Here is a 57,671-nt window from a genome sequence, read left to right as displayed (position 1 = left end):
CGCAGGTTCGGCAGGGTTGCGAAGTTGGGGGTACGCGCCAGGGGGTTGCGGCTCAGATTGATGATCTTGAGTGAGGTGAGCCCCTCCAGCAGATCCACGTCGGCCTCGCTCAGGGAAAGTTGGTTGCTCCTGAGGTCCAGGCGGGTAAGCCGAGTCATCCGGGCAACGCTGGGCGGGATTGAACGCAACTCTCCGTACGACAGGTCGAGCCAACGGGTGTGACTGAAGTGGCCGAGAAACTCATCCAGGCCGTAAACGGATTGCATGCCCTGAAGCTTGATTGACCCAACGTGGCTGAAATCTGCTTCAAGCGCAGGCAAGTCGCCGACTCTCAAACCGAGTGCTTCAAGGGTGTAGCCGGCGGGAGAACCATCTTGGGCCAGCACTTTGGGAGTCATGCGCCGCCAGCACGCCTTGAGGTCTCGAGCGAATTGCTGGCGATGGTTGGCATCCCCTGCACGCAGGTTTTCGCTGTCGGCAGCCACCAGGAACCGTTGTGTGGCCCAGGCGTTCAGTTGGGTGCTCAAGGTTTGCCACTCGCCTTCCAGGCGCGTCAGTTCAGCCGGCGCCCCGTCGCCTGCGTGCAATACGAATTGCTCGTTTTCCTCCTCGCTGTAGCCGGGAAACAAGTCCCTTATCCGCCGCATTTCGTCGGTGTGGCTCAAGGGTACTTCGAAGGCGCCAGGCTGGCCGCCGTTGCGCCAGCCCGGGCGAGTTTGTGCCAGGCGAGCGATGTACGCCCGCATCTGCTGATTGGCTTGCGGGGTGAATGGGTTGTCACGTAGGCGGGTCATGCGGTTGAGACGGATGCTGGCTTCCACGTTTTCGGGGGCTGGGTTGAGCAGGCTGTCGGGCACCGCGCTCAGGTGATTGCCGGACAGGTCGACTTCTCTCAGCTCCGGCAGTTCCAGCAGGCCTGTGGGCCACTGATTGATCCGGGTGTCACGCAGCTCCAGCTTGCGCAGTCGTAGCAGCGGGCTGAAATCCGGCAGGGTGCCCAAGGGGTTGTCGTTCAGGCACAGTTCTTCCAGGCGGCTCAGGCCGGCCAGTTGGCCGGCGCTGATTTCGCTCAGGCGGATGGCATTTTTCGACAGGTCCAGGTGCGTCAGCGCCTTTATGGCCGTGATTGCTTCGGGCAGTTCGGTCAGCGTATGGCGTCCGATACCGCCGACTTGTTTGAGGGTCAAACGTTTCAGATTGGGGAAGTTGCCAAGGAACTGCCCGGGGCCGTCGGTGAAGCTCATGTAGTCGAGAACCAACTCCTCGACATGGCCAAAATCGGCGTTGAGTTTGGGCAGGTTCACCTGGGCGCTGATTTCCAGTCGGCGCCCGGTGTAGGCCCCGGCACGGTCCACGGTCTGTCGGCGCCAGCAATCTCTCAACGCATCGGCCACTGACTGCTCCCGGCCTCCCGGGTTTACCTCAAATGGACGCCGGCTCGTATCTTCTCGGGCACTGCGATTCACCCAGTCCTTGAGTGCGCGTTTGAGGGCGGCGTATTGGTCTTCCCGGCGCGTCAACTCAGTGCGCGCATCGCTCCCGAGGGTCTCGATGAAGGCTGTGGCCTGCTCGTCGCTGAACCCCGGATACAGCTTGCGCACCCGCGTATGGGTGCTGCGCAATTGAGTAAGTTTGTGCAGCGGGGAGCCGCCCCGCAGGCGCAGGTCTCCTGCCAAGGGTTTGCGCAGCAGCGGGTATTCCAGCAGCACCGAGCGCAGCTCGTCCCGGGCCAATGGCGTTTGTCGCACCCGCTGCTTCAGGGTGCCGGCGTCCCGTGCGGCTTCGCCAAGTGCTCGACGCTGGCCCTGTTCAAGGCGTGCCAGAACGGCGCCATACAGGTCGGTGGCGCCGAACGCTCCGTCTTCACCCATCGCCAGCATCAGCGGCGGTGCGTCGGCCTCTGGGCCGACGGCGTCGATCAGTGGCCCCTGTTCGCTGCCCAAGCGGATTTCCACCCGCAGGCTCGGGTCCCAACCCGGCAAGCTGGGCAGGGTATGCAGGGCCAAGCGCAGGCTGTCCTGGCTCTGCAGGGTGTCGAGGAACAAGCCTTCATAGGCCCGTGCCATGCGCACTTGCTGCTGGCTTTCGCGCGCCATGGCGGTGAGCCTTGGTGACAACTGCTGATGGCCACTCAGCGCAGTTAAATCCGCGTCCGTGGCGGTTTCCAGCAACTGCCTGGCAACCTCCGCCGGCAGGCCGGAAAACCTGTCCAGGAGCTGCTGTACCGGGGGCGAGCGAGTCAGGTTATGGGCGCGGTAATCCGCGTCGAACAGCGAGGTCCGACTGTCCCGGGCGGCCTGGGCAACTTCCCGGCGCCACAGCATCGTCTGTTCGTCCAGCACCCGGGGAGTCGGGTCGAGGACCGCCGGATAGGTCAAGCCTCGGTGCGCCACCACGCGCTCGGTGATCGCCGGGTCGGCCAGCGCATAATCCAGCGGGTCGTCACTGGCCATCTTCTCGATAAACGTCTCGATCCGCTGATGGATGCCAAAGCGCGCCAGGCTGTCACTCAACAGGGCGGGCGGCGGTTGCAGGTCCACATGCAGTTGGCGCAGTTGATCGGCGCGAGTGCCACTGGCCAGGCGTGCCTGTTCCAGTTGTGCGTCGCTCAAGCCCCGTGTGCGATAACCCAGGCGGCGCATCAGCGTCGGGCCGTCCCAGGTCAGTGGCTCTTCACCTTCATGCAGCCAGGCGCCCGCGCCGTTATGCGCCACCTGCGGGGCATAAGCGTCGGAGCGTGTGGGGTGTTGTATGCGATAGGTGTCGCCGTCGGGCTCGGGTTTGACGGCATACAGTTGATCGTCGAGGGGCAGCAGCGGCTGCTGGTCGTGGCTGTGCAAGCCCAGGTCGTCAAACGCGGCGTCCTTGGGCAATACGACGGGGCTGCGATAAGGCGTAAGGTCCGGCTTCCACAGCCGTTGCTCGCCACCTGGCAAACGCACCGGCTTGAGCTCCTGTACCAACGCGGGTGTAGGCGGTGCCGCGAGTTTTTGCAGGCCTTTCCCCGCGCCGGCCAGCAGCGCCATGGCGGCCAGGTTTTGCGCGACGTCGAACCAGTGCGCCTTGGCCGTGTCACGGTCGCCTTCGCCCCAGTCGATCACGCCTTCGAAGGTTTCGTAGAGCAATTGGCCCGCCATGGCGGCCAGCATGATTTCGCCGAGCACCGGGACGAACGCCAGTCCCAGGCCGAGCACGGTAGCGCCGGCCTCCAGCCAACGGGCGATTTTTTGCCCGCGCACCCGGGCGTCGACATCGGCGGTGGGCACTGCCTGGTCGCGCGCATCGCCGAGGGCCTTGTCGCGGCCATGCTCAAACAGGTTGGCCCACAGGTCGACGTTGTCAGCCCACAGGCCCTGTCTTGAGACCACCATCAGGTACAGGTCGGGAGCGCCCGTCTTCACCACCCTGCAGCCGGCTTTCGGGGGCGGAAGCGACTGGGGCATGACCGTCGTAGTCAATACCGGGAAGGCCAGTTGCAGCATTGTCTGGGTCACCGGCGAACGCGCTACTGCGTCGACGGCGGCGGTGGAGTCCGCAGCGGGTTCGGTAAACCGGTTGAAGAACGCCGGCTTGTCATGCTCATTGAGAAACTGGCTGAAAAAATGCTGGTAGCTCGTGGGCGTCGGGCGGTTGTTATTGCCGGATTCGCTTGGCGCTTTGTCGCGCGCCACCCACTGGCGGTTCAGTTCGGTTTTCAGCGCATCAAGGCTGTTGTAGCGCTTGAGCGGGTGCTCCGGATCGTGGGGCAGGTAGACGATGAAGTCGGTGGCATAGCGATATTTTTCCACCGGTGTAAACACCACGCTCCCCATGAGCGCGCGGTCCATCACGCTCAGGCAACTGAACCACACCGGCTTGCCGCCCAGCGTCGGGTTGCGTTCGCCGTCGACCACCTTGAGCACCATGGTGAAGTCATCCGGGAGAATGTCCTGCTTGAGCAGCGCCAGGTACGCCGCAGCCCTGAGGGCATCCTTCTGGCTGGTGATCACGGCGTCGCGCAACCGGGTGGCGGCCGTCTCGTCGGTGGGCAGTAATGTTTCCTTGAGGTGCGCCTGGTAGCGGGCACCCACGTCCAGCGTACGGCACAGTCTGATAAAGGCGGGTACGGTCAGCGCCGGGCTGATCCTGGGAGAGGCGCCTTCCCGGTCCGGGTATTGGGTGAACCCGGAGGCAGGATCGAATGCGCCGTCTTCACCTTCACTGGCTTCAAAGTTATGCAGGGCAGCCTGCACCAGTGACACCTCCAGTACTTTGTATTCGCCGGCCTTGATCCCCAGGGTGCCGAGCCTCAGCGGCTCATACAAACGAAGAGAGGTGCCTTCGACATCCACGGTGAGGTTGAATTGTTCTTTCAGCGCGCCGTTGAGCAGGCCTATGGCGAAGGGCTTGAGTGCCTGGACGTTGGCCAGGTGTTTATCCACCGCGTGTTGGGATTTGAAACTGGTTTCATTGAACGCCTTCAAGGTTCTTCGCTGCAGCGGCGACAAGCTGTCCATCCACTGCGCCTGTTCGAGCCTGGCCTGTTTCAACGCTTCTATGCGGTGGGCCGGCGCCTGTACCAGCCAGTCCGGAATGGCCTGGCGAATGAACGCACTGTTGTCGTCGGAAGATGAGAGGGGAGTAACGGAGGGGGCATCCTGCATGGGGGCATTCCTTTGGGTAAGCAAAGGAAAAAGGCTACTGAAAACCGCTGTGGATTAATAAGTCGAAAAGCCGCTGGATAGCACGCAATAGTTAACGCATCGGCCCCGGATTGCCTATGGATCGACGACTTAATTACCCCATGGAAATCCCCCCGTGTGCATCAAGCCTGCCAGCGCTTTTTGAGTGTTCGTCCATGGGGGGCAATCCGTTCAAATAGCTACCGCCGAGTGCCGGGGGCGACTGATTAAGGTCATTGCCTTAATTTCCCTATCGGTACTCGTTTATGCCAGCACCTCAAGCCTCCACCTCGCTCCTGCCGGGCGGCGAAGGGCGTCACTATGCACAGATCAAAGCCGCCATCCCCGAAAGCCTGGTCAGCGCATCTCCTGCCCTGCGTGCAGCCATCACGCAGGCCAAGCCAGAGATCCCCGCCTGGTATGCGGCCACCACCCCGGCACAGAAGGCTGCGCTGCAAAACCTGTTGGAGGCGAGCATCAAGTCTCACACTGCACTGGAGCAAGCGACCGGCAAGGTGCAAGAGGTCAACGCCTTCGCCCGGCCATTGCTTGAAGCCGCGTTGAAGGCCGCCGGGTTTGAGCTGGACGTCAACCAGGTGCATCTGCGCCTCTATGTACCGGTCGAAGGACTAGCGACAGGCTACCGGACCAAGACTTTGTCCCTGTTGCAAGCGGCCTTGAACAATTTTGAAGCGCGCGAGACCCGCGCCGGGTTCTTCGACAGTGCTTCAGGCTTTATCACCGCTCCCGGCGCGGATGGCCGTTTCGAGCGCCATACCACGACCCTGACGATCGAGACCTTCGCCCGGTTATGCCGCGACCTGGACCTGGGCAGGCTGTACCAGGAACACCTCACCACCTACCTGCTGCCCGTGCAAACCGTGTCCAGGAACCTGCTGCGTGAACGCTTTATCACCCGGCAAAAGGACGCCTTCAGAGCCGCCGCCTACGTGGCGTTGCTCAAAGGTGATATTCGCAGCGACGACTACGCGCTACTGCTGCGCATCGCCAATGGCGAGCGACGCATCAAGCACGAAGGCAAGCAGGTCTGGCACCGCTGGCCCAGTATCATGGAACTGCAAATGCACGGCTGCCTCATGATCGACCCGAGCGTGGAGCATGGGTATGGCACCTGGCTTATCGTCTACATCCCCGACCACCCCGAGCACCCCATCAAGCGCTACAAAACCTTTGCCGACTATGCAGAGGAAACGACCCGTGAGCTGACCGCTTACAGGCCAGAGGACTATTGGGACAGCAGGGGGGTTCAGGTCACGGCCCACCAACAGTTTTTCTCACGGTTCATCGGGAAAAAATACCTGGCTTACTACTACGGGCGGTTCACCGAGAAACGCGTCGATGAACCGCAAAGGCGCGTGGCCCTGGGCCCTGATCCAGCGTGGCGACAGTACTACGCAAGAAAATCCCTTACCGAACTCCAGGCGATCAACGCCGTCATAAAGTCCCCGCGACATATCAGCCGCACGCCGCAGGACCAGCCAAACCTGAACCTCAACGCCCACCCGATCAAGGGGCTGTGGATCGACGTCGACCCTTGGGACGAGCTGTACGCCGACATGCGCAAGCGCGCACTCGACGATGGGTTGAGCATGGCGATACCCACCGCTCACACCGACGCGGCTGGCCACGACCGGCGGATGGCGCATCTGATGAACATCGGCCTGTTCACCTTGAACCTGGTGTCGATGTTCATTCCGCCCTTGGGTGCACTGATGGCGGTGGTCACGGCCGGGCAACTGCTGTACGAAGTGCTGGAGGGCGTGGTTGAACTCGGCCAGGGTGACCGCGAGGCCGGCTGGGCGCATATCGCTGACGTGCTGGAAAATCTCGCGCAACTGGCGGTGGGCGGCGCTGCGTTGCATATCAGCGTGTCGCCGTTTATCGAAGGACTCAAGGCCGTCAGGCTGCCGTCGGGCAAGGCCCGCTTGTGGAAGCCGGACCTTGCGCCCTATGCGCAGGACATCCGACTGCCGGCAGGCTCGGTTCCCGACCAGGCGGGACTACATGCCGTCAATGGGCGCCAGGTCGTGTCGGTGGACGGCAATCGCTACGCCGTGACCGCGCAAGACGAACCGGGCGTGTACCGGGTCCAGCACCCCAGCAGGCCCGAGGCGTATGAGCCTCAGATCGTCAACAACGGTTCTGGCGCCTGGACCCATGAGGCCGATGAGCCCCTGACGTGGCAAGGTGCTCCGCTGATGCGGCGACTGAGCCATGTAATGGAAGGCCTGAGCGATACGCAGTTGGAGCAGGTGCGCAAGATCAGTGACACCGATGAAAGCGTGCTGCGCCGGCTGTACGTGGAAAGCGAGCCGACGCCGGCAATCACACTCGACACGGCGGTGCGCATGCGGGCTTACGGGCGCGCCGAAAGCTTGAGTGGGCAGATCCTTGCGGGGTCGATGTCGATGGACCTGGGCAGCTACGCCGCGTCGTTGATGGTGGAAATGACCGGCTGGCCGCCCGGCAGGACCATCGAAGTATTTGACGGCCAGGGCACCAGCAGGACAGCTGCGTTGTATGGCCAACCTCATGCGCCCGGGACGGAACTGATCAGCATCAGCCGCATCGACCTGTTCGGCGGCAAGCTGCCGGCGTTGATCGTCGAGAGTTTGCCCGAGGAGCAGCTTAAAAACCTGCTCGGCCAGCATATGCCCTACGGGGCCGCGCTGCGTAGCCAGGCGTTGCAGGAACGGCTGGGAATCTATGCAAAACAGTCCCTGCGGCGGGTGTTCGACAGCCTTTACCTCGGGCGGTCATCGCCTGGCAGCGCCGAACTGCAACTGTTCGCGCGCGACTTCAAAAGCCTGCCACCGGTCATGGTCGAGGAACTGCTGGAAGGTGCCAGCCCCTCGCAGCGGGCGAGCCTGGTCAACAATCGCAAGATTCCCCTGGAGCTGGCGCAGCAAGCGCGCCAGAAACTCGGGGAATTGCGCCTGGCCCGGGCGTATGAAGGGCTGTACCTGGATGCGTTGGCCAATGCTGACACTGAAGCCCTGGTGCTCAATACCCTTGAGCACCTTCCCGGTTGGCGGGACAGCCTGCGCATTGAAGTGCACGAAGGCTCGGTGAGCGGGCGCCTGCGTGCCAGCTATGGCCTGCCTGGGTCCAGCAACCTCAAACTGCTGGTGCGAGTGGGCGATGGTCAGTATCAGGTGTTTGACACCCAGGGCAACGAGTTACATGGGGTCGATAGCTTGTACGATTCCTTGCAGCACGCACTGCCGGAGGCCCATCGCCAGTCCGTGGGGTTGCCCGAGGTCGGGCAGGGGCCGCAACTTGGAAGGTTGATTCAACAGCACGCCCTGTCCCGTGCCGGCCTGCGCAAGGTGCTGGGCATGCAACCGTTGGGCTCACCCTTTTTCATTTCGCCGCAGCGCTCTTCTCGCGGGCGGATCGGTTATGCCTGGAGTGGTCGTGGTGCGGGCTCCTGGGAGCACAACGTTCGCCAGCGTATCAAAGCCCTCTACCCCACTTTTGACGAAGTGCAGATTGCCCAACTGCGTGCACCTTACACGCCGGCCGACGACACCTGGCTCATCTCTCTGGAGCAGGAGTACGAAATGCTCCGTTCCACCTTGGAGACCTGGGAAGCATCACCGATCCAGGGCTTTGGTGAGGCCAATAGCGCTGAATACCGAGAGCAGCGTGCCATCCGTAAAGAACTGCGCAAGGTGTTGATTCGCGCCTGGAGGCGTAACGGTGAGGTTGATGTGGATAGTTCCGGCAATCCCCTGGGCCAGAAGATCGAAGTGAGCGAGATTGACATACAACCTCAGTTGGCGTCGCTTCCGGCGCTGAGCGCCAACTTTGATCATGTCACTTACCTGGAAATATCCAGTGCGGAACTGACCAATGCCGTCGAGCCTTTCCTGGCTCCCTTTCGCGGCTTGCGCACCCTCAACCTGGAAGACAACCAGCTCACTCGCCTGCCCCTGTTGCTTGAGCATCTGCCCAGGCTTGAGACGTTGATACTGGCGGATAACGAGATTGTGCTGGACGTCGCGGCCGTCAACCGATTGAAGAACCTCACCCGGCTCCAGACACTCGAGCTGGAGTCCAATCCGCTGGGCATGGCGCCGGACATCAGCCGGATGCGCCGGCTGTATCACGTTTCATTGGGCGATACCGGGCAGCGTGGTTGGCCCATTGGGATCTTCGCCAGGCCTCGGCCTCGCGAGTTCAACCTGGACCTGGAAGGTAATGCGCTCGAGGTGCCGATAGTCGAGCCAGGTTCAGCGCAGGCTGCGATTCTTGCGCGCACCCGTGTTACTCGCTCCTTGCTGACGCCCGAAGGCCTTCGCCAGCTCAAGCAGTACATTGCATCTGTAGGTATGGACCCGGAGCGGCAGTTTCCACCCCGAGGGATGCAGGACAGCATCCAATGGAAGTCCGGCCTCACCGACATGCAGTGGAGGGACTTGCAGCCCCTATGGAATGCCTTGGAAGAGTCCAGGGGCGCCGAACCGTTTTTTAACGAAATCCGCAAGTTGAGCGAGTCTGCCGATGCAATGTCGGAAGACTTCGCGCAAGGCCTTACGGCCAAGGTCTGGCGAATGTTGCGCGCCATGTACGACGACACCCGGCTGCGTGAGAAGCTTTTCGACATGGCGAGGGCGCCTACCAGCTGCGTTGATGCGGGTGCCCAATTGTTCAATGCCATGGGGATCGAAGTGATGGTGTATGAGGCTTGGACCAACCCTCACCCCGACGTGGTCGAGCAACTGATGTTGACGGTGGCCAAAGGCAGGACCCGGCTCAACAAGCTGGGAGAAATTGCTCGCGCCCGGGTGGCGGCATTGAGTGAGCAAGGCCGCAAGTTCCCCAATGATCGGGACCGGGGAACCGACTCTGCTGGAAACCCCGAACGGGCTATCGACGAAGTGGGGGTCCATCTGGCGTTTTCCACCGGGTTGGCCCAACGGCTTGAGCTGCCCTGGCAATCAGCGGATGTGATGTACCCGGAACCCGACGTCACCCCGCAGATGCTGGACGATGCTTTTGATCGGGTCATGGCATTGGAGGAGGGCGACCTGCTCAGGGATGCGCTCGTCGAGCTGGACTTCTGGGGTGAGTACCTTGAGCGTTCGACGCCCGCGGCCTTTGTCTGGCTGACGCGCAAAAGGGCGGCGCTGGAAGACTTGACGAGTGCCCTGAATGATCTGGCGGCCAATGGTCGATTGCTTGAGTCGCAGAAGATGGCCCTGCGCAATACCCTGCGCAATTCGGCCCTGATGCTGGACAAGTCGGTTGAGGATTTTCCTCCCGGCACGCCCATGCACCAGGACGTCTATGATGCGCTTGCGGTGAAACTGCACGAGGAGCGCAAGGCGATTCTCCAGAGGCTCACTGACGAGGCTCTGGAAATCGCGCTTCAGAACAGAAAGTAACGCTGCGCCATCGGCAACACATCCGCAGGCTCACACCACAGCAATACTCCATCGGCCTTGACCTGATAGGTCTGCGGGTCGACCTCGATATCCGGCAGGTAATCGTTGTGGATCAAGTCGGTTTTCTGCACCGCGCGGCAACCCTTGACCACGGCGATCTGCTTCTTCAAGCCCAATTGCTCGGGCAAGCCTGCCGCCAACGCCGCCTGGCTGATAAAGGTCAGGCTGGTGGCGTGCAGCGAGCTGCCGAAGCTGGCGAACATCGGGCGGTAGTGCACCGGTTGCGGCGTCGGGATCGAGGCGTTGGCGTCGCCCATGAGGCTTGAGGCAATCGCGCCGCCCTTGAGGATCAGGGTTGGCTTGATCCCGAAAAACGCCGGGCGCCACAGCACCAGGTCGGCCCACTTGCCCACTTCAATCGAGCCCACTTCGTGGCTGATGCCGTGGGTAATCGCCGGGTTGATGGTGTACTTGGCGATGTAGCGTTTGGCGCGGAAGTTGTCATTGCCTTCGCCGTCGCCAGGCAATCGCCCGCGCTGTTTTTTCATCTTGTCGGCGGTCTGCCAGGTACGTGTGATCACCTCGCCAACCCGCCCCATGGCCTGGCTGTCGGAGCTGATCATCGAGAACGCGCCGAGGTCGTGAAGGATGTCTTCGGCGGCAATCGTTTCGCGGCGGATGCGGCTTTCGGCAAAGGCCACGTCTTCGGCAATGCTCGGGTCCAGGTGATGGCAGACCATCAACATGTCCAGGTGTTCGTCGATGGTGTTGCGGGTGAACGGCCGGGTCGGGTTGGTGGAGCTGGGCAGCACGTTGGGGAAGCCACAGGCCTTGATGATGTCTGGCGCGTGACCGCCACCGGCACCTTCGGTGTGGTAGGTGTGGATGGTGCGGCCCTTGAAGGCGGCGAGGGTGGTTTCGACAAAGCCGGATTCGTTGAGGGTGTCGCTGTGGATCGCCACCTGTACGTCGTACTCGTCAGCGACGCTCAGGCAGTTGTCGATGCTCGCCGGCGTGGTGCCCCAGTCCTCGTGCAGCTTCAAGCCAATGGCACCGGCCTTCACTTGTTCGATCAACGGCTCCGACAGGCTGGCGTTGCCCTTGCCGGTGAAGCCGATGTTCATCGGGAACGAGTCGGAGGCCTGGAGCATGCGCGCCAGGTGCCATGGGCCGGAGGTGCAGGTGGTGGCGTTGGTGCCGGTGGCCGGCCCGGTGCCGCCGCCGATCATGGTGGTGACGCCGCTGGTCAGTGCTTCTTCGATTTGCTGCGGGCAAATGAAGTGGATGTGGGTATCGATGCCGCCGGCGGTGAGGATCATGCCTTCACCGGCAATCACTTCGGTGCTGGCGCCGACGCAGATGGTCACGCCGGGCTGGATGTCCGGGTTGCCGGCCTTGCCGATGGCGGCGATGCGGCCGTTTTTCAGGCCGACGTCAGCCTTGACGATGCCCCAGTGGTCGATGATCAGCGCGTTGGTGATCAGGGTGTCGACCACCTCATGGGCGAGCAATTGGCTCTGGCCCTGGCCATCACGGATCACCTTGCCGCCGCCGAACTTCACTTCTTCGCCGTAGACGGTGAAGTCCTGTTCGACTTCGACGAACAGCTCGGTGTCGGCCAGGCGGACCTTGTCACCAACGGTGGGGCCGTACATGTCGGCGTAGGCTTGTCTGGAAATCTTCATGTGTTTAGTTCCTGATCGTTCCCACGCTCTGCGTGGGAATGTCGCCCTGGACGCTCTGCGTCCGCTCTTGAAGGTCGTGACGCGGAGCGTCACAGGATGCATGCCCACGCAGAGCGTGGGAACGATCATTAATCCAGGTCGCCCATGATGCGCCCGGCAAACCCGAACACCCGGCGTTTGCCACTCAGCTCAACCAGTTCCACTTCACGACTCTGCCCCGGCTCAAAGCGCACGGCGGTGCCGGCCGGGATGTTCAGGCGCATGCCACGGCTGGCGGCACGGTCGAACGTCAGTGCGTCGTTGGTCTCGAAAAAGTGATAGTGGGAGCCAACCTGGATCGGCCGGTCGCCGCTGTTGGCTACGCTCAGGGTGGCGGTGCGCCGGCCCACGTTGAGTTCGATGTCGCCAGGCTGGATCTGAAATTCGCCAGGAATCATGCAGGTTGCCCCAGGGTCTTGAAGTAGATGGCGGTCGGGGTGTAGCGCCCGTCCGGGCTTTGGCAGTAGTTGGGCAATTCACCGATCTTGGTATAACGCAGCGACTGGTAGAAGGCTTCGGCGCCGGAGCCGGCTTCGGTGTCCAGGTACAGCAGCCCGCGTTTGTACTGGCGGGCGCTCAGTTCCAGGGCGTTCATCAGTTGCTGGCCAAGGCCACGGCGCCGGGCCTCGCTGTGCACCAGCAGCTTCTGCACTTCGGCGCGGTTCAGGCCGTTGGCTTTCATGCACAGCGCCAATTGCACGCTGGCGATGACGTGTTCATCACGCACCACCACCCACAGCAGCAGGCTGCCATCGGTGAGGCTGGCCTGCACGCCGTTGAGATAAGTGCCGGCCTGGCCTTCATCGAAGTCGGCCATGAAGCCCACCGATGCGCCGTGCTTCACGGCGTCCAGCAACAGCTCAATCAAACCCGGGCGGTAATGGGCAAAACTTTCGGCATTGACTCGACGCAGTTGGGCGTTCATCGGTGTCACTCCTTGGGCGGCACAGCGCCTGGGTTGAGCGTCAGTTGCATGAAGGTCAGGTCCAGCCAGCGTCCGAACTTGGTGCCGACCTGGGGCATCTGCCCGGTGGTGATGAAACCCAGGCGCTCATGCAGGCGGATCGAGGCCTGGTTGCCGCTTTCGATGGCGGCGACCATCACGTGTTTGTCGCAGGTTTTCGCCCGCTCGATCAGCACCTGCATCAACTGTGGGCCGAGGCCTTTGCCGCGCTGGTCGTTGCGCACGTACACCGAGTGTTCGACGGTGTGGCGAAAGCCTTCGAAGGGCCGCCAGTCACCGAACGAGGCATAGCCGATGACCTGCTCGTCTTCGACGGCCACCAGGACCGGATAAAACTGCGACTGACGAGCGCTGAACCAGGCCTGGCGGTTGCCCAGGTCTACCGGTTGTTCGTTCCAGATCGCCGTGGTGTTGAGCACCGCGTCGTTGTAGATATCGCGAATCCCTGGCAAATCGGCGTGCACCGCATCACGAATCAAAAAGGACATGGTCGGGCCTCAGGCGATGGGTTGGTGGACGGTGACCAGCTTGGTGCCGTCGGGGAAGGTGGCTTCCACCTGGATGTCCGGGATCATTTCCGGGATGCCTTCCATCACCTGTTCGCGGGTGAGCAGGGTGGTGCCGAAGTGCATCAGCTCGGCCACGGTGCGGCCATCGCGGGCGCCTTCCATTAACGCGGCGGAGATGTAGGCGATGGTTTCCGGGTAGTTGAGCTTCACACCGCGCGCCAACCGTCGCTCGGCTACCAGGCCGGCGGTGAAGATCAGCAGTTTGTCTTTTTCCCGTGGGGTCAGGTCCATCGTTCAAGGTCCACTATGAAATACATTCGTAAAAACACCGGAGATCCAATGTGGGAGCGAGCAAGCCCGCTCCCACATTTTTAATCTTCATGTGCTCCAGATTCTCGGTGATACAGCCTCGCGGCCCAGCACGGCCGGGCGCAGCAGGCGCCACAGTGCGATCAGCCAGGCTCGCGCCAGCAGCGCTTCACTGGCCAGGCAGCGGGCCACCAGCAGGCCGGGCAATTGGGTCAGGTCGCCGCGTACCGGGTGGGGCAGGGAGCGACATTGCTCGAGCAGTTCAGGGTCGATTTCGCCGGTCACCAGCAAGGTCGCAAACACCGGTTGCCCGTCCAGCCCGATGGGTGAGTCGAGCAAACCGTCGGCGCCCACAATGCGCTGGCGCTCATGCCAAATCAACTGGCCGTCGCGGCGGATATCCAGGTGCGACTGGAAGTGCCCGAGGTCGAAACGCTCGCCGCTGGCGGGGCGCCCGAGGGCGACCACGTCCCAGTAAAACAGCCGGGCATCGCCTTGCAGGTCGATGCGGGTGGTGAGTTCGGCCTGGGCGGCGCTGAACACGATGGTTTCCTGCGGCAGCCATTCCAGCGTCGCGCCCGCCTCAACCGTCAGCTCCAGTTTCTGATACGCCGGCCCGCCGGCGCGGTACCACTTGGCCGCGCCGGGGCTGGTCAGTTGCGCCCACGCACCTTCGGCGACATGGGCGCTGATATCGAGACGATCACCGCCGGCAATCCCGCCCGGCGGGTGCACGATGATGTGCTGGCACACCTCGGGGCCTTCGGCGTACAGATGCTTTTGCACCCGCAGCGGGCCGAGGTGGCGGCGCATCACCGGGCGCGTGGTGTCGCCGAAACGCGCGTAGCCGAGTTCCAGCTCGGCGTGCCAGCTGGGGGTGAACAGCGCGGTGGGGGCAGGTAGGGTCATGGTCAGTGCTTATCGTTAGGACGCTACAGATTAGATCGTAACGAGCCCGCGCACACCCTCGCTTTCCATATTTTCTCCACGCCCCTGCTGGACGATTTCGCCCCGGGACATCACCAGGTACTGGTCGGCCAGTTCCGCGGCAAAATCATAGAACTGCTCCACCAGCAGAATCGCCATGTCGCCGCGTGCCGCGAGCTTTTTGATCACCGCGCCGATCTCCTTGATCACCGACGGCTGGATGCCTTCGGTGGGTTCATCGAGGATCAACAGGCGCGGGCGGCTGGCCAGGGCCCGGCCGATAGCCAGCTGCTGTTGCTGGCCGCCGGACAAGTCACCACCCCGGCGTTGCTTCATTTGCAGCAGCACCGGGAACAGCTCGTAGATGAAGGCGGGCACTTCCTTGGCTTCGGAGCCGGGGAAGCGTGACAGGCCCATCAGCAGGTTTTCTTCCACTGTCAGGCGGCCAAAAATCTCCCGGCCCTGGGGCACGTAAGCGATGCCGGCGTGCACCCGCTGGTGCGGTTTGAAGCCGGTAATGGCGCGGCCTTCCCAGTTCACCGCACCTTCCTTGGCCGGCAGCAAACCCATCAGGCACTTGAGCAGGGTAGTCTTGCCCACGCCGTTGCGGCCCAGCAGGCAGGTGACTTCGCCGACTTTTACCTCAAAGGAAAGCCCGCGCAGGATGTGGCTACCGCCGTAGTACTGGTGCAGCTTGTCGACTTGCAGCATGTTCAGTTCCCCTTAATGATCGTTCCCACGCTCTGCGTGGGAATGCCGCAATGGACGCTCCGCGTCCGCCGTGTGACGCAGAGCGTCACCGGATGCGTTCCCACGCGGAGCGTGGGAACGATCAGGTTCAGCGGCCGAGGTAAACCTCGATCACCCGCTCATTTTCCTGCACCTGTTCCAGCGACCCTTCGGCCAGCACGCTGCCCTGGTGCAACACCGTCACGTGGTCGGCAATCGAGCCGACAAAGCCCATGTCGTGTTCCACCACCATCAGCGAATGCTTGCCCGCCAGGCGCTTGAACAGCTCGGCGGTGAACTCGGTTTCGGCATCGGTCATGCCCGCCACCGGTTCATCCAGCAGCAACAGTTGCGGGTCTTGCATCAGCAGCATGCCGATTTCCAGGAACTGTTTCTGGCCGTGGGACAGCAAGCCGGCCGGGCGATTGACTGAAGCGGTGAGGCGGATGGTGTCGAGCACTTCGCTGATGCGGTCTTTCTGCTCGCCACTCAAGCGCGCCCGCAGGCTGGCCCACACCGACTTGTCGGTCTTCTGCGCCAGCTCGAGGTTTTCGAACACGCTGAGGGCTTCGAATACCGTGGGCTTCTGGAACTTGCGACCGATGCCGGCCTGGGCGATCTGCACTTCGCTCATGCTCGTCAGGTCGAGGGTTTCGCCGAACCAGGCCTTGCCGTGGCTGGGCCGGGTCTTGCCGGTGATCACGTCCATCAGCGTGGTCTTGCCCGCGCCGTTGGGGCCGATGATGCAGCGCAATTCGCCGACGCCGATGTACAGGTTCAAGTCGTTCAATGCCTTGAAACCGTCGAAGCTGACGCTGATGTCTTCCAGGGTCAGGATCGTGCCGTGGCGGGTGTTCAGGCCTTTGCCGGCGGCCTGACCGAGGCCGATGGCATCGCGGGCGCTGCCTTGGTCTTTGTTCGGTTCAAGAATGGGCTCGAGCATGAATTCCGCCGTCGCTGTAATTCTCATTGGTCGCCCCTCTTCTTCAGCAGGCCAATCACACCCTTGGGCAAATACAGGGTGACGATGATGAACAGCGCACCGAGGAAGAACAGCCAATACTCAGGAAACGCCACGGTGAACCAGCTCTTCATGCCGTTGACCACACCGGCGCCCAGCAGCGGGCCGATCAAGGTTCCACGCCCGCCGAGGGCCACCCACACAGCGGCCTCGATGGAGTTGGTCGGCGACATTTCGCTGGGGTTGATGATGCCCACTTGCGGCACATACAACGCGCCCGCCAAACCACACAGCACCGCGCTCAACACCCACACGAACAGCTTGAAGCCACGCGGGTCGTAGCCGCAGAACATCAGGCGATTTTCCGCATCCCGAAGTGCCGTCAGCACCCGGCCGAACTTGCTCTGGGCCAGGCGCCAGCCGATGTACAGGCTCGCCACCAACAACACCACGGTGGCCACAAACAGCGCCGCTCGCGTGCCCGGCTCGGTGATGCCAAACCCGAGGATGCTGCGGAAATTGGTAAAGCCGTTATTGCCGCCGAACCCGGTCTCGTTGCGGAAGAACAACAGCATCCCGGCGAACGTCAGGGCCTGGGTCATGATCGAGAAGTACACGCCCTTGATCCGCGAGCGGAAGGCGAAGAACCCGAACACCAGCGCGAGCAAGCCCGGTGCCAACACCACCAGGCACATCGCCCAGAGGAAGTGGCTGGTGCCGGTCCAGTACCACGGCAACTCGGTCCACGACAAAAAGGTCATGAACGCCGGCAGCTCATCGCCGGACGCCTGGCGCATCAGGTACATGCCCATGGCATAACCGCCCAGCGCAAAGAACAGGCCGTGCCCGAGGGACAACATCCCGGCATAACCCCACACCAGGTCCAGCGCCAGGGCGACGATGGCGTAGCACAGAATCTTGCCCACCAACGTCAGGGTATAGGCGGAAACGTGCAGCGGATTTTCCGGTGACAACAGCGAGAACAACGGCAGCGCCAGCAGCAGGATCAGCACCACTGCACCGACCGCGACGGTCACCTTGGGGCCGGCCTTTTGCGCGGCCGTAAGCATCAATGGCTGGTTCATCAGTCGATCACCCGTCCTTTCAGTGCGAAGAGTCCTTGCGGGCGTTTCTGGATGAACAGAATGATCAGCGCGAGGATCAGGATCTTGCCGAGCACGGCACCGATCTGCGGTTCAAGAATCTTGTTGGCTATCCCCAGGCCGAAGGCGGCCATGACGCTACCGGCCAACTGGCCGACACCGCCGAGTACCACCACCAGGAACGAGTCGATGATGTAGCTCTGGCCGAGGTCCGGGCCGACGTTGCCGATCTGGCTCAGGGCCACGCCACCGAGGCCCGCTATGCCGGAGCCGAGGCCAAAGGCGAGCATGTCCACGCGTCCGGTGGGCACGCCGCAGCAGGCGGCCATGTTGCGGTTCTGGGTCACGGCCCGCACGTTGAGGCCCAGGCGCGTCTTGTTCAGCAGCAGCCAGGTCAGCACCACCACGAACAGCGCGAAAGCGATGATCACGATGCGGTTGTACGGCAGCACGAGGTTGGGCAGCACCTGGATCCCGCCGGACAGCCACTCGGGGTTGGCCACTTCTACGTTCTGCGCGCCGAACACCAGGCGCACCAGCTGGATCAGCATCAGGCTGATGCCCCAGGTGGCGAGCAGGGTTTCCAGCGGGCGGCCGTAGAGGTGACGAATCACCGTGCGCTCCAGGGCCATGCCGATGGCGGCGGTGACAAAAAACGCCACCGGCAGCGCGATCAGCGGGTAGAACTCGATGGCCTGGGGCACGTAGCGCTGCATCAGCAACTGCACCACATAGGTGGAGTAGGCGCCGAGCATCAGCATCTCGCCGTGGGCCATGTTGATCACCCCGAGCAGGCCGAAGGTGATCGCCAGGCCGAGCGCCGCCAGCAGCAGGATCGAGCCCAGGGACATGCCGCTGAAGGCCTGGCCGAGAATCTCGCCCACCATCAGTTTGCGTTTGACCTGGGCCAGGCTGGTCTCGGCGGCGGTGTGCACCGTGGCGTCGGCTTCGACGCCGGGAGCGAGCAAGGCTTCCAGGCGAGTGCGGGCCAGCGGGTCGCCGGTGCCGCCGAGCAAGCGCACGGCGGCCAGGCGCACGGCCGGGTCGGGGTCTACCAGTTGCAGGTTGGCCAGGGCGAGACTGAGGGCTGTGTGTACGTCATCATTGGTTTCGCCGGCGAGTTGCTGGTCGAGGAATTTCAGCTGCGCAGGTTGTGCACTTTTTTGCAGAGTCTGGGCGGCGGCAAGGCGCACCTTGGGGTCGGCAGCGAGCAATTCCTGGCTGGCTTGCACGTTGTCGATCAGGCCGCGCAGGCGGTTGTTCAGGCGTACGGTCTTGGTTTCGCCGTTGACGCTGATCTGGCCTTGTTGCAGGGCGTCCACCAGCTCGATGCGCGCCGGGTCGGGCTGGGCGGCCCAGTCCTGGAGCAGCTTGGCTTGTTGCATCGGGTTGGCGTTGATGAAGTCTTCGGCGTCGCTGGCGTGTGCGGCGAGGGGCAGCAACAGCAGGGCGGCGAGGATGAAGCGGTATAGGGCAGTGGGCATACAAAATGTCCTGATCATGCACGGACAATGTGGGAGCGGGCTTGCTCGCGAAAGCGCTGGCTCAGTTTCGGATGCGTCGACTGACACACCGCTTTCGCGAGCAAGCCCGCTCCCACATTTAGACCGAGTCGGTCTTAGTTGCTCTTGACGGCGTAATCCGGCTTCTTGTCGTTGCCAGGGATATACGGGCTCCACGGCTGGGCACGAATCGGCTCCTGGGTCTGCCACACCACCGAGAACTGCCCGTCAGACTGGATCTCACCGATCATCACCGGCTTGTGCAGGTGGTGGTTGGTCTTGTCCATGGTCAGGGTGAAACCGGACGGCGCGGCAAAGGTCTGCCCGGCCATGGCTTCACGCACTTTGTCGACGTCGGTGGACTTGGCTTTCTCCACCGCCTGCGCCCACATGTGGATGCCCACGTAGGTGGCTTCCATCGGGTCGTTGGTCACGGCTTTATCCGCGCCCGGCAGGTTGTGGGCCTTGGCGTAGGCTTTCCAGTCGGCGACGAATTTCTTGTTCACCGGGTTCTCCACCGACTGGAAGTAGTTCCAGGCGGCGAGGTTGCCCACCAGCGGCTTGGTGTCGATGCCGCGCAGTTCTTCTTCACCCACGGAGAAGGCGACGACCGGTACGTCGGTAGCCTTCAGGCCCTGGTTGGCCAGCTCTTTGTAGAACGGCACGTTGGAGTCGCCGTTCACGGTGGAGATCACTGCGGTCTTGCCACCGGCGGAGAATTTTTTGATGTTGGCCACGATGGTCTGGTAATCGCTGTGGCCGAACGGGGTGTAGACCTCTTCGATGTCTTTATCCGCTACGCCTTTGGAGTGCAGGAACGAACGCAGAATCTTGTTGGTGGTGCGCGGGTACACGTAGTCGGTGCCCAGCAGGAAGAAGCGCTTGGCGCCGCCGCCCTCTTCGCTCATCAGGTATTCCACCGCCGGGATCGCCTGCTGGTTCGGCGCCGCACCGGTATAGAACACGTTCGGCGACATCTCTTCGCCTTCGTATTGCACCGGGTAGAACAGCAGGCCGTTGAGTTCTTCGAACACCGGCAATACCGATTTGCGCGACACCGAGGTCCAGCAACCGAACACCACGGCGACCTTGTCCTGGGTCAGCAACTGGCGGCCCTTTTCAGCGAACAGCGGCCAGTTGGAAGCCGGGTCCACCACTACCGGTTCAAGCATCTTGCCGTTCACGCCGCCCTTGGCGTTGATCTCGTCGATGGTCATCAGCGCCATGTCTTTGAGCGAGGTCTCGGAGATCGCCATGGTCCCGGACAGCGAGTGCAGGATGCCGACCTTGATGGTCTCGGCGGCCTGTACCGTCCAGGTCATGCCCATCGCGGCGATGGATGCCGACAGTGTGAAAGCCTTGATCAAGCTGCGACGCTTCATTGTGCAATCTCCATGACTCAATGATGTGATGAGGGAGTGATTGCAAAGGCTGTGCCGGGGCGCGCAATCGTGGTGCGCGCGAGCTGTGACCGGGCTGTGGGGGTGGGCGATGCACCAATGCGGCGCCAATCAACGCGGGCTGTGCGTGCAGGCGCACCCTGATGGTGCCTGGCGCCCCGAGCCTTAACTATCTAATGCCTGCGTCCAGCCAAACCCTTGAAAGTGAAGCCTGCCTGGTGCCCCCGGCAACCCAGGGGCAGCGCCAGTTTTCTTAACTTCACTCAAGTGACGATGAACATGGACAGTACTCACATTCAAGACGATCAAGCGGCGAGCACGCGCAGGCCGGTTCCCCATCTGGGGCCGGCATTCGTCACCGACCATGATGCCGCCCATTGGGCGCATCAACAGATCGGCAACCGGCGCGAGACGGTATTTGGCGGGCTGGTTTTCAAGCGTGATGACGGGATGTACCTGCCAAGCGTGCCGGTGGCCGGCACCGCCACTGCATTCGACTTCCAGAGCGACCTGCTCAAGGTCGATGCCAACAGGAATTTCCTGGCGTACGAGGGCCACAGCGTTCACGCCCTGTACAGTTCGCGCGGCGAGGATGGCACCCGACGCTCCGCGCAGATACAGCACTGGACAGGCGCGCAGCGCCGCCTGGATCGCAGCTTTTTCCCCATCAATATCCTGCGCATCATCATCCAGGTGCGCATGCTGTGCACCCGTTACTACCTGTCCGGGTTCTATGGCTCGCTCATCCAGTATGAAAGCAGCGGCTCTGCGACTGAGGCCAGCTTCTTGAACCAGTTGATGGCGGCCAAGCCTGCGGCCGATTTCGACGACTACATCGCCTTTATCAATGAGACGGCCAGGGCCGGCTACCTGCGGGTCATCGTTGCCAACGCCGAGCTGGGTGGAAAGCCTGGCCAACTGCTGGCGCCGTGGACCCTCAATCAAACCCTGTCGCAAATCGGGCAGGACGCACTGGCGCCTCTCGCCAGCCAAGTCAGCCGCCGGTGGCAGGACGCGGTGCGATCAGTCTTGCCGCCGCTGGGGTTTGCACGGCAGGAGAGTCTCTTTGGCTACCTGTACAAAAGCGCGTCGAACCAGTACGTGGCCGAATTTCCGTCGGATGAACTCAAGGCAGCGTTTGCGCTGACCAGTGGCAAGTTGTCACTGCCAAAAGTGCACAAGGCGGACAGTGAGTTTTTGACCTTCGGTATTTACTGCTCCCTATCACCGCAAGCGAAACCGACCGTGGCGAAAGAGTCGTGGCTGGCGGAAAACTTCTTCACGGCTTCTGCGTTGGCTGCCGTGGTGATGATGGCGGGGACCGACGACCTGGGATTGCACTTTTACTTGCGCGCCAACGACGGCGCGCTGCTGATGTACCACTGCACCGGCTCGCAGGCGCAGTCCCAGCTGTTCGCCAATCGCGGCGCGGATCTCGACGGACGCTTGAAGGACGCTACCTTGAGCCCTTCCGAGTTTGTCCGGCAAGTGGCTGCCGTGGGCACGCTGACGGTGGTTGAGCCCGGACGGGTATGGGACAAGGCCGGGGTGGTAGGAGCGCAATGGAGGGCCTTCGCGAAAGTCCATGCGTCGCTGAGCCCTGCCTTCGTCACTGCCGATGATGTCGCACGCTACCTGCATTACAAGGTGGGTTCACCCCACGGCTCTTTTCTCCAGGCTTACATCTTCAAGCGCAGCGATGGGCTGTTTGTGGCCTCCAGGCTGTCAGACCCTGACAGGTGGCTGTCGTTGTGGGGCGGGGCATTGCCCACCGACAACGCTCTGACGCGGGTCGAGCTTGAAGGGCACCAAATGGTTGGCGAGTTCAATCGACCTGTCTACGACCTGGCCGAGGTGCGTGCCAACTATCCTCAAAAAACCTCGCGACAGCTGGCGTTCCTGATCAGTACACCGTCGACTCAAGCGATCGACATGACGCTGGTTTTTTCCGATCAGATCAAGGTGCTTTACACCAGCGGAACGAACGGTACGTTGATCAAATACGCTGTCAGCGGCTCTCGGGCCGAGCGTGAATTCGGCGAGTACCTGGCACAAGTTGAACGCGATGGCCAGGGTGTGGCCCGCGTACAAGGGTTTGACGGCACGCGTGAAGGGCTGATCAAAGAGCTGGTAAAACTCGGTGAGTTGACGGTGCTGCTGGCGGATGAGACCTGGTACAACGTCCAGGGCCGGGTCCCGGCCACCTGGGAACCCGAAACGCCTTTCGCCGCCGCAGCCCCCATTGATACGCCGCTGAGCTGGGTTTTCACTGACCTGGCAACCGCCGCCCGTTATGCCCATGACCGTATGCAGGCAACGGCGGATGGCCGGCGAGTCGGTTGCATCCTCAAGCACTCGAGTGCAGAGCAGTATGTGGTCAGCGAGCCTTGCGCACCGATACCCGCCGGCGAAACCCTTTTCGTGTTGGCGAATGTTTTTGGCAATGCCAGCCTGCCGCCAGGCTTCGCCCTGCGTGGCTGGTACTGCCGCAGCGCACCGGACGCCACCGGCATCGGCGCCGAACCCTGGTTGTACGAGGGCTTTATCGACACCACGGATTTTGCCCAGGGGATTGCCGCGATGCGCATCCACCCCGAGAGCAATCTGGCCTTCTACCTCAGCACGGCGGACGGCGCTCAGTTGGCCTATGACGCATCCGGCTCGGCCGAGGAAAGCCAGCTCTACCAGGTGCTGCCCGATGGCCGGGTGACGGACAACGGGCTGGGGGATGAACTGCGGGCCGCCACCGTGACGCCCCACGAGATGATCCAAAAGGTCGCCGCCGCCGGGGCGCTGTCGGTGTTGCAACCGGGCACGTTGTGGGATGTGGCGGGGCTGGTCGCCGACACCTGGCGACCTTACGCACTGGCACCCCGCCCGCAACTGAGCCGCGGGTTTCTCCAGGTAGAAGACGCGGCACGCTATGCCCACGGGCAAATCGGCAGCTGGCGTGAGGGCGAATACTGCGGCTATATCCTGCAGCGCCCGGACGGTCTCTACGTGGCCACTGAGCCATTGCCGGCCAGCGACGCCGGGCGCTTTGCCCTGGGCGTTGTCTACCCTCAGGACGTCAAGGGCCGCTCACTGCTCCCGCCCGGTCACATGCTCAAGGCCGTGTACGGTTCCAGCCGCGGGGTTTCGTTGCTGGAACCCGAGCGCCTGCAGCGCCCGGGCTGGTCGCGGGACGATGCCTGCCTGGAGGCGCAGATGTTCAGCGCCCTGGACGTGCACACGCTGATCCGCAATCGCCAACAGGTGTCCGTGGCCTACCTGTCGGGCGCCGAAGATTGTTTGCTGGCGTATGACCTGATCGACTCTGCCGCCCAGGCGAACCTGTTCAAGGCGCTCGACCCCTTGCCCCATCGCAGCCCAACGGCCCTCAACCTGGCCAGCGGCACGCTGACGGCGCGGGAGTGGATCAGCCAGGTGGCGGCGGCCGGCAGCGTGCGGGTGGTGCAGGCCAACCCGTTGTGGGGCGCGCCGGGGCTGATCGCCGAACACTGGCGGCCACGCCTGCCGATACCCCGGCGCGAACGTCCGGAGCAGATTGCCTATGGCCCGGTCTGCGCCAGTGCCGCTGACGCGGCTCGGGCACTGCACACGCGCCTGGACCATGAAGCACCGACGCAAACCGGTTTCGGTTTCATGCTCAAGCATCGCGATCAGGACGCCTTTGTCTGCTCCGAGCTTGTACCCGCCTGGGATAGGGCCGGGCTGTTCGCCTTGAGCGCCGTGTTTGCCGTGGATGACGAAGGCGAGTTCATTTACCCCGCGGGTTATCAACTGCACGCCTTGGTTTACCGGCGCAACTGGATGCCACAGGGGCTGACCACCGCCGTACACTGGCTGGCGCAGCATTTTATTTCGGCCGGGGATCTGGCCAGTGCCACCGTCGAGGCCAAGCGCCAACGGGAGACAGGCGCACTGACGGGCTTGCCGGTGTTTATCTCGACACTGGACCAGGCGCTGCTGCAGGTACAAACGCCGGTGGCATCGACGCTGTTCAACCCGGTCCGCCAGCCGTCGGGGGTCTATGAAGACGTGCAGACCTTGATGGCCAGCGGGCAGCTCTCGGCGGTCGGGTTTGTCAACGAAGTGGCGAAGTTGAGCTGGTTGAGCGTTTTGGTGCCGAGCGAATGCTGGGCGTTGGCGGGTAAACTGGATGTCAGCCAGGCCCCATGGACCGCCTTCGCCAACTTTATGCGTCGCCCATTGAGCCCGCTGTTCAGCAACCAGGCCGATGCGGTGCGTTACGTCCACCAACAGCTGGGCACACAGCGCGACACGCTGCAAGGCGGGCTGGTGTTGCAGCGCAACGGCAAGTTTGTCGTGACCCTGGCGGTGCCGGTGTTGAGTGAAGACTTCGACCCGAACGTCATCCTGCCGGGCCTGGACGTCAGCCAGGCGCTGCTGGCCCCTGGTTGGAAAATGGTCGCGCGCTACCGGTCACGTGTCGCCCGGGTGCTGGAGTTCTGGTTACCCTCTGAAGAAAACGCGGTGTATCAAAACCTGTTCTCGACCAAAGTACTGGAGACCGCCCTGAAGTCGGGTCACCTGTGGACCCACGAATACCTGCTGACGCCCGACGGCTCACTCATCGGTTTCAGTACCCAGGACGCCGAGCGCAGCTTGCTGGATTCGGCCCGGCGCAACGAAGCGACGCAGTTGCTCAGCCACCTGGAAACCTCCCTGGCCCCCAACAGCCTGGCGTTGCACGACCCTTACAGCAATGCCGTCGAGCAGCAGATGCGCAGTGGCCGCAAGAGCCCCACCGAGCTGGTCAATCAGCTGGCGCGGGTGGGGACTTTGCAGGTACTGGAGGGCGGCCCGTTGTGGGGCTCTGCCCAGCGTGTGCTGCCGGGCTGGATGCCCGGCCTGGCCTACGTTGCGCCGCAGGCGGCGGTCCATGCCGTGGCGGATCGGCAGCTGGGCCCGGTGTTCAAGCATGCTGACGACGCGGCACGCTATGGTCATCAATACGCCCAGGGGCGCGCCGATTTGAGCTTTGGCGTGATTCTCAAGTCCTCCGACAATGGGCATTTTGTCGCCTGTGCGCCGGTCAAGGGCGACGACCTGGGCTTTGCCCTCGACCGGGCGTTCCTGCGCGGGCAGTTGCCGAGCGGGTACAGCCTGCAAGGCCTGTATCTGAGGCTGCCGCAGCGTGCTGCGCCCGAGTTGCCCCAGGCCGAAGGCTACGCGCAACTGATGGCTCCGGCTGTGGTGCTGGCGGCGCTGAGCTTTTTGCGGGTGGCACAGAGTGAGCGGTTCCTGGCGTTGCATGTGTCATGTGCCGACGGCTCACTGTTTCGGTATCAGGCGGTGAGGATCGACCCGGACTGGGATTCCAGCCGCCGGCAGGCGGCGTATCTGAAACACCTCAACAGTCGTGGCAGCATCGACAGCCATGTGTTGAAACTGGTGGAGTCCGGCGAGCTGCGGGTACTCGACAGCAGCCCGTTCTGGGATGCCTTGTTGCCCCGGATAAAGCGCCTGGCCACGACACTGGCAGTGCGCGATACCCGCATGGCCCTGGGCCCGTTGTGCGCCCACCCGGACGATGCCGCGCGCCAGGTATGGCAACAGGTTGTGCCGCTGGAGCACCAGGCGCGGCTGGGAGCGGTGCTGGGCAACGGCGACAGCGACACCTTCATCGCCGTGCAACCGGTGGCAGACCCGGGCCCCTCGGTGGCCGTGGGACTGCGGCCGGACACACCGGCCTACAAGGCATTGTTCGAAGGCATCATGAACCTCGGCTACCCCGGCACATCGACCCGCTACCCGGCGGGCTACAAGGTGATGGGCGTCCAGCAGTTGTTCAAGCTCGACACCGAGCGCCAGCATCTGGCGGATCGCTACGAAGAAGGCCTGGCCCACAACTTCATTGCCCAGAAGGAAATCCGCGGGTTCATCGAGATGCTGCGCCAGGACAAGATCGCGGGGGCGCGGTACTACTTCACCCCGGTGCACGGCGCGTTGATTGTGTATGAGCCCAGCTATCACGCGGACGAAAGCCAGTTGCTGCGCGATGACTGGATCGACGAAGACACGGGTGTGGTGAAGGTCAAGCCCAGCGAGGTGATCCGCCGGTTGGCGACCTCGGGCAAGCTGACCATCCTGGAAACCGATCGCTTCTGGCAACCCCGCAGCCAGGTGGCGCGGCGCTTGTTGCATGCATTCAAGCAGGCCGACCAGGGGGGTTAACGCCGCCGCATCAGCCCGATAAAAAACAGCCCGCCAATGGCCGCCGTGGCCACGCCGATGGGCAGGTCTTCGGGGGCAATCATTGTGCGGGCCGCCACATCCACCCACACCAGGAACACACTGCCCAACAGCACGCACACCGGCAGCAAACGCCGGTGTTCGGCACCTACAAGGCGCCGGGCAATGTGCGGCACCATCAGCCCGACAAAGCCGATGGAGCCGCTGATGGACACCAGCACGCCGGTCATCAGCGAGGCGATCAGGAACACCTTGAGCCGCACATTGCGCGCGTTCAGGCCCAGGGTCACGGCGATCTGTTCGCCGGCCATCAGCGCATTCAACGGGCGAGCCATCCCCAGCAGCAAAACCAGCCCCAGCAACACCGTGGCGAAGGGAATGGCCAGTAGTTCCCAGCGCGCCAACCCGAGGCCGCCGAGCATCCAGAACATCACCGCCGAGGCCGCGCGATGGTCGCCCATGAACAGCAGCAAATTCGCCACCGCCATCATCACGAACGACACCGCCACCCCGCACAGCAGCAGGCGGTCACTCTCCAGCCGACCGTTGCGACTGGCCACCGCCAGCACCACGATCATGCTCAGCAACGCACCGATGAACGCGGCGATGGGCAGGGTCAGCAAGCCGATCACTTCACCCACATGCAGCACCACGATCACCGCGCCGAGGGTGGCACCGGAAGTCACGCCCAGCAGGTGCGGATCCGCCAGCGGGTTGCGCGTTACCGCCTGCAACACCGCACCGATCAACGCCAGCCCGGCGCCCACCAGGGCACCGAGCAACATGCGCGGCACGCGGATCAGCCACACGATATGTTCCTGCCCCGCGCTCCAGTCCATCTCGCCAACGCCGAAGGCTTTATGCAGCAGGATCCGCCACACCACGTCCACCGGTACCCGCGCCGAGCCGAACCCCAGCGAGACCACGCACGAGATCAGCAACAACGCGCCGAGGGCACTCAGCAGCAGGGCATAGCGACGGGTAATCATTCGCCGTGAAACCCCTTGGCCAGGGTTTCAACCGCCAGCACGTTGTCGATGCCCGGCGTGGCTTGCACGTAGGGGATGACGATAAAGCGCTGGTTCTTGATCGCGTCCACCGATTGCAGCGCCGGGTTGTTCAGCAGGAACTGCTCTTTTTGCTCGGCGGTGATTTCGCTGTAGTCGACGATCACGATGACCTGCGGGTTGCGCTCCACCACGGTTTCCCAGTTGACCCGGGTCCAGCTGGCGTCCACGTCATCGAGAATGTTGCGCCCACCGGCGGCGTCGATCAGCGCCTGGGGCATGCCCAGGCGGCCGGAGGTCATGGCGCGGTCTTCGCCGCTGTCGTAGAGGAACACGCGAGGCTTGTCGGCCGGCAGGTTTTCCTGCACTTGGGCGACCTGTGCCTGCATCTGCGCGATCAGTGCATTGGCGCGGTCCTGCACGTCGAAGATCTTGCCCAGGTTGCGCAGGTCGTTATAGGTGTCTTCCAGGGTGGCCGCCGGGCGCTTCATCACGAAGGCACAGGACTCGGTCAGCTCGTAGACGTTGATGCCCAACGGTTGCAGGGTTTGCGGGGTGAGGTCGCCACCGACGCGCATGCCGTAGTCCCAGCCGGCGAAGAAGAAGTCGACGTTGGCGTTGAGCAGGGTTTCCACCGACGGGTATTTGCTCGCCAGTTCCGGCAGGCCGTCGAGAATCTGCGCCATTTCCGGGGTGACCGACTTCCAGCCGGTCACGCCGCTGTAGCCGGCCATGTGCGACTTGAGGCCCAGGGCGAGCATCATCTGGGTCATGTTGATGTCGTGGCTGACCGCGTGTTTTGGTGCCTCGGCGAAGGTCACTTCGCGGTTGCAGCTCTGGATTTTCAGCGGGTAATGGGTCGCTTCGGCGAACGCTTGGGAAGTGCCGAGCAGCAACGCGAGAGACAGCAGGGAGCGCAGGATCATGGTTGGGTTATCCAGGTGATTCGGGGGTAGCCGGACAAGGGGTGAGTGTCGATCAATGCTTCAACGCCGAACACTTCGCGCAGTAATTCGGCGGTCAGCACTTGGTGAGGTGTGCCGCTGGCGACGATGCGCCCGTGGTTGATCACGTACAGCCGATCGCAGAACGCGGCGGCCAGGTTCAGGTCGTGAATGCTGGCCAGGGTGCCGATGTTCAGGCGCTTGACCAGTTGCAGCAATTGCAGCTGGTAGCGCGGGTCGAGGTGGTTGGTCGGTTCGTCGAGGATCAGCAGTTGCGGTTGCTGGGCCAGGGCGCGGGCGAGGATCACCCGCTGTTTTTCTCCGCCCGAGAGGGTGGCGAAGGCGTGGTCTTCAAAGCCCAGCAGGCCGACGTTATCGAGGGCCTGGCGGATCAGGTCCTGGTCTTCAAGCGTATCGCTGTCGAACAGGCCCTTGTGCGGTGTGCGGCCCATGGCGACCACTTCATCCACCCGCAGGCCGAAGGCGTCGGGAAACTCCTGGAGCACCACGGCAATGCGTTGCGCGCACCACTTCGAGGATTGCTTCCAGACGTTCTGGTGTTCCAGCAGCACCTCACCGTCAGCCGGTTTGCTGAACCGATAGGCGCAGCGCAGCAGGCTGGTCTTGCCGCTGCCGTTGGGGCCGATCAGCCCGACGAACTCACCGGCGTTCACGTGCAGGCTGGCGTCACGCAGTTGGAACTGGTGATGACAGTGCTCGTGGCCTGGTGGGGTCCAGGCGAGGGCGGTGAGGTTGAGTGAGGTCATCTTTACTCTCAGGTCCAACACAGGACAAATGTGGGAGCGGGCTTGCTCGCGAAAGCGGTGGATCAGTAACAGATACAGTGCCTGACACACCGCATTCGCGAGCAAGCCCGCTCCCACATTTGGACAGTGTTGCGTTCAGTTAGAAGGTGTAGTCCGCCGTCACGAAGAACGAGCGCGGCTCGCCCAGGATCCATTGCTGGCCGTCGTTGTATTGGCTGACGGCGTAAGTGCGGTCGAACAGGTTATTCAATTGCAGGCCCAATGTCGTGTTGCGCATGGCTTTCCATGAAACGCTGGCGTCGACCACGGTGTAGCTCGGCACTTCGCTGGTGTTGGCGGTGTTGGCGAAACGCGAGTCTACATAACGCACACCCGCACCGGCACGCACGTCGTCATTGATGGCCTTGCTCAGCCACAGGTTGGCGGTGCGACGCGGCACGTCGGTGGGGCGGTTACCGTCGCGGGACACGGACTGGCCGTTGACCACTTCGGAGAAGTCGTCGTACTGCGCCCGCACGATCGCAGCGTTGGCTTGCAGTTGCCAGGCATCGGGCAGTTGCAGGTCGAGGCTGGCTTCCAGGCCGTTGGAGGATTGCTGGCCGACTTGTTCCTTGAGGGTGGTGCCTGGAACGCTCACCAACAGTTTCTTTTTGACGATGTGGTAGGCCGCCAGGGTCCATTCACCACGGGAATCCCAGAACGCCTGCTTGAGGCCGATCTCGGTTTGCTTGGCGGTGGACAGGCCGAACTGCTGCTGGCTCGGGCTCAGGGTGATCAGGCTGCCAACGCCGTCAGTGCTGGTGGCGTATTGGCCGTAGACCGAGGTGTCCGGGGTGATCGCGTAGACCAGGCCGGCTTTCCAGTTGTTGCCGGTAAAGGTCTTGTTGGAGTCGCTGCCATCCACCAGGGAGTCACTGTCGATGTGCAGGTAATCGCGGCGCACGCCGGTGATCAGCGACAGTTTATCGGTCAGTTGCAGGCGGTTTTCGGCGAACGCGGCCAGCTGTTTGGTGGTGCTGACGGACTGCGGGACGAAGGGGCTGGCGCTTTCAAACGGCTTCGGTACCGGGTGGTGGATGTCCACCGGTTGGCCGGCGCTCGTCAGGTCATCGAACGGCGAGTTGCTGGCCAGGCGGAAGCGAATGCGGTTGTACTCCACCCCCGTCACCGTCTGGCTGTCGAGGCCGAACAGCGTGTGCTTGAAAGTGAAGGTCTGGCGGTCGCCCACCTGTTCCTGGTTGTGCTTGATGCCCAGGTAGCTCTGGCGCACCAGGCCGCCGTCGACGTAGTTGTAGCTCTCGGCGTTCTGCCAGCGCCGCTGGTTTTTCAGGTAGGACAGTTCGTTGGTGGCGGTGACGTTGTCGTTGATCTGCCACTCGCTGGTCAGGCGCGTCCACTGGTCGTTGTAGTGCTGGATATCGTTGCTGACGTTGTAGTTCTTGTCCCGCAGGCCCTTGTGCAACTGGCCGTTGATCAGCGGTGTGCCGTAGTCGTTTTGCGGGGTCTGGTCGCCGTAGTCGGAGGCCAGGGTGAAGCTCAGGTTATCCGCCGCCTGCCAGCGCAGGGCACCGCTGACGAAGTCGCTGCCGGAGTCGCCACGGTCGATGAAGCCGTTGCTGCGCAGGCGGTTGATGTTCAGGCGATAGCTCAGGGTGTCGGTCAGCGAGCCGCCGCTGTCGAGGGCTTGCTGCTGGCGGTCATAAGAACCGTAGCCCAGGCGGATATGGTTTTCGATCTCGCCCTCGAAGGGTTTCTTCGCGATGGTGTTGATCACCGCGCCGGTGGCGCCCTGGCCGTACATCACCGAGGCCGGGCCGCGCAGTACGTCCACCCGCTCAACGGACCAGGTGTCCACCGGGAAGGTGGAAGTGCCCGCGCCATCGAACATGCGCGCGCCGTCGTACAACTGCAGCACCGAGCTCTGGCCGGTGAACCCGCGTGCCGACAACGAGGTACCACCGTCGCCCGGCGTGCCGGTGCGGCTGATGCCGGTGGCCCGGGAAATCGCGTCCTGCACCGTGGCATCGCCCCGGGCGCGAATCTGCTCGCCGGTCTGGCTTTCAACGCTGCCCGGGGTTTGCAGGGCCGTGAGGTTCAGGCGTGAACCTGCCGTGGTCGGGGTGTTCAGGTCGACGCGCTCGTCGTCGACGGCGGGGGCTGAGACGGCACTGGCGGGAAGCGTCAGGGCCTGGGCAGTGTTTTGCAGGGCGAGCAGGCACAGGCCGGACGCAAGGTACTTGTTCATCGGACGATAAATCGCTTCTTCGAGACGGTACTCGCCGCAGGGCGCGGCGAGTGGGAAAACACATTAAGTGTTACAACATAACACTTTGTGCGGCGTGGGCGAAAGCCCGCGTAAGACTACATAACGCCTCTAGGTAGGGCATCTCGTCTGTTTCACGCTGAACCTGAGGCAGATTCACGTTGGCCAAACCACCGTGAAAGCACCAGGCGATCCAGTGCCCAGACCACGATCAGCGAGGCGCCCACCAGCGGAAAGACAATCGCCAGCCCGAGCATGATCACCATCGCGGTTTTCCATTTCGGCAGGTCATGGCGCAACGGTGGAACCCCCAGGCTGCCCTGTGGCCGACGCTTCCACCAGATCACCACACCGCTGACGGCGCTGAGCAGGATCATCAGGCAAATCAGCAGCACGATGATCTGATTGACCACGCCAAACATCTTGCCTTCGTGCAGCATCACGCCCGATTCGGTAACCCGCGCCACGCTGTTGTAGTGCTCCCAGCGCACATCGGCCAGGACCTTGCCGGAGTATTGGTCCACATGCAGGGTGGCGTCATTGCGCGGGTCGTTGGCGAACACCGCGAGGGTGAACACGCCTTCGGCAGTGGTGGGGAAGGTGATGCTGTAGCCGGGCTCGACCTTGCGTGAGTTGGCGAGGTCGACCACCTGTTGCAGGCGGATACTCGGGGCTGCCGGGCCCTGGCTCATGCCGGCGAGCTTCATGTGCTCGGCATGCTCGCCAGACATCGGCATCGGCGTGTTTTCCATGGCCCACGGCACGGTTTGTTGGCTCGCGGTGTTGAGGCTGCGGGCCTGCTGGTCGGACTGCGGCACGTTGTTCCACATGGCCGCCGGGAATTTATTCCACAGCTCGGCGTATTGCTTGCCCCAGAAGCCGGTCCAGGTCATGCCGCTGAGCAGCATCACCAGCAGGAACGCCGCGCCCCAGAAACCGGCAACCGCGTGCAAATCGCGCCAGAACAAGCGGCCGCGACTGCCCAGCCGCGGCCACAGAATGCCCGCCGCCGACTTGCCTCGCGGCCACCACAGATACACGCCCGAAATCACCAGCATCACGCCCCAGCCGGCGGCCAGTTCCACCAGGCGATCACCGACGGTGCCGATCATCAACTCGCCATGCAGCGCGCGGGCGATGGCTTGCAGGTTGTACTTGGCGTCCTGTTCGCCGAGCACGGTGCCGCGATACGGGTCGACGAATACAGTCACTTCGCGCCCGTCGTTGTGCATCACGAATTGCGCGCTGCTGGTGGCGTCGGCAGGTGGCAGGTACTTGCTGATCTTGCCTTGTGGATAGGCAGCCTGGGCACGTTGCAGTTGCTCGTCGGCACTCAGCGCGTGTTCGGCGCTTTGCACGGTCAGCAGGTTGCCGTACATCAGCGGGTCGAGTTGGGGTTTGAACAGGTAGATGATGCCGGTCAGGGCCAGCAGCACCATGAACGGCGCGACAAACAGCCCGGCGTAGAAATGCCAGCGCCAGGCCAGGTTGTAGAAGGAAATCTTCGGTGGGTTCATCAGGGTGCTCCGCAAAGGCTTGGATTTTTTGTGTTATCGAGGACGCCATCGCGGGCAAGCCCGCTCCCACAAGGGAATGCATTGCAACTGTGGGAGCTGGCTTGCCTGCGATGCGCTTAGAAGCTCATGTCCACCTTGGTCCAGAGCGTGCGCCCCGGTTCCTTGATGGCTTGCGGGTCATTGGCCGGGTAGCCGAACCCGGCGTTGCCGGCCAGGTTCAGGTGCTCGGCGTACGCCTTGCCGAACAGGTTGTCGACGCCGGTGCTGACCTTGAAATTCTTGTTGATGCGATACGCCGCGTTCAGCGAGAACACGCCAAACCCCGAGCTTTTGTCGAAGTCCTTGCCCACCACGTTGCCCTTGTTCTGGTCGATGCGGTTTTGCGCCGCGACCACCCGCCACAAAGCACCGGCACTCCAGTCGTCCTGGCTGTAGGTCAGCCCGAAGCGCGCATCCAGCGGCGGGATTTGCGGCAGCGGTTTGCCGTCGCTGCTGTTCTTGCCCCAGGCGTAGGCGAAGGTGGCATCGGCCTTCCAGTTGGCGGTCAGCTTGTAGGCTGCGCCCAATTCACCGCCCATGATTCGCGCGTCCACATTGCGCGCCTGGGAGGTGGTGCCCATCATTCCCGGCTGGTAGTCGAACAGGATGAAATCACGCACCTGGCCGACGTAGCCCGAGGCCCAGGCGTCGAGATCGGCGGATTTGTATTGCAGGCCAAAATCCAGCTGGGTGGTTTTTTCAGGCTTCACACCGTCGAAGGCATTCACGGAACCGACCGACCCGGTGTCGGGAGAAAACAGCTCCCAGTAATCAGGGAAACGCTCCGAATGCCCAAGCCCTGCGTACAGGGTGGCAGGGCTGTCCGCCAGATCGTGCTCGTAGCGCACAAAGCCCGACGGCAGCGTATCGGCGCGGGTTTTACCGGCGGTGGGGTTGGGGCTGCTCATCATCCCGGAGCTGATGGTTTGCCGGAAATCCTTGGCCGAGGCGCGGTCGACGCGGGCGCCGGTGATCAGCCGGTCGCGGTCGGCGGCGTACCAGGTCAGTTCGCCGAACACCCCGTAGTTGTGGAAGTTGGCGTCCTTGCTGCGGGGCAGGTCCTTGTAGGTGTCGACGCCCATGGCGCTGCGTTCGCGGTGTTCGTTGGTTTGTGCATCAATGCCGCTGATCAACTGCACATCGGCCCAGCGCCAGGTGGCCTTGATACGGGCGCCGAGGGTGCGGCGGTCGACGTTGGCCGCCATGGGACCGGCCATCATCCCGGTGCCCGACGGGACGCGCAGGGTGTAGTTGTCCATCACGTGGTCGGCGTAGTTGTAGTAGACCTGCGCTTCGACCTTATCCAGCACCTCGCCGATGTTCGATTTCTCGAAGCGCAATCCGAGGCTCTCGCGCAAAAACTGCGAACCGTCCATGCCACGCCCGGCGTAGCGGGCTTCGCCATCGCCACGGCCGGCGCTGAGTTCCAGCAGGGTGTCGGCGTCCGGGGTCCAGCCCACGGCCACGTCGCCGTTCCACTTGTCGTAGCGCGAGGCGACGGTGTCGTTGTTGCCGTCCTTGTAGTCATCGGCGTGGGCCTGGTTGCCGATCACCCGCACATAACCCAGCGGCCCGCCGGCTGCTGCGTCGACGACTTTGTCGAAACGCCCGTTGGAGCCCGCCAGGATGCTGGCGTTGACCCGCGTGCCCAGCTCGCCGAATTGCTCGGGCTCGCGCTCGAACAGGACCGTGCCGGCTGAAGCGCCCGGGCCCCAGAGCACGGTTTGCGGGCCTTTGATCACGGTGAGCTTGTCGTAGGTTTCCGGTGAGATATAGGAGGTGGGCGCATCCATCCGGCCGGGGCAGGCGCCGAGCATCATGCTGCCGTTGGTGAGGATGTTCAGGCGTGAGCCGAACATGCCCCGCAGCACCGGGTCGCCGTTGGTGCCGCCGTTGCGCACCAGGGCGAAGCCGGGGATGGTCTTGAGGTAGTCGCCGCCATCGCTGGCGGGCACCGGTTGGCGCGGGTCTTTCGGGTTGGTGACGACGGTCAGTGGTGAGCTGGGGGCAATGGCGGTGATCACCGTCGGGCTCAGTTCGTTCTGGTCGGCAGGCTCGTCGGCGTGGACCTGAGGAACCAGCAGCGCGCCACACAGAACGGCGAAAACGGGAGTACATCCCAAACGGGTGTCAGCAGAAAACCTGGACATGAAAAATTCCATCATTCATTCGTAAACAACACGGCCAGCAGCCTGCGGCTGTCTGTCTAAAGTCGGCCGGGGTGAAGTAACGGTGTGAAGTGCTTACGCGATGATGGGCGGGGCGCGGCTGCGGGCACCGGGGAACACGGTTTGCCGGGCATGGCCCAGGCGTGGGGCGGGGGTCAGGGCGTTGGCGGGCGGCGGGCTGCCGAGGGTGACAAACGACACGCTGCCAGGCAGCGCCGGGCAACTGAAGAGCAGGCTGCAATAGCCGCACTTTTCCCAGAGCACGTGGTGTTCGTCGGGTGCTTTGTGGTGATCGGTCGCAGGCTTGGCGGCGCCATGGCAGCTCGGCGCGTCCATGGACATTTCCATCGACATGCCGGCGTGATGATCCATCGGCATCGCTTGGGAAATCAGCGGACCGATAAAGATCATCAGCATGGCGAACAGGCTGATCCAGCTGCCGCGCATAAGGCCTACAGGCTTACGGCGGTGCGGGGACAACCTGGCGCGTGGGGCGCCCATCAAGGTTTATCTATTGGGCGTGCATGTGTTCGTGGCCGGCCATGGGCGGCTGCTTCTGCACTGACACTTCCACCTTCACTGGCCCGGCCTTTTCAAAGTTCAGGGTCAGCGGAAAATGCTGGCCGTCGTGCAAAACGCTGCGGTCCTTCAGGTCCAGCAGCATCACGTGGTAGGCCATGGGCGCGAACGTCAGGTCACCTTTGGCCGGCACCGCGACGCTGGTCACCTGCTGCATCTTCATCAGATCGCCCTGCATCACATGCTCATGCAGTTCGGCCTTGGCGGCCACGGGCGTGTCGACGCTGAGCAAGCGATCCGCATGCTCGCCCTGGTTATGAATCACGAAATACGCCGCGACGGTCGGCGCATTGGGCGGCAGTTCCTGGGACCAGGGTTCGCTGACCACCAGTTCGCCGACCTTGAAGTCTTCGGCATTGGCAGCAGCACACACCGGCAGCAACAACGCAGCCAGAAGCAGGGAAGATTTGAGCATGGCAGTTCTCCAGAACGGTTCTAAACGCAGTTCACTTGCGAAGAAATCAGACCGTTGGAGAGGCGCGGGGGTTAAGGCTCGGCCATTGCTGGCGCGGGGTGGGGGATTGCAATGACGGCGGCGGCAGGTCTTGCACCGCGTCGAATCTTGCGAAATACAGTGTTGGTGAATGCCCCGGCAACGCCACTAATGGCGCCGAGCCCGAGCAGCACCAGCAATGCTGCATGGTGGAGTGATCGTCTTGCTGCGGCGCCGGAATCTCCAGCTTGCCCAGGGCAATGGCCGTCAGCTTGTTGGCATTGGAGGAGCAGAAACTGCCCCAGAGCAGTTGGTCGAGGGAATTGTTCGAGCGCTGCATCGCTCCGGCCATCGGCATGGCAAACGCATTGAACAGCACTGCAAAGCAGGCGATCCAGGCAATTGCAAAGCGTTGACGGGCCATGGCGGACAATCCGTAGGGTTAAGCGATCAGGTGGGTATTTAGCCTGATCGGGGAGGATAAGTAAAAAGGGGCGGTGTGGTTTGGTGTCGCAGTGCTATCAACCAGCTGTGGCGTGCAGCTTCAGGCCGAGCGCTTTCATGACCTTCATGATAGTCGCGAACTCGGGATTGCCAGTGCTGGAGAGGGCTTTATATAAACTTTCGCGTCCGAGGCCTGCGTCGCGGGCTACTTGAGTCATGCCTTGGGCGCGGGCGATGTTGTTGAGGGCTGAACGAATAAGCAGTCCGTCACCGGCATCCTCCTCGAAGCACGCTTCAAGATACTCAGCCATATCTTCAGGAGTCTTGAGGTGTTCCGCTATGTCGAAGTCTGTAAATTCAGTCATGGCTTACTCCTTTTTTTTCAAAGTCTGCTGCAATTTGCTTAGCGCGCTGGATATCGCGTTTCTGCGTTGATTTATCGCCGCCTATCAACAACAGGTAAACCACCTCCTCTCTACGAGTGAAATAAACCCGGTATCCAGGACCGTAGTGGATGCGCATTTCCGAAACGCCATTTCCTACTGTCTCACAGTCTCCGAAGTTGCCTGATTGTGCGTTATTCAACCTTGCCAGTACGCGTGCACGGGCCGGTTTATTGTTTAACGAATCAAGCCACTCCAGGAAATGCTTGGATTTCTTGAAGTGAATCATCTTGGATCGTATTCCTTGGGATACAGAATGACAAGTCACGATGCTCCGCAAAAGCAGTGCATCCCCATCGCAGACTCTGGTGCAAAACTGCGGGAGGGGAGCTTAGGGCGAGGGCTTTTGGCTGAACCAGCCGGCTGGTTCGGAGGGGGGTGTAAGGCGAATCAGTTTTTAAAGCGAGGTTGTCAAAAGGATGTCGATGATTGAGGCGCTTTCCTACGAGGTCATTGCACCTTGCGATACAGGCGACTCGGTCTTCCTGCTGGAACGAGGTGATGCTATCGCAGGCAAGCCAGCTCCCACAGTTTGGATTGTGTTCGATTCGAATGTGGAGGCCCTCCACAGAAATTTCCGACAGTGATTGGCGGTTGTCTCTAGGAAACTCAATCTCTAGTCTCCGAACACCACTGCAAACTCAGTGGTCGGGCGTCGCGGCCCGGATTTCTTCAGACGCAAAAGCGTCATCGTGTCCTTTCAGTTGGCGCTTTTTTATCGTCTACTGTGCGGCGCTATGGTGGCTGTGCGCGGGATACCTTCGGGTATGCCGGTGTTCTGGAGAGCCGGTCCGCGAACCCGCGTTCAGCTACCACCCCCATCGCATCGCGGCGATCAGTGGTAGCTCCTTTGTACTTCTCCGGAGCTTCACAATGATTAAACCTACCCCCAATCCCCCTTTTCGGCTGTTCACCGTAGCCGACGGAATCAGCACCGAAGACCTGTTGGTCAACCTCATTGAAACACTCGCCTCGGCCAATGCGCTGAGTTGCGACTTGGCGTTTAGCCTGGAAGGATCGAAGCGAGAGGAGTTGTTGGGCGTCGCTCAGTTGATCGAGCTGGCGGAGTTACTGGCTGATCGGGTGCACGATGCAGCCGGACAGACGGCTGCCGCGCGGAGCTAACAGCGCGACGCAGGTTAGTGTGGGAGCTGGCTTGCCTGCGATAGCATCGCCGCGGTGTATCTGAATGACCGTGTCGTTTGCATCGCAGGCAAGCCAGCTCCCACCTTTGTTTCGTGTTGCGTCATACAGACTGGAATGCTTCCAGTACCGAGTTGACTGTCGTGAATGCCCTATCCACCTGCGCCAACACCGGCCGCCTCAACACCAACACCGGCACCCTCCGCTCCCGCGCCACTTCCAGCTTCGGCTCGGTAGCCGTACTGCCGCTGTTCTTGCTGATCAGCACATCAATCTGCCGCCGCTCAAACAGCGCCCGTTCATCCTCGATCAAAAACGGCCCACGGGCGCCAATCACTTCGCAGCGTTCATTGCCGGGGTACACATCCAGTGCGCGCAGTGTCCAGAACTGCTCGGCGGGGATTTCGTCGAGGTGTTGTAACGGTTCACGGCCCAGCGTGAACAGTGGTCGCTTGAAGGGTTTCAGAGCTTCAATCAACTCCGCCCAGTCACCGACTTCGCGCCAGTCATCATCCGCCTGTGGCTGCCACGCCGGGCGGCGCAGGGCCCAGCAGGGAATGCCACACACACCCGCAGCACGGGCGGCATTGGCGCTGATCTGTGCGGCATACGGATGAGTCGCGTCCAGCACCAGCTCGATACCTTCATCGCGAATGAACTGCGCCAAACCTTCCGCGCCGCCATAGCCACCGACGCGCACCTGGCACGTAAGGTCGGTGGGAACGCGGCCAACACCCGCCAGGCTGTAGATATGTTCGGGCCCCAGTGTGCGGGCGATGGCCAGGGCTTCCGTCACGCCGCCCAACAGCAGGATGCGTTTCATAGCGGCTTGATCACTTCCAGCAGGGTGATCGGCAGCGCCTGGCGCCAGGTATCAAAGCCCCCCAGTGGCTGGGCCTGGGCCACATGAATGCGGGTCAGCTCGCCGCCGTGTTGTTCGCGCCAGGCCATCAGGGTCATTTCACTTTGCAGGGTCACGGCGTTGGCCAACAGCCGGCCGCCCGGGCGCAGGTGTTGCCAGCAAGTGTCGAGCACGCCGTCGCGGGTGACGCCGCCGCCGATGAAGATGGCGTCCGGCGCTTCCAGCCCGTTCAGGGCGTGGGGCGCGGTGCCGCGAATCAGTTGCAGGCCGGGGACGCCAAGGGCATCACGGTTATGTTCGATCAACAGTTGCCGGCCTTCATCGGCCTCGATGGCCAAGGCGCGGCAGCTGGGGTGGGCGCGCATCCATTCGATCCCGATGGAGCCGCTGCCCGCGCCCACGTCCCACAGCAGTTCGCCGGGCATCGGCGCGAGGCGGGCGAGGGTCATGGCGCGCACGTCGCGCTTGGTCAGTTGGCCGTCGTGCCTGAAGGCCGAGTCCGGCAGCCCTGCCAGGCGTGACAGGCGCGCTGTGTTGGCGTCGGCCACGCAGTCGATGGCCAGCAGATTCAACGCGGCAATCGGTTCGCCAGGCCAATCCCGGGCGATGCCGTCGATGCGCCGCTCATCCGGCCCGCCGAGGTGTTCAAACACACTCAGGCGACTTGCGCCAAACCCGCGCTCGGCCAATTGTGTGGCAATCGCCGCCGGGCTCTGGCCGTCATTGCTCAGCACCAGCAAACGCACGCCGCTGGCCAGGTGCGCATTCAGCGCCGCCATCGGCCGGGCAACCACCGACAGCGTCACTACCTCTTGCAACGGCCAGCCCAAACGCGCCGCCGCCAGGGACACGGAAGAGGGCGCCGGCAGAATCAGCAGCTCATCGGCCGGCACCTGCCGCGCCAGGCTCGCACCCACGCCATAGAACATCGGGTCGCCGCTGGCCAGCACGCACACCGCTTCACCACGCCTGGCCAGCACCGGCTCCAGGGAAAACGGGCTGGGCCACACCTGGCGTTCGCCACGGATGCACACCGGCAACAAGTCCAGCTGGCGTTGCCCGCCAATAATGCGCGAGGCGCGCAACAGGGCGTGCCGGGCGTTTCTGCCCAGGCCCTTGAAGCCGTCTTCACCGATGCCTACTACCGTCAGCCAGGGCGACATATGAATTCCTTGAACGACATCCGACGGGCAGGCTTTTCATGCCGCCGGACAAAGCAGGCATAATACCGCGCCTTTACCCGTGAACCGGTAGCCCCGTGAAACCAATACCACCGTCCAATACCTTGCGCCCCTCGGCCTGTCCGGGGTTGCTGCGTATTGTCCAGGCGTTGGATGGCGGGATTTGCCGCATCAAACTGGCGGGCGGTTCGATCCGCGCCGAGCAGGCGTTTGCCGTGGCCGACGCCGCCCAGGCCCATGCCGGCGGGGTGATCGAGGCAACCAACCGCGCCAACCTGCAGATTCGCGGGATCGGCGCCGAACAGGATGCATTGATCGCCGCCTTGCTGGCCGCCGACCTGGGCCCCAAGCGTGCCGCCGGTGATGATGTGCGCAACCTGATGCTCAGCCCCAGTGCCGGCATTGACCGCGAGATGCTGTTCGATACCCGACCGTTGGCCGACCAGATCCTCACCACCCTGGAAACCCACCCGCGTTTCCATGAGCTGTCGGCCAAGTTCGCCGTGCAACTGGACGGCGGTGAAGCCCTGGCCATGCTCGAGCATCATCACGACCTGTGGCTGTCAGCCTTCGATGCCAATGGCAACACGCTGTTGGCATTCGGCCTGGCAGGCTGCCCGGCGCGGGATGCGCCCTTGGCGGCGGTACCTTTGGCGCAAGGGCATGCACTGGTGGTGGCGGTGCTGGAACGGTTCCTTGAACTGGCCCGGCCTGATCAGACCCGTATGCGCCACCTGCTGGCTGAAACCGCTGTGGATAACTTTTTGCGGCAGCTGAATATGCCATTGCAGCCGGTTGATGGCTTTTCAAGGCACTCCAACTCCGCGTCGCTGCACCTGGGAAGTTATCCACAGCGCCAAAAAAACCAGGTCTACGTCGCCGCCGTCGCACCCTTGGGCCGCCTGGATTCGGCGATGCTCGGGGGCGCTGCGCAACTGGCCGTCGACCATGGCGACGCCACCTTGCGTGTCACGCCATGGCAAGGCCTGCTGCTGCCCAATATCCAGGATGCGGCGGCTGTCACCGAACGCCTCGAACAGCTTGGCTTTTTGTGTTCGGTGGACCAACCCCTCGCACGGATGATCGCCTGCACCGGCGCCAGCGGTTGCGCCAAAGGCCTGTCCGACACCAAGGCCGACGCCGTGCAACTGGCCGCGCTAGCGCCCGGCCACAGCGTGCACCTGTCCGGCTGCCCGCGTTCCTGCGCGGCCGCACACACCGCGCCGGTCACCCTGCTGGCGGTAAGTCCCGGCCACTACGACCTCTATTTTCGCGACGCAGGCCTGCCCGGTTTCGGCCGCCTGCACGCGCGCACTCTTTCTATTGAAGCGGCGGGCGCCTTGTTGCGCGCTCACCCACGGAGCAACACCGATGATTGATTACATCCGCGACGGTCAGGAGATCTATCGCAACTCCTTCGCGATCATTCGCGCAGAAGCCCGGCTTGATCGCATCCCTGCCGACCTGGAAAAACTCGCGGTGCGGGTGATTCATGCCTGCGGCATGGTCGACGCCATCGACGGCCTGCAATTTTCCGAAGGTGCCGGCAAGGCCGGGCGCGAAGCCCTGGCCGCTGGCGCGCCGATCCTGTGTGATGCGCGGATGGTCTCCGAAGGCGTGACCCGTACGCGCCTGCCGGCCAACAATCAGGTGATCTGCACCCTGCGCGACGACAGCGTGCCGGAGTTGGCCCGTGAGCTGGGCAACACCCGTTCCGCTGCCGCCCTGGAGCTGTGGCGCCCGCACCTGGAAGGCAGTGTGGTGGTGATCGGCAATGCGCCGACAGCGCTGTTTTACCTGCTGGAAATGCTCGACGCCGGCGCGCCAAAACCTGCACTGATCCTCGGGTTCCCGGTGGGTTTTGTCGGCGCCGCCGAATCCAAGGCGATGCTGGCGGCAGACAGCCGCGGCGTACCGTTTGTGATCATGCAGGGCCGCCTGGGCGGCAGTGCGATGGCCGCCGCCGCGGTCAACGCCTTGGCCACGGAGGTCGAATAATGCCGGCACGCGGACGTTTGATCGGCCTGGGCGTAGGCCCCGGCGATCCGGAACTGATTACCCTCAAAGCCCTGCGCCTGCTGCGCGAATCGCCGGTGGTGGCGTACTTCGTGGCCAAGGGCAAGAAGGGCAACGCCTTCGGCATCATCGAAGACCATTTGGTGCCCCAGCAAACCCTGATGCCGCTGGTGTACCCGGTGACCACTGAAGTGTTGCCGGCGCCGCTGTCCTACGAGCAAGTGATCAGCGATTTCTACGACGCCGCCAGTGTCGACGTTGCGGCACACCTGGACGCGGGGCGCGATGTGGCGGTGATCTGTGAAGGCGACCCGTTCTTCTACGGCTCCTACATGTATTTGCACGACCGCCTGGCCGAGCGCTACGAAGCCCAGGTGATCCCGGGTGTGTGCTCGATGCTCGGTGGCGCCTCTGTACTGGGCGCACCGTTGGTGTATCGCAACCAGAGCCTGTCGGTGCTTTCCGGCGTGCTGCCCCATGACGAACTCAAGCGTCGCCTGGCGGATGCCGACGCGGCGGTGATCATGAAGCTGGGACGCAACTTCACCAAGGTGCGTCAGGTACTGGAAGAATTGGGATTGGCGAGCCGGGCGTTGTACGTCGAGCGCGCGACCATGGCCAATCAGAAAATCGTCGCTTTGGATCAGGTCGATCCGACGTCCTCGCCGTATTTCTCGTTGATCATCGTTCCCGGTGAAAGGTGGCAAGGCTGATGACGGCTCCCGCGATTGTCATCCTGGGGCAGGGCAGCCTCGCCACGGCCCGCGCTATCCAGCAGGTGTATCCCGACGCACTGATCCACGGCCTGGCCGGGCGGGTCGAGGGCGCAGATCAGGCCTATAACGAATTCGGCGCCACAGTGCGCCAGTTGTATCAACAGGGCACGCCGATCATCGCGCTGTGCGCCGCCGGGATTGTGATCCGCACCCTGGCGCCGCTGCTGCTGGAGAAGGGCATCGAGCCTGCTGTGCTGGCCGTCGCCGAAGACGGCAGCGCGGTGGTGCCGTTGCTCGGTGGCCTCGGTGGCGTAAACGTGATGGCGCGGGAAATCGCCGCTGCCCTGAACGTTGCCGCCGCGATCACCACCAGTGGCGAGCTGCGTTTTGGTACCTGCCTGCTTAACCCGCCCCATGGTTATCAGCTGGGGGACCTGGAACTGGGCAAACGCTTTGTCTCGGATTTGCTGGCTGGCGAATCAGTACGCATTGAAGGCGCGGCGCCGTGGCTGGATCAGGCCAACTTGCCCCAGGATCAACAGGCGCGCCTGGCGATTCACGTCGGCAGTGCCGAGCGCACACCTGCGGCCAATGAGTTGCTGATTTATCCGAAGACGGTGCTGGTTACCTGCCAGCCGGGGCCGCAACTGGCCGGGCGAATTCGTGCGGCGTTGCAGGATGCCGGGCTCGCCGTGCAGTCCCTGGCTTGCCTGCTGGCGGCTGAAACGGAGATGGCCGATTCGTCATTGCACGAAGCGGCGTTGGAGCTGGGCGTGCCATTACGCTTCGCCGATCTGGCGCCTCAGGCGGACATCGCGATCACGGTGGCCGAGGTCCCTCTGGACCTGTCCCTGATCGGTCGTCCCCGTGGCCGCCTCGCGGTGATCGGCTTGGGCCCCGGCGCTGCCGAACTGATGGTACCGGCAGTAAAAGCCGAGCTGGCCCGCTGCACCGACGTGCTGGGTTACGAAACCTATGTGCGCATGGCCGGGCCGTTCCGCGCGGACCAGATCCAGCATTGCACCGACAATCGCGAAGAGATGCAGCGTGCGCGTCATGCTTTTGAGCTGGCGGCGCAGGGGCGTTCGGTGGTGGTGGTTTCCTCGGGTGACCCGGGTGTATTCGCCATGGCCGCCGCGGTGATCGAAGCCTTGCACGAGTCCGGCGACCCGGCCTGGCATCAGGTCGACCTGGAGATTTTGCCGGGCGTGTCGGCATCCCTCGCCACGGCGGCCCAGGCAGGTGCACCGCTGGGGCATGACTTCTGTGTGATGTCACTGTCGGACAACCTCAAACCCTGGTCGATCATCGAGAAGCGCCTGGACCTGGCGTCCCAGGCCGACCTGGCGCTGGCGTTCTATAACCCGATCTCCCGTGCGCGGCCCTGGCAGTTGGGACGCGCCCTGGAAATCGTCGCGCAGCACCGCACGCCTGAAACACCGGTGGTCTTGGGCCGTGACATCGGTCGCCCGGGCCAGACCCTGCGAGTCACCACCCTGGGGCAACTGACGCCGGAGCAGGTGGACATGCGCACCATGGTGCTGATCGGTTCGTCCACCACCTGCGTCTTTGCGCGGGCAGGTGGTGGCGAGTGGGTCTACACGCCACGTTGGTACGGCGAGAAACCCGCCTCCTGAAAACAACGGCGGCCCCGCCATGGGGCCGCCTTGAAACGTCAGTCATTGATGCCGGAAAGATCTGCTTGCCGAGGTTTTTTTGCATCGGCTCAAGTCATACCTTTCTCTACGGCTTGAAGAAAAGCACGGCGCTTTTGTGTGCCGCCGCCTCATCCCCAGCGTTTACTCAGCTGCGCCGCCTGCAGTGATTTTTCCTGCGGGTCGCGGCGCGTCCCGTGGTCAATTTCCAGCAGCTCAAAATCCCCGGCAAGTCGACTAGTGTTGGCGTTGAGCCCCATGTTGGGGGTTATGGAGAAATGGCTATGGAGCGAAACAACAAACGGATCAACAGCGCAAAAAGGAGGAAGCTGATTGCCGCTTACCGGCTTCCGGGCGCGCCCGGCCTGGCGTCGGGGTTGAGCGCGCCGGTGAAGCCCGAGGCGGATGATGAGCTGGACGCGGCGGTGGTGAACAACAGCGTCATGTCGTTTGTGCAAGGCATGACCAGCCTCAACAAGGAGTACACCCGCAAAAGCTATTTGCTGGCGAGCAGCTACGTCAGCGATGTGCTGCGGGTCGCCCGGGGCACAGAGGCCTGGTACAACGAATTCATCAAGGTCATGAGCAGCCTCGGCTGGATGCCGGTCAGGAGCAGTTTCGAGCGGGTGTACACCTCTCGCAAGGGGCTGTCGGTACAGCTGGCGGCGCTGAACCTGATGGCGGCCACCGTGGCCTCGACGTTTCTGTCGGGGCCGCTGATCAGTGTATTGCCCAAACGGGTGGCGGAGGCGGTTGAAGCCTTGAAGCAGCTCCCGGCCTCATTTGAGTTATTCAAGCGAAATACCACCACGCGTGACGGTGGCGATTTCGGCTTGGCGTCCTGCTCGGAAATCGCCGGGGAAGTTTCGATGGTGCTGGTGACGTACAGCTCCCACGGCGTCAGCAAGCAACTGGGCATACCGTTTCTGGAGTGGGACAGTGCATCCGTCGAGGCCTTCAGTGGCCGCACGTGCCTGGTGCTGAACAGCTCGGTGGTCAACGAAGACACGATTCAACTGCTGCGGGACAGCGCAGGGGACAAGGTCCGCCTGGCTATCGCCAACTACAGGATTTGATCTACGGCACCAGGTAACCGCGTACACCGGTGAAGATGATTTGTGCGGCCAGGGCGCACACGAACAGCCCCATCAACCGGCTGACAATCTGCAAGCCCTGGTCGCCGAGGATGCGTTCGATACGGTTGGACAGGTACAGCACCACGCCCACCGTCAGGCTGGCCAGGGCGATACTGAGGATCGCGGTGATCTTGTCGTCCCAGTGCGGCTGGCTGACGCCCATCACCAGCAGTGCACCGATGGTGCCGGGGCCGACGGTCAGGGGAATGGTCAGCGGCACGATGGTCACGTCCTGCTGCACGTTGTCGGTCTGCACCGCCGACTTGCCCTGGGCCATGCCCAGGGCCGAGATGAACAGCACACTGCCGGCGCCGATGCGGAAGGCGTCGACGGTGATGCCGAACACACTGAAAATCACCCGGCCGAACAGGTAGAGCAACACGCTCGATACCAGGGTGGCGAGGGCCACTTTCCAGGCCAGGCGCCGCCGCTCCTTGCTGGAGTACCCGCGAGTCAGGCTGATAAAGCAGGAGAGCACGAAGAAGGGGCTGTAGAGCACCAGCATCTTCAGGTAAACGCTGAATAGCACGTGGAGCATGGTGGGAGCTCGCAGCGAAGGAGGGCGAGCGGGAGTTTATCAGGCCTGTGGCAGAGCGCTATCTGTGAAGCGACAACAATCCAGTGTGGGAGCGGGCTTGCTCGCGAAAGCGGTGTGTCAGCCAATACATGTTTGACTGACACACCGCTTTCGCGAGCAAGTCGAATCGTCGCACCGCCGCTCCCACATATTGATCTGCGTCATGCATGGGTCAGGTGGGAGCGTGCTCAGGGCGCTGTTGGCGCTGTGCCACCCAGTACTCCACCAACTCGCGTAATTGCGACAACTCCACCGGCTTGGCCATGTGCCCGTCCATCCCGGCCTGGCGTGCACGCTCTTTATGTTCCGAAAGAATGTGCGCGGTGAGTGCCACGATTGGCGTACGAATCCGCTGGTTGCTGACCTCCCACGCGCGCAGTTGCTGGGTGGCGGAGAAGCCGTCGAGGATCGGCATTTCACAGTCCATCAACACCAGGTCGTAGCGCTGGGCCTTCATTGCCTGCAGGGCTTCTTCGCCGTTGCTGGCGGTGTCCGGCTGCAGGTTGAGCTTGCCGAGCATGCCGCGAATCACCTTGGTGGAGATGCTGTTGTCCTCCGCCACCAGGATCCGGAAGTCACTCGGCACGGTCACCGGGGCCGGCGCGCTGATCGCCGGCTGGCGTGGTTGCACGGAGCCCTTGCTGCGCTGGGTCAACTCATCGGCAAGGGTGGTCTTGAGGGTATAGCCGGCCACGGGTTTGGCGAGGATGCGCTTGATCCCGCAGTTGCGCGCGATGATCTTGCTCGGCGCATTGCTGATGCCGGTGAGCATGATCAGCAGGATGTCGTGGTTCAGGCTCGGGTCTTCCTTGATCTTCGCCGCCAGTTGCATGCCGGTCATGCCGGGCATGTTCTGGTCCAGCAGCACCACGTCGAAATAGTCCCGCAGGTGCGCCTTGGTGCGCAGCAGCGCCAGGGCTTCCTTGCCCGAAGGCACGGCACTCACGTTCAGGCCCCAGGCCGTGCATTGCTGCACCAGCACTTTGCGGCAGGTGTCGTTGTCGTCCACCACCAGCACGCGCGCGCCCTTGAGCGGGCCGTCGAGGTCGGAGGTCGGGTGCTCCAGGCGTTCCGGGTCCAGCGGCAAGGTCAGCCACAGGGTGCTGCCTTGCTGGCTGCCACTCTTGATGCCGAATTCGCCGTTCATCAACAGGATCAGCTGGCGGGCAATGACCAGGCCCAGATGGCCGCTCAGGCGGGTGGCAGAGAGGAAGTTCTTGCTGTGCAACTCGCTGTGCAGCAGGGCGTCGCGCTCGGCGGGTTCCATCGGCAGGCCGCTGTCTTGCACGGCAATGCGCAGGCGCGGTTTGCTGCTGCGCTCGTCCAGTGCGACGACGATCAGTACTTCGCCTTCATCGGTTTTTTGCAGGGCATTTTCCAGCAGGCTCAACAGTGCCTGGCGCAGCCGCGTCGGGTCGCCGCTGATCACCCGGGGTACCTGGGGCTGGATAAAGCTGATCAGCTCGACGTTCTGCTGCTCGGCCTTGGCGCGGAAAATACTCAGGCAGTCTTCGATCAGCGCGTTGAGGTCGAACTGCACATCGTCCAATTCGATCTGCCCGGATTCCAGCTTGGAGATGTCGAGAATCTCGTTGATCAGGGTGAGCAGTTCGTTGCCGGCGCTGTGGATGGTTTGCACGTAGTCGCGTTGCTTGACTGAAAGCGGGGTGCCCAGCAGCAGTTCGGTCATGCCCAGCACGCCGTTCATGGGGGTGCGAATTTCGTGGCTGATCTTCGCCAGGAATTCGGCCTTGGCGGCGATTTCGGCGTTGCTGGCCGCCAGGTCGCGGCTGAGGCTGAAGTTGTCTTCGGTGATGGCGCGCTGGCGTTCGCCCAGGGCCAGGCTCATCAACAGGCCACTGAGGCAGATAAAGCCGAGCAGGGTGATGATCAAGCCTTGTGGCGGCACCAGCGTCAGGCCCAGCAAGGCCGGGAGAATAATCAGCGTGCCGATGTTGAAGATCACCATCGCCAGCATGAACAGGCGCGCCGGGCGGTAGCCCTTTTGCCAGTGATAGGCCGAGACGAACAACATGCTCAGGCCGGCCAGCGCCACCAGGGCGTAGGTGATGATGTTCAGGGGCAAGGTGTTGACGAACAGCAGCAACAGGCCGGTCAGGACGATCAGCAGGATGTCGGCCATCAACAGCTTGTTCAGCGGATGCGGGCCCAGTGGCGCAAAGAAGCGGTAGGCAAACATCAGCCCGCATGGCGCGGTCAGCAGCAGGGCGAGGTAGGCACCGGGGGTTTGTACCGCGTGCCAGTTCGGCAACCACGGGCCCAGCACGTTGAGCAGCAGCGCAAGGCTGAGCAGCAACAGCAATTCGCAGGCGGCGAGCCACAGGCTGCTGCGGGAGCGATGGTAGGCGTAGCGGGTGAGGTTGTGCAGGATCAGCATCACCAGGCAACCGAACAGCAGCCCGTAGATCAGCGTCTGGTTCTGGTTGGCCGCAGCCAGCACGGCCGGCTCAAGGGTGATGTAGGGGCGCAGCTCGTGTTCCGAGACCATGCGCAGGTACACGTCCAGCGGCTTCTGGCTTTGCGGCATCGGCAGCATGAAGTCGCTGCTGGGCAGCGGGCGCTCGGCCTGGGGCTGGCGGGTGCCGGTAGCTTCCTGCTCCACCAGGGTGTCGCCGTCGAGTACATACAGGTTCAGGTGTGACAGGTCAGGGGCGAATACCCGCAGCACTTGCTCGTGTTTGCCGGGTTGCAGCCTGAAGCGTACCCACAACGCACCGTCCGGTTGCGCGGCGGTAATCCGGTCCAGTTCGATGGGGCTGAATTGATTGATGTAGCGGGGCGAGCGGATGTCGCTCAGTTGCAGATCGGCCTGTTCATCAAGCAATACTGCCCAGCCACTGCCTTGTGCGGCGGCCTGGGCCGGGAGCAAGCAGAGCAAGGTCAGCAGACTGACAGTGAAACCTATGGCGATCCTGAGCCAGCGCACGGCGAAATCCCTTCGTAGGTTGATGCATGGGTATAACTATGCGCGGGGCCACAAGCGTAGGGCAAGGGCCAGAGGCCCCTGCCTAACCGAACGGATAGCTGTTTACTGACTTTCGCCACGCTCACGGGCAATGGCGCGGTAGCCAATGTCGGTGCGGTAGAAGCAGCCTTTCCAGTCGATCTTCGCCGCCAGCTTGTAAGCCTGTTGCTGGGCGGCATCTACGCTGCTGCCCATGGCGGTTGCGCACAGTACGCGACCACCGGCGGTGACGACCTTGCCATCCTTGAGCGCGGTGCCCGCGTGGAACACCTTGCCTTCCAGCGTAGCAGCCGCGTCCAGACCTTCAATCACATCGCCCTTGGCGTAGTCGGCCGGGTAGCCGCCGGCGGCCAGCACGATGCCGACGCTCGGGCGCGGGTCCCACTGGGCTTCGACCTTGTCCAGGGCCTGGGCCAGCGCAGCTTCAACCAACAGCACCAGGCTCGATTGCAGGCGCAGCATCACCGGTTGGGTTTCCGGGTCGCCGAAGCGGCAGTTGAACTCGATGACTTTCGGGTTACCGGCCTTGTCGATCATCAAGCCGGCGTACAGGAAACCGGTGTACACATTGCCTTCGTCGGCCATGCCGCGCACGGTTGGCCAGATGACCAGGTCCATCACGCGCTTGTGCACTTCGGCGGTGACCACTGGCGCCGGGGAGTAGGCGCCCATGCCGCCGGTGTTCGGGCCGCTGTCGCCGTCACCCACACGTTTGTGGTCCTGGCTGGTGGCCATCGGCAGTACGTTCTTGCCGTCGACCATCACGATGAAGCTGGCTTCTTCGCCGTCGAGGAACTCTTCGATCACCACGCGCGAACCGGCTTCACCGAAAGCGTTGCCGGCGAGCATGTCGCGCACGGCGTCTTCGGCTTCAGCCAGGGTCATTGCGACGATCACGCCTTTACCGGCGGCCAGGCCGTCGGCCTTGATCACGATCGGTGCACCGACTTCACGCAGGTAGGCCAGGGCCGGCTCGATCTCGGTGAAGTTCTGGTAGTCGGCGGTCGGGATCTTGTGGCGCGCCAGGAAATCCTTGGTGAAGGCTTTCGAGCCTTCCAGCTGGGCAGCGCCGGCGGTTGGGCCGAAGCAGTCCAGGCCGCGGCTGCGGAACAGGTCCACAACGCCAGCTACCAAGGGCACTTCCGGGCCGACGATGGTCAGGGAAACGTTTTTCTCGGCAAAGTCCGCCAGTTGCTCAAGGGCCAACACGTCGATGGCGACGTTTTCGCACTTGGCTTCAATGGCGGTACCGGCGTTGCCGGGGGCGACGAAAACTTTCTGGACACGTGGGTCCTGGGCAACTTTCCAGGCCAGGGCGTGTTCACGGCCACCGCTGCCAATGATCAAAACATTCATTTCAAAAACCTCGGATGACGCTGAATTCTGACCGTTCCCACGCTCTGCGTGGGAATGCCTCTTGTGACGCTCTGCGTCACGCTTTGGGACGCGGAGCGTCCCGGGCTGCATTCCCACGCAGAGCGTGGGAACGAGCAATCAGTGACGGAAGTGGCGCATGCCGGTGAAGACCATGGCAATGCCGGCTTCATCAGCCGCTGCAATCACTTCTGCGTCACGCATCGAGCCGCCCGGTTGGATCACGGCGGTAACACCGGCTTTCGCGGCGTTGTCCAGGCCATCACGGAACGGGAAGAATGCGTCGGACGCCATCACCGAACCGGCGACCTGCAGGCCGGCATGTTCTGCCTTGATCGCAGCGATGCGTGCCGAATTCACGCGGCTCATCTGGCCCGCGCCGACACCGATGGTCTGGCGGTTCTTGGCGTAGACGATGGCGTTGGATTTAACGTACTTGGCGACTTTCCAGGCGAAGATCAGGTCGTTGATTTCCTGTTCGGTCGGGGCGCGCTTGGTCACCACTTTCAGATCGGCGCTGCCGATCATGCCGATGTCGCGGCTCTGTACCAGCAAGCCGCCGTTGACGCGCTTGTAGTCCCAGGCAGCGGCACGTTCGGCCGACCACTCGCCGCACGCCAGCAGGCGCACATTGGCCTTAGCGGCAACGATGGCGCGAGCCTCTTCACTGACGGATGGCGCGATGATCACTTCAACGAACTGACGCTCGACGATCGCCTTGGCGGTCTCGGCGTCCAGCTCACGGTTGAAGGCGATGATGCCGCCGAAGGCCGACTCGGTGTCGGTGGCGTAGGCCAGTTCGTAGGCCTGGCGGATACCGCCTTCAGCGTCCGGGCTCACGGCCACGCCGCACGGGTTGGCGTGCTTGACGATCACGCAGGCTGGCTTGACGAAGCTCTTCACACATTCCAGCGCGGCGTCGGTGTCGGCCACGTTGTTGTACGACAGCTCTTTGCCTTGCAGTTGGGTCGCGGTGGCGATGCCGACTTCAGCAGGCTTGGCCTCAACGTAGAACGCCGCGCTCTGGTGCGGGTTCTCGCCGTAGCGCATTTCCTGGGCCTTGATGAACTGGCTGTTGAAGGTGCGCGGGAACTGGCTGCGACCTTCAGTGCTCAGGGTTTCAGCCGCCTGGTTCACGGTGCCCATGTAGTTGGCGATCATGCCGTCGTAGGCAGCGGTGTGTTCGAAGGCCTTGAGCATCAGGTCGAAGCGCTGGGCGTAGGTCAGGCCGCCGGCTTTCAGGCTTTCCAGTACGTTGGCGTAGTCGCTGGCGTTCACCACGATGGCCACGTCTTTGTGGTTCTTGGCTGCCGAGCGAACCATGGTCGGGCCGCCGATATCGATGTTTTCGATGGCGGTCGGCAGGTCGCAGCCTGGCTTGTTGATGGTGGCTTCGAACGGGTACAGGTTAACGGCCACCAGGTCGATCGGCTTGATGCCGTGCTCGCTCATGATGGCGTCGTCGATACCGCGACGACCGAGGATCCCGCCGTGGATTTTCGGGTGCAGGGTCTTGACCCGACCGTCCATCATTTCTGCGAAACCGGTGTAGTCCGCCACTTCCACTGCGGCCACGCCGTTGTCCTGCAGCAGTTTGAAGGTCCCGCCGGTGGAGAGAATCTCCACGCCCAGGGCTTCCAGCTCCCGGGCAAATTCGAGGATCCCGGTCTTGTCGGAGACACTGATCAAGGCACGGCGGATCGGCAGGCGGGTAGTCTGGTCGGTCATTTCAATTTCCATCAAAAGCAAAGGAGTCAGCAAAAAAGGCGTCCGTTTTTACGCGGGCGCCTTTCTGGTTTGATTGAATGCTTACAGCAAATCGTACTGCTTGAGTTTCTTGCGCAGCGTGCCACGGTTCAGACCGAGCAGCTCACTGGCCTTGGTCTGGTTGCCCTTGACGTAGTTCATCACGCTTTCGAGCAACGGCGCTTCGACTTCGGAGAGCACCAGGTTGTACACGTCCGTGACGGCAGCGCCCTCAAGGTGGGCGAAATAATTGTGCAGCGCCAACTCGACACTCCCGCGAAGGGTCTGGCCTTCTTCGCTCGGCGTGTTGAGGTGCTGTTTCAAATTGACGTTGTCGCTCACGGGTGTTGTTCCACTCACTAAAGTCTCGGTCATCATCGTCATGCGGCCACCCCTTCTCCGTCCCCTGTCACCAGGCTCTTGTAACGCTCGGAGAAGAACTCACGAACGTTGGCGCACTGTGCTTCCGTATCATCCAAACGATTGAAGTGGGCGCGAAACTCCCTGGCGCCCGGCAAGGTTGCGAGATACCAGCCCACATGCTTGCGAGCAATGCGTACTCCCATCACGTCTCCGTAGAAGGCGTGCAGGGCGGCCAGATGCTCTAGCAGAATACGTTCCACCTCGATCAGCTCCGGTGCCGGCAAGGTTTCGCCGGTACGCAGAAAATGCTCGATCTCACGAAAAATCCACGGCCGCCCCTGGGCAGCCCGGCCAATCAACAGGCCATCGGCGCCGGTCGCGTGCAGCACGCGCCGGGCTTTCTCGGCTGAGTCGATGTCGCCGTTGGCAAAGACGGGAATCGACACCGCCTGCTTGATCGCGGCAATGGTGTCGTACTCGGCTTCACCGGTGTAAAGGTCGGCGCGGGTGCGGCCATGCACCGCCAGCGCTGTAATGCCCGCCTGCTCGGCGATCTTCGCCACCGTCAGGCCATTCTTGTTGTCCCGGTCCCAACCGGTGCGGATCTTCAGGGTGACCGGCACATCCACTGCAGCGACAACGGCATGCAGGATCTCGCTCACCAACTGCTCATCCTTCAACAGGGCAGAACCTGCGGCCTTGTTGCAGACCTTCTTGGCCGGGCAACCCATGTTGATATCAATAATCTGCGCCCCCAACTCCACGTTGGCCCGGGCCGCATCCGCCAGCATCTGCGCATCACCGCCGGCGATCTGTACCGAGCGGGGCTCGGGATCACCTTCGTGGATCATGCGCATCCGCGATTTGCGGGTGTTCCATAGGCTCATGTCGCTGGTGACCATTTCCGAGACTACAAGCCCTGCGCCCAAACGCTTGCAAAGCTGACGAAAGGGCTGGTCGGTGACGCCCGCCATCGGGGCGAGGATCAAGCCGTTGTGCAATGTGTATGGGCCGATGCGTACCGCCGACATAGGACTTCCCTGTTGTGGGGCCGGATCATTAGAGTTCGAAAAAGGGTTGGCATGATACCCGCTCTCGATGACTGGATAAAGGCTGAATTGGATAAAATCTGAGCAGTTATTTTCTTATCGCCGCAGGTTTGGTCAAAGGCGATGCAGTCAATAATCTGCCGTCAAGCACCGGCCAGGCAGCCGTTTCACTCGGGGGAGTGGAAGCTCAGGCTGTAATTCACCGCTTTGTTGCCCGGGTCGAGGATGTCCAGGGCAATGTGGATCGGCGTCTGGGAGGGCATCTCGGTCACGCCTGCCAACTCGCCGCTGAGGTATTCGGCGGGTTTGAAGCGACGACTGGCGATCATATTCCCGTTCATGTCGGCAAAGCGTAGCTCCAGCAGCGGGAACGGTTGGGAGAATGTCGCGCGGTTATAGATGATCGCGTCCACCACCAGGGCACCGGCAAACTCCGGGTGGCTGCGCACCACCAGGTTGCTGCTCTTGATGTGGGCGATATCGACCCGGGATGGCACGGTGCAGCCCAGTTTCGGGCACAGTTCCTGGAACCATGGGCGGTAGGCGTCCTGGCGTGCCAGGTCGTCGAATTGGTAGGCGACGTATTGTCCCGCCAGGCCGGCGGCGGCCAGCAGCACCAGCAAGCCCCAGAACAGGCGGCGGCCCCAGCCGGAGGAACGCTTCTGGGAATACAGGTGCAGCGGGTCGTCTTCCAGGTCCGAAAGCAGGTCGTCGTGGGCGCCAGCCTCGGGGCGAGGGCGCTTGCGTTTGGGCTGCGGGCGTTCCGGTTGTTCGGGTTCCGGCTCGTCTGCTACGGCGGTTACCGGTGGGTCGAGTTCGTCATCGGTGGGGCTTGTGTGCAGCGGTGGTTCGTCGTCCGGCTCGACCGCTTCAAACGACATCGACGGTTCGGTGCGCTTGGGTTTGCCTGGGCTTGCCTTGGCCGGTTGCGGTTCGTCGTCGGCCGTTTGCGGGGCTTGGGCCCGTTCATCCCGGGGTTCGCTGAACAGGCTGGAGGCCCATTGCTCTTCCTCGGCCTTGGCCGTATCACGGCTGGCGCTGAGGGCATCTTCCTTTTGCCGACGATCGGCGCCGGGCTGGCGACGGTCGGCACCCACGGGTTGGGTGTGCTGGATCTCGCGGCGTTCCAGCTTGGCCAGTTCTACGTCGAGGTCCAGGTTATCCAGGTCCAGCTCTTCGGCGGTCCATTGCTTCTGGCTGATGGCTCGCGGCGCTTGGGGTGGCGGTTCTACGGCTGCCGGCGGCTCTGCCGCAGGTGGTGCCTGGGGCGCGGGCGCATTGGCGCGCTGCTCCAGCAGTTGGCGAGCGGCATTGAACACTTGCAGGCACGACCCACAGCGCACCACGCCACGGGCCACGCTCAATTGAGCGTGGTTGACGCGAAAGCGTGCTTGGCAGTGTGGGCACTGGGTGACGAAACTGTCGGTCATGCGGCCATCCGATTCATGCAGGCGCTCATTCTAGCGCCGACGACCACTGATGCGTACCCAGCCATCGCGGTTGGCGATCGGATCCAGCTCAAAATCCTGGGCGTAGGCGGCGGCAACGTCTTCGCCCTGTTCGGCGAGGATGCCCGACAGCGCCAGGCGGCCGCCCGGCTTGACCAGGCTCGACAGCTGCGGCGCCAGGGAAACCAGCGGCCCGGCGAGGATATTGGCCACCAGCACGTCGGCCTGCACCTGGGGCAATTGCTCCGGCAGGTACAGCGGGAATTTCTCTTCGGCGATGTTATTGCGCCCGGCGTTATCGCGGGAGGCTTCCAGGGCTTGCACGTCGATATCGGTGCCGACCGCTTCCTTGGCGCCCAGCAGCAGGGCGGCGATCGCCAGGATCCCCGAACCGCAGCCGAAGTCCAGCACGTTGCAGTCTTTCAGGTCCTGGCCATCGAGCCATTCCAGGCACAGCGCGGTGGTGGGGTGGGTGCCGGTGCCGAACGCCAGGCCCGGGTCCAGCAGCAGGTTCACGGCGTCAGGCTCGGGGGCGGCATGCCAGCTCGGCACGATCCACAGGCGCTGGCCAAAACGCATTGGCTGGAAGTTGTCCATCCAACTGCGTTCCCAGTCCTGGTCTTCGATGATTTCGCTGTGATGCTCCGGCAGCGGGCCGCCGGTGAGCAGTTCCATGTGGGCCAGGACGCTGGCGGCATCGGTGCCGTCTTCGAACAGGGCCAGCAGATGGGTGTGGGACCACAGCGGGGTGGTGTTGAGCTCGGGTTCGAAGATCGGCTGGTCTTCGGCGTCCATGAAGGTCACCGACACGGCGCCCACTTCGAGGAACGCGTCTTCGTAGGTTTCGGCTTGTTCTGGGCTGATGGCGAGACGGACTTGCAGCCAAGGCATGGCGGGCACCTTTGAAAAAATGAGTGTGCAGCGGGGTAGGGCTGCGAAAGACGCGCAAGTTTACGCGAGCGAACAGCAGAAGACGACTGTACTGCTGGTGTACACAGAACAAAATGTGGGAGCGGGCTTGCTCGCGAATGCGGTGTGTCAGTAATGGATGTGTTGACTGGCACACCGCATTCGCGAGCAAGCCCGCTCCCACAAGGGGAATGTATCCATCCAGAAAAATCGGGTGGGCAGAAACAACAAAACCGCCCGAAGGCGGCTTTGTTGGGTGGAGCACTTCGCTTACTGATTAGCCAGCTTGTGTTCCAGGTAGTGAATGTTCACACCACCTTCGCAGAAGCCTTCATCGCGAACCAGGTCCCGATGCAGCGGGATGTTGGTCTTGATGCCGTCTACCACGATTTCGTCCAGGGCGTTGCGCATACGGGCCATGGCCTCGTCGCGGGTGGCGCCCCAGGTGATCAGCTTGCCGATCAGCGAGTCGTAGTTGGACGGAACCTTGTAGCCGCTGTACAGGTGCGAATCCACACGTACGCCGTTGCCGCCGGGCGCGTGGAAATGCTTGACCAGGCCAGGGCTTGGGATAAAGGTTTTCGGGTCTTCGGCGTTGATCCGGCACTCCAGGGAGTGGCCGTGGATCTTCACATCATCCTGGGTAAACGACAGCTTGTTGCCAGCGGCGATGCTCAGCATCTCCTTGACGATGTCGATACCGGTGACCATCTCCGAAACCGGATGCTCTACCTGCACACGAGTGTTCATCTCGATGAAGTAGAAACGGCCGTTTTCGTACAGGAACTCGAAAGTGCCCGCGCCACGGTAGTTGATGTCGATGCACGCCTTGACGCAGCGAGCCAGTACTTCCTGGCGAGCTGTTTCGTCCAGGCCCGGTGCCGGCGCTTCTTCCAGTACCTTCTGGTGACGGCGTTGCAGCGAGCAATCGCGGTCGCCCAGGTGGATGGCGTGGCCCTGGCCGTCGGACAGTACCTGCACTTCCACGTGACGTGGGTTGGTCAGGTACTTTTCCAGGTAGACCATCGGGTTGCCGAACCAGGCGGCAGCTTCCGAGCGAGTCTGCTTGGCGGCTTCGATCAGTTCTTCTTCCTTGTGCACCACACGCATGCCGCGACCACCACCGCCACCGGCGGCCTTGATGATCACCGGGTAACCGACTTCGCGACCAATGCGCAGGGCGGTTGCCTCGTCTTCAGGCAGCGGGCCGTCGGAACCTGGAACGGTAGGTACGCCGGCCGCGATCATGGCGTCCTTGGCCGATACCTTGTCGCCCATCAGGCGAATGGTTTCGGCTTTCGGGCCGATGAAGGCAAACCCGGATTTCTCCACCTGTTCGGCGAAATCGGCGTTTTCCGCGAGGAAGCCGTAGCCGGGGTGGATGCCATCAGCGCCGGTCACTTCAGCGGCGGCGATGATGTTCGAGACTTTCAGGTACGAGTTCGTGGCCAGTGGCGGGCCGATGCAGATGCTTTCGTCAAATCGGA

General features: G+C 62.7%; 42 protein-coding genes (1 of these 42 running past the window's edge). 8 read left to right on the top strand and 34 right to left on the bottom strand.

The window, feature by feature from the left end; all coding sequences use genetic code 11:
• Positions 1-4,643, bottom strand: the 5' portion of a protein-coding gene (locus ACIOMR_RS16535) for an NEL-type E3 ubiquitin ligase domain-containing protein (protein ID WP_401195261.1). It extends 1,273 nt beyond the left edge of the window; only the first 4,643 of its 5,916 coding nucleotides appear in the window; it begins with the start codon at positions 4,641-4,643; its stop codon lies beyond the left edge, outside the window.
• 284 nt (positions 4,644-4,927) lie between these two features.
• On the opposite strand from ACIOMR_RS16535, the gene ACIOMR_RS16530 reads away from it, so the two are divergent.
• On the top strand, positions 4,928-10,072 hold the full coding sequence (locus ACIOMR_RS16530) for a dermonecrotic toxin domain-containing protein (RefSeq protein WP_401195258.1): 5,145 nt from the start codon (positions 4,928-4,930) through the stop codon (positions 10,070-10,072).
• On the opposite strand, the gene ureC is transcribed toward ACIOMR_RS16530, so the two are convergent.
• The 11 genes from ureC to urtA form a co-directional block, all read right to left on the bottom strand.
• Positions 10,057-11,757, bottom strand: coding sequence for an urease subunit alpha (gene ureC / locus ACIOMR_RS16525; RefSeq protein WP_401195255.1), 1,701 nt, complete (start codon positions 11,755-11,757; stop codon positions 10,057-10,059). The genes ACIOMR_RS16530 and ureC overlap by 16 nt on opposite strands.
• Positions 11,758-11,885: 128 nt before the next feature.
• The gene (locus tag ACIOMR_RS16520) at positions 11,886-12,194 is read right to left on the bottom strand and encodes an urease subunit beta (protein ID WP_003217389.1); all 309 of its coding nucleotides are present in this window, start codon (positions 12,192-12,194) and stop codon (positions 11,886-11,888) included.
• Entirely contained in the window at positions 12,191-12,721 is a 531-nt protein-coding gene (locus ACIOMR_RS16515) for a GNAT family N-acetyltransferase (protein WP_401195252.1), read from the bottom strand. Before ACIOMR_RS16515 ends, ACIOMR_RS16520 begins: the two co-directional genes overlap by 4 nt.
• A gap of 5 nt (positions 12,722-12,726) precedes the next feature.
• Positions 12,727-13,248, bottom strand: coding sequence for a GNAT family N-acetyltransferase (locus tag ACIOMR_RS16510; RefSeq protein ID WP_003217385.1), 522 nt, complete (start codon positions 13,246-13,248; stop codon positions 12,727-12,729).
• 9 nt (positions 13,249-13,257) lie between these two features.
• Positions 13,258-13,560 carry an urease subunit gamma gene (gene ureA, locus ACIOMR_RS16505; protein WP_003217383.1) on the bottom strand — a complete coding sequence of 101 codons (303 nt, stop codon included), beginning with the start codon at positions 13,558-13,560 and terminating at the stop codon, positions 13,258-13,260.
• 87 nt (positions 13,561-13,647) lie between these two features.
• A complete protein-coding gene (locus tag ACIOMR_RS16500) occupies positions 13,648-14,487 on the bottom strand; it encodes an urease accessory protein UreD (RefSeq protein ID WP_003217381.1) in 840 nt (279 codons plus the stop codon).
• A 30-nt stretch (positions 14,488-14,517) separates the two neighbouring features.
• Positions 14,518-15,216, bottom strand: coding sequence for an urea ABC transporter ATP-binding subunit UrtE (urtE, locus tag ACIOMR_RS16495; protein WP_003217380.1), 699 nt, complete (start codon positions 15,214-15,216; stop codon positions 14,518-14,520).
• Between the two features lie 127 nt (positions 15,217-15,343).
• The gene (gene urtD / locus ACIOMR_RS16490) at positions 15,344-16,204 is read right to left on the bottom strand and encodes an urea ABC transporter ATP-binding protein UrtD (protein WP_003217378.1); all 861 of its coding nucleotides are present in this window, start codon (positions 16,202-16,204) and stop codon (positions 15,344-15,346) included.
• Positions 16,201-17,280, bottom strand: a complete 1,080-nt coding sequence (gene urtC, locus ACIOMR_RS16485) for an urea ABC transporter permease subunit UrtC (RefSeq protein WP_003217376.1) — start codon at positions 17,278-17,280, stop codon at positions 16,201-16,203. Before urtC ends, urtD begins: the two co-directional genes overlap by 4 nt.
• The gene (gene urtB, locus ACIOMR_RS16480) at positions 17,280-18,782 is read right to left on the bottom strand and encodes an urea ABC transporter permease subunit UrtB (protein ID WP_003217374.1); all 1,503 of its coding nucleotides are present in this window, start codon (positions 18,780-18,782) and stop codon (positions 17,280-17,282) included. The genes urtC and urtB overlap by 1 nt, the downstream gene beginning before the upstream one ends.
• A gap of 134 nt (positions 18,783-18,916) precedes the next feature.
• Positions 18,917-20,182, bottom strand: a complete 1,266-nt coding sequence (urtA, locus tag ACIOMR_RS16475) for an urea ABC transporter substrate-binding protein (RefSeq protein WP_003217372.1) — start codon at positions 20,180-20,182, stop codon at positions 18,917-18,919.
• A 297-nt stretch (positions 20,183-20,479) separates the two neighbouring features.
• On the opposite strand from urtA, the gene ACIOMR_RS16470 reads away from it, so the two are divergent.
• The gene (locus tag ACIOMR_RS16470; protein WP_401195246.1) at positions 20,480-26,401 is read left to right on the top strand and encodes a hypothetical protein; all 5,922 of its coding nucleotides are present in this window, start codon (positions 20,480-20,482) and stop codon (positions 26,399-26,401) included.
• Here ACIOMR_RS16470 and ACIOMR_RS16465 read toward each other — a convergent pair.
• From ACIOMR_RS16465 to ACIOMR_RS16415, 11 genes are all read right to left on the bottom strand, one after another.
• Positions 26,398-27,408 (bottom strand): FecCD family ABC transporter permease, encoded by a 1,011-nt coding sequence (locus tag ACIOMR_RS16465; protein ID WP_401195243.1) that lies wholly within the window; start codon positions 27,406-27,408, stop codon positions 26,398-26,400. The two genes, ACIOMR_RS16470 and ACIOMR_RS16465, sit on opposite strands and share 4 nt — an antisense overlap.
• Complete coding sequence (locus ACIOMR_RS16460; RefSeq protein WP_008439045.1) at positions 27,405-28,352, bottom strand: ABC transporter substrate-binding protein; 948 nt, start codon at positions 28,350-28,352, stop codon at positions 27,405-27,407. The genes ACIOMR_RS16465 and ACIOMR_RS16460 overlap by 4 nt, the downstream gene beginning before the upstream one ends.
• Positions 28,349-29,137: an ABC transporter ATP-binding protein gene (locus ACIOMR_RS16455; RefSeq protein ID WP_401195239.1), complete on the bottom strand. Its 789-nt coding sequence runs from the start codon at positions 29,135-29,137 to the stop codon at positions 28,349-28,351. Before ACIOMR_RS16455 ends, ACIOMR_RS16460 begins: the two co-directional genes overlap by 4 nt.
• 139 nt (positions 29,138-29,276) lie before the next feature.
• Positions 29,277-31,382, bottom strand: a complete 2,106-nt coding sequence (locus tag ACIOMR_RS16450) for a TonB-dependent siderophore receptor (protein WP_102368002.1) — start codon at positions 31,380-31,382, stop codon at positions 29,277-29,279.
• Positions 31,383-31,534: 152 nt separating this feature from the next.
• A complete protein-coding gene (locus ACIOMR_RS16445; protein WP_102368003.1) occupies positions 31,535-32,917 on the bottom strand; it encodes a PepSY domain-containing protein in 1,383 nt (460 codons plus the stop codon).
• A gap of 116 nt (positions 32,918-33,033) precedes the next feature.
• A complete protein-coding gene (locus ACIOMR_RS16440; protein ID WP_102370217.1) occupies positions 33,034-35,106 on the bottom strand; it encodes a TonB-dependent copper receptor in 2,073 nt (690 codons plus the stop codon).
• Between the two features lie 93 nt (positions 35,107-35,199).
• Complete coding sequence (locus tag ACIOMR_RS16435; protein WP_003217356.1) at positions 35,200-35,571, bottom strand: DUF2946 domain-containing protein; 372 nt, start codon at positions 35,569-35,571, stop codon at positions 35,200-35,202.
• Positions 35,572-35,635: 64 nt separating this feature from the next.
• Positions 35,636-36,118: a copper chaperone PCu(A)C gene (locus ACIOMR_RS16430; protein WP_102368004.1), complete on the bottom strand. Its 483-nt coding sequence runs from the start codon at positions 36,116-36,118 to the stop codon at positions 35,636-35,638.
• A gap of 46 nt (positions 36,119-36,164) precedes the next feature.
• The gene (locus ACIOMR_RS16425) at positions 36,165-36,560 is read right to left on the bottom strand and encodes a DUF2946 domain-containing protein (protein ID WP_102368005.1); all 396 of its coding nucleotides are present in this window, start codon (positions 36,558-36,560) and stop codon (positions 36,165-36,167) included.
• Between the two features lie 97 nt (positions 36,561-36,657).
• Complete coding sequence (locus tag ACIOMR_RS16420; protein ID WP_008439033.1) at positions 36,658-36,945, bottom strand: addiction module antidote protein; 288 nt, start codon at positions 36,943-36,945, stop codon at positions 36,658-36,660.
• Positions 36,938-37,252 (bottom strand): type II toxin-antitoxin system RelE/ParE family toxin, encoded by a 315-nt coding sequence (locus ACIOMR_RS16415; protein ID WP_102368006.1) that lies wholly within the window; start codon positions 37,250-37,252, stop codon positions 36,938-36,940. Before ACIOMR_RS16415 ends, ACIOMR_RS16420 begins: the two co-directional genes overlap by 8 nt.
• Positions 37,253-37,896: 644 nt before the next feature.
• Between ACIOMR_RS16415 and ACIOMR_RS16410 the strand changes: the two genes are divergently transcribed.
• Positions 37,897-38,148 (top strand): DUF6124 family protein, encoded by a 252-nt coding sequence (locus tag ACIOMR_RS16410; RefSeq protein WP_087693137.1) that lies wholly within the window; start codon positions 37,897-37,899, stop codon positions 38,146-38,148.
• A 121-nt stretch (positions 38,149-38,269) separates the two neighbouring features.
• Here ACIOMR_RS16410 and ACIOMR_RS16405 read toward each other — a convergent pair whose 3' ends face one another.
• Entirely contained in the window at positions 38,270-38,989 is a 720-nt protein-coding gene (locus ACIOMR_RS16405) for a cobalt-precorrin-6A reductase (RefSeq protein WP_177054779.1), read from the bottom strand.
• Positions 38,986-40,191, bottom strand: coding sequence for a precorrin-6y C5,15-methyltransferase (decarboxylating) subunit CbiE (gene cbiE / locus ACIOMR_RS16400; RefSeq protein WP_401195230.1), 1,206 nt, complete (start codon positions 40,189-40,191; stop codon positions 38,986-38,988). The genes ACIOMR_RS16405 and cbiE overlap by 4 nt, the downstream gene beginning before the upstream one ends.
• Positions 40,192-40,286: 95 nt before the next feature.
• On the opposite strand from cbiE, the gene cobG reads away from it, so the two are divergent.
• The 5 genes from cobG to ACIOMR_RS16375 all read left to right on the top strand — a co-directional run bounded on the left by cobG (position 40,287) and on the right by ACIOMR_RS16375 (position 45,672).
• Positions 40,287-41,588 carry a precorrin-3B synthase gene (cobG, locus tag ACIOMR_RS16395; protein ID WP_401195227.1) on the top strand — a complete coding sequence of 434 codons (1,302 nt, stop codon included), beginning with the start codon at positions 40,287-40,289 and terminating at the stop codon, positions 41,586-41,588.
• Positions 41,581-42,207, top strand: coding sequence for a precorrin-8X methylmutase (locus ACIOMR_RS16390; RefSeq protein ID WP_003217338.1), 627 nt, complete (start codon positions 41,581-41,583; stop codon positions 42,205-42,207). The genes cobG and ACIOMR_RS16390 overlap by 8 nt, the downstream gene beginning before the upstream one ends.
• The gene (locus ACIOMR_RS16385) at positions 42,207-42,938 is read left to right on the top strand and encodes a precorrin-2 C(20)-methyltransferase (protein ID WP_102606178.1); all 732 of its coding nucleotides are present in this window, start codon (positions 42,207-42,209) and stop codon (positions 42,936-42,938) included. Before ACIOMR_RS16390 ends, ACIOMR_RS16385 begins: the two co-directional genes overlap by 1 nt.
• Positions 42,938-44,578, top strand: a complete 1,641-nt coding sequence (gene cobJ / locus ACIOMR_RS16380; protein ID WP_401195223.1) for a precorrin-3B C(17)-methyltransferase — start codon at positions 42,938-42,940, stop codon at positions 44,576-44,578. Before ACIOMR_RS16385 ends, cobJ begins: the two co-directional genes overlap by 1 nt.
• Before the next feature lie 302 nt (positions 44,579-44,880).
• Positions 44,881-45,672 (top strand): hypothetical protein, encoded by a 792-nt coding sequence (locus ACIOMR_RS16375; protein ID WP_102606174.1) that lies wholly within the window; start codon positions 44,881-44,883, stop codon positions 45,670-45,672.
• A 1-nt stretch (position 45,673) separates the two neighbouring features.
• Here the strand turns inward: ACIOMR_RS16375 and ACIOMR_RS16370 are convergent, their stop codons facing one another.
• The 9 genes from ACIOMR_RS16370 to accC form a co-directional block, all read right to left on the bottom strand.
• Positions 45,674-46,270, bottom strand: coding sequence for a MarC family protein (locus tag ACIOMR_RS16370; protein ID WP_003217330.1), 597 nt, complete (start codon positions 46,268-46,270; stop codon positions 45,674-45,676).
• 211 nt (positions 46,271-46,481) lie between these two features.
• Positions 46,482-49,256 carry a hybrid sensor histidine kinase/response regulator gene (locus ACIOMR_RS16365; RefSeq protein WP_003217328.1) on the bottom strand — a complete coding sequence of 925 codons (2,775 nt, stop codon included), beginning with the start codon at positions 49,254-49,256 and terminating at the stop codon, positions 46,482-46,484.
• Between the two features lie 102 nt (positions 49,257-49,358).
• Positions 49,359-50,651: a phosphoribosylamine--glycine ligase gene (gene purD / locus ACIOMR_RS16360; RefSeq protein WP_003217326.1), complete on the bottom strand. Its 1,293-nt coding sequence runs from the start codon at positions 50,649-50,651 to the stop codon at positions 49,359-49,361.
• Positions 50,652-50,789: 138 nt separating this feature from the next.
• Complete coding sequence (gene purH, locus ACIOMR_RS16355) at positions 50,790-52,397, bottom strand: bifunctional phosphoribosylaminoimidazolecarboxamide formyltransferase/IMP cyclohydrolase (protein ID WP_008439025.1); 1,608 nt, start codon at positions 52,395-52,397, stop codon at positions 50,790-50,792.
• An 81-nt stretch (positions 52,398-52,478) separates the two neighbouring features.
• A complete protein-coding gene (fis, locus tag ACIOMR_RS16350) occupies positions 52,479-52,799 on the bottom strand; it encodes a DNA-binding transcriptional regulator Fis (RefSeq protein WP_401195216.1) in 321 nt (106 codons plus the stop codon).
• Positions 52,796-53,809, bottom strand: coding sequence for a tRNA dihydrouridine synthase DusB (dusB, locus tag ACIOMR_RS16345; protein WP_003217321.1), 1,014 nt, complete (start codon positions 53,807-53,809; stop codon positions 52,796-52,798). The genes fis and dusB overlap by 4 nt, the downstream gene beginning before the upstream one ends.
• A gap of 185 nt (positions 53,810-53,994) precedes the next feature.
• Complete coding sequence (locus ACIOMR_RS16340) at positions 53,995-55,257, bottom strand: DUF3426 domain-containing protein (RefSeq protein ID WP_401195214.1); 1,263 nt, start codon at positions 55,255-55,257, stop codon at positions 53,995-53,997.
• A 30-nt stretch (positions 55,258-55,287) separates the two neighbouring features.
• Positions 55,288-56,166: a 50S ribosomal protein L11 methyltransferase gene (gene prmA / locus ACIOMR_RS16335; protein ID WP_003217316.1), complete on the bottom strand. Its 879-nt coding sequence runs from the start codon at positions 56,164-56,166 to the stop codon at positions 55,288-55,290.
• Between the two features lie 288 nt (positions 56,167-56,454).
• A partial coding sequence (accC, locus tag ACIOMR_RS16330) for an acetyl-CoA carboxylase biotin carboxylase subunit (protein WP_401195211.1) occupies positions 56,455-57,671 on the bottom strand: 1,217 nt, incomplete at its 5' end.

The organism is Pseudomonas sp. NPDC087814 (assembly GCF_044742865.1).
In the GTDB taxonomy this organism is placed as follows: domain Bacteria; phylum Pseudomonadota; class Gammaproteobacteria; order Pseudomonadales; family Pseudomonadaceae; genus Aquipseudomonas.
This window is presented reverse-complemented; position numbering and strand designations above follow the sequence as displayed.

Bases quoted from the DNA above. Each gene is read 5' to 3' on its own strand.
- urtC (WP_003217376.1), bottom strand. From the start codon at position 17,280: ATGAACCAGCCATTGATGCTTACGGCCGCGCAAAAGGCCGGCCCCAAG.
- ureA (WP_003217383.1), bottom strand. From the start codon at position 13,560: ATGGACCTGACCCCACGGGAAAAAGACAAACTGCTGATCTTCACCGCC.
- urtB (WP_003217374.1), bottom strand. From the start codon at position 18,782: ATGCCCACTGCCCTATACCGCTTCATCCTCGCCGCCCTGCTGTTGCTG.
- ACIOMR_RS16515 (WP_401195252.1), bottom strand. From the start codon at position 12,721: ATGAACGCCCAACTGCGTCGAGTCAATGCCGAAAGTTTTGCCCATTAC.
- ureC (WP_401195255.1), bottom strand. From the start codon at position 11,757: ATGAAGATTTCCAGACAAGCCTACGCCGACATGTACGGCCCCACCGTT.
- urtA (WP_003217372.1), bottom strand. From the start codon at position 20,182: ATGAAGCGTCGCAGCTTGATCAAGGCTTTCACACTGTCGGCATCCATC.
- fis (WP_401195216.1), bottom strand. From the start codon at position 52,799: ATGACGATGATGACCGAGACTTTAGTGAGTGGAACAACACCCGTGAGC.
- prmA (WP_003217316.1), bottom strand. From the start codon at position 56,166: ATGCCTTGGCTGCAAGTCCGTCTCGCCATCAGCCCAGAACAAGCCGAA.
- ACIOMR_RS16445 (WP_102368003.1), bottom strand. From the start codon at position 32,917: ATGAACCCACCGAAGATTTCCTTCTACAACCTGGCCTGGCGCTGGCAT.
- ACIOMR_RS16375 (WP_102606174.1), top strand. From the start codon at position 44,881: ATGGAGCGAAACAACAAACGGATCAACAGCGCAAAAAGGAGGAAGCTG.
- ACIOMR_RS16460 (WP_008439045.1), bottom strand. From the start codon at position 28,352: ATGATCCTGCGCTCCCTGCTGTCTCTCGCGTTGCTGCTCGGCACTTCC.
- ACIOMR_RS16420 (WP_008439033.1), bottom strand. From the start codon at position 36,945: ATGACTGAATTTACAGACTTCGACATAGCGGAACACCTCAAGACTCCT.
- ACIOMR_RS16415 (WP_102368006.1), bottom strand. From the start codon at position 37,252: ATGATTCACTTCAAGAAATCCAAGCATTTCCTGGAGTGGCTTGATTCG.
- purD (WP_003217326.1), bottom strand. From the start codon at position 50,651: ATGAATGTTTTGATCATTGGCAGCGGTGGCCGTGAACACGCCCTGGCC.
- ACIOMR_RS16425 (WP_102368005.1), bottom strand. From the start codon at position 36,560: ATGGCCCGTCAACGCTTTGCAATTGCCTGGATCGCCTGCTTTGCAGTG.
- ACIOMR_RS16465 (WP_401195243.1), bottom strand. From the start codon at position 27,408: ATGATTACCCGTCGCTATGCCCTGCTGCTGAGTGCCCTCGGCGCGTTG.
- ACIOMR_RS16455 (WP_401195239.1), bottom strand. From the start codon at position 29,137: ATGACCTCACTCAACCTCACCGCCCTCGCCTGGACCCCACCAGGCCAC.
- ACIOMR_RS16340 (WP_401195214.1), bottom strand. From the start codon at position 55,257: ATGACCGACAGTTTCGTCACCCAGTGCCCACACTGCCAAGCACGCTTT.
- ACIOMR_RS16435 (WP_003217356.1), bottom strand. From the start codon at position 35,571: ATGCGCGGCAGCTGGATCAGCCTGTTCGCCATGCTGATGATCTTTATC.
- ACIOMR_RS16510 (WP_003217385.1), bottom strand. From the start codon at position 13,248: ATGTCCTTTTTGATTCGTGATGCGGTGCACGCCGATTTGCCAGGGATT.
- ACIOMR_RS16410 (WP_087693137.1), top strand. From the start codon at position 37,897: ATGATTAAACCTACCCCCAATCCCCCTTTTCGGCTGTTCACCGTAGCC.
- ACIOMR_RS16405 (WP_177054779.1), bottom strand. From the start codon at position 38,989: ATGAAACGCATCCTGCTGTTGGGCGGCGTGACGGAAGCCCTGGCCATC.
- ACIOMR_RS16440 (WP_102370217.1), bottom strand. From the start codon at position 35,106: ATGTCCAGGTTTTCTGCTGACACCCGTTTGGGATGTACTCCCGTTTTC.
- urtD (WP_003217378.1), bottom strand. From the start codon at position 16,204: ATGAGAATTACAGCGACGGCGGAATTCATGCTCGAGCCCATTCTTGAA.
- dusB (WP_003217321.1), bottom strand. From the start codon at position 53,809: ATGTCGGCGGTACGCATCGGCCCATACACATTGCACAACGGCTTGATC.
- cobJ (WP_401195223.1), top strand. From the start codon at position 42,938: ATGACGGCTCCCGCGATTGTCATCCTGGGGCAGGGCAGCCTCGCCACG.
- urtE (WP_003217380.1), bottom strand. From the start codon at position 15,216: ATGCTGCAAGTCGACAAGCTGCACCAGTACTACGGCGGTAGCCACATC.
- ACIOMR_RS16430 (WP_102368004.1), bottom strand. From the start codon at position 36,118: ATGCTCAAATCTTCCCTGCTTCTGGCTGCGTTGTTGCTGCCGGTGTGT.
- ACIOMR_RS16390 (WP_003217338.1), top strand. From the start codon at position 41,581: ATGATTGATTACATCCGCGACGGTCAGGAGATCTATCGCAACTCCTTC.
- ACIOMR_RS16450 (WP_102368002.1), bottom strand. From the start codon at position 31,382: ATGAACAAGTACCTTGCGTCCGGCCTGTGCCTGCTCGCCCTGCAAAAC.
- ACIOMR_RS16385 (WP_102606178.1), top strand. From the start codon at position 42,207: ATGCCGGCACGCGGACGTTTGATCGGCCTGGGCGTAGGCCCCGGCGAT.
- ACIOMR_RS16470 (WP_401195246.1), top strand. From the start codon at position 20,480: ATGGACAGTACTCACATTCAAGACGATCAAGCGGCGAGCACGCGCAGG.
- ACIOMR_RS16370 (WP_003217330.1), bottom strand. From the start codon at position 46,270: ATGCTCCACGTGCTATTCAGCGTTTACCTGAAGATGCTGGTGCTCTAC.
- ACIOMR_RS16500 (WP_003217381.1), bottom strand. From the start codon at position 14,487: ATGACCCTACCTGCCCCCACCGCGCTGTTCACCCCCAGCTGGCACGCC.
- cbiE (WP_401195230.1), bottom strand. From the start codon at position 40,191: ATGTCGCCCTGGCTGACGGTAGTAGGCATCGGTGAAGACGGCTTCAAG.
- purH (WP_008439025.1), bottom strand. From the start codon at position 52,397: ATGACCGACCAGACTACCCGCCTGCCGATCCGCCGTGCCTTGATCAGT.
- ACIOMR_RS16530 (WP_401195258.1), top strand. From the start codon at position 4,928: ATGCCAGCACCTCAAGCCTCCACCTCGCTCCTGCCGGGCGGCGAAGGG.
- ACIOMR_RS16520 (WP_003217389.1), bottom strand. From the start codon at position 12,194: ATGATTCCTGGCGAATTTCAGATCCAGCCTGGCGACATCGAACTCAAC.